The organism is Marinomonas alcarazii (assembly GCF_003208215.1).
Lineage (GTDB): Bacteria > Pseudomonadota > Gammaproteobacteria > Pseudomonadales > Marinomonadaceae > Marinomonas > Marinomonas alcarazii.
The window spans coordinates 173,015-230,685 of sequence record NZ_QKLW01000001.1; the positions used below are offsets into that span (position 1 = coordinate 173,015).

50 protein-coding genes (1 of these 50 cut by a window edge) are annotated in these 57,671 nt (G+C 43.5%); 31 read left to right on the top strand and 19 right to left on the bottom strand.

Annotated features, from left to right (window positions below; genetic code table 11):
* Positions 1-560: 560 nt before the first annotated feature.
* The 10 genes from DFP75_RS00765 to DFP75_RS00810 all read left to right on the top strand — a co-directional run bounded on the left by DFP75_RS00765 (position 561) and on the right by DFP75_RS00810 (position 11,410).
* Positions 561-1,493 carry a D-ribose ABC transporter substrate-binding protein gene (locus DFP75_RS00765; protein ID WP_110571599.1) on the top strand — a complete coding sequence of 311 codons (933 nt, stop codon included), beginning with the start codon at positions 561-563 and terminating at the stop codon, positions 1,491-1,493.
* A gap of 78 nt (positions 1,494-1,571) precedes the next feature.
* Complete coding sequence (locus DFP75_RS00770; RefSeq protein ID WP_110571600.1) at positions 1,572-2,156, top strand: DUF2291 family protein; 585 nt, start codon at positions 1,572-1,574, stop codon at positions 2,154-2,156.
* A 3-nt stretch (positions 2,157-2,159) separates the two neighbouring features.
* Positions 2,160-3,674, top strand: coding sequence for a sugar ABC transporter ATP-binding protein (locus DFP75_RS00775; protein WP_110571601.1), 1,515 nt, complete (start codon positions 2,160-2,162; stop codon positions 3,672-3,674).
* Between the two features lie 2 nt (positions 3,675-3,676).
* A complete protein-coding gene (locus tag DFP75_RS00780; RefSeq protein WP_220032607.1) occupies positions 3,677-4,747 on the top strand; it encodes an ABC transporter permease in 1,071 nt (356 codons plus the stop codon).
* A gap of 89 nt (positions 4,748-4,836) precedes the next feature.
* Positions 4,837-5,667 carry a transketolase gene (locus tag DFP75_RS00785; protein ID WP_110571602.1) on the top strand — a complete coding sequence of 277 codons (831 nt, stop codon included), beginning with the start codon at positions 4,837-4,839 and terminating at the stop codon, positions 5,665-5,667.
* Entirely contained in the window at positions 5,660-6,619 is a 960-nt protein-coding gene (locus DFP75_RS00790; RefSeq protein WP_110571603.1) for a transketolase family protein, read from the top strand. Before DFP75_RS00785 ends, DFP75_RS00790 begins: the two co-directional genes overlap by 8 nt.
* 38 nt (positions 6,620-6,657) lie before the next feature.
* Positions 6,658-7,230, top strand: a complete 573-nt coding sequence (locus DFP75_RS00795; RefSeq protein WP_110571604.1) for an RpiB/LacA/LacB family sugar-phosphate isomerase — start codon at positions 6,658-6,660, stop codon at positions 7,228-7,230.
* Positions 7,231-7,356: 126 nt separating this feature from the next.
* Positions 7,357-8,022 (top strand): hypothetical protein, encoded by a 666-nt coding sequence (locus DFP75_RS00800; RefSeq protein ID WP_110571605.1) that lies wholly within the window; start codon positions 7,357-7,359, stop codon positions 8,020-8,022.
* 226 nt (positions 8,023-8,248) lie between these two features.
* Complete coding sequence (locus DFP75_RS00805; RefSeq protein WP_110571606.1) at positions 8,249-10,099, top strand: arylsulfatase; 1,851 nt, start codon at positions 8,249-8,251, stop codon at positions 10,097-10,099.
* Between the two features lie 75 nt (positions 10,100-10,174).
* Positions 10,175-11,410 (top strand): anaerobic sulfatase maturase, encoded by a 1,236-nt coding sequence (locus DFP75_RS00810; RefSeq protein ID WP_217494998.1) that lies wholly within the window; start codon positions 10,175-10,177, stop codon positions 11,408-11,410.
* An 87-nt stretch (positions 11,411-11,497) separates the two neighbouring features.
* On the opposite strand, the gene DFP75_RS00815 is transcribed toward DFP75_RS00810, so the two are convergent.
* Genes DFP75_RS00815 through DFP75_RS00825 form a run of 3 tightly spaced genes read right to left on the bottom strand, consistent with a single transcriptional unit; the run spans position 11,498 to position 13,433 of the window.
* On the bottom strand, positions 11,498-12,373 hold the full coding sequence (locus tag DFP75_RS00815; RefSeq protein WP_110571607.1) for a carbon-nitrogen hydrolase family protein: 876 nt from the start codon (positions 12,371-12,373) through the stop codon (positions 11,498-11,500).
* 15 nt (positions 12,374-12,388) lie between these two features.
* Positions 12,389-12,979 (bottom strand): GNAT family N-acetyltransferase, encoded by a 591-nt coding sequence (locus DFP75_RS00820; RefSeq protein WP_110571608.1) that lies wholly within the window; start codon positions 12,977-12,979, stop codon positions 12,389-12,391.
* 46 nt (positions 12,980-13,025) lie between these two features.
* A complete protein-coding gene (locus tag DFP75_RS00825; RefSeq protein WP_110571609.1) occupies positions 13,026-13,433 on the bottom strand; it encodes a ketosteroid isomerase-related protein in 408 nt (135 codons plus the stop codon).
* A gap of 241 nt (positions 13,434-13,674) precedes the next feature.
* Here DFP75_RS00825 and DFP75_RS00830 point away from each other — a divergent pair, with 241 nt between their 5' ends.
* Both DFP75_RS00830 and DFP75_RS00835 read left to right on the top strand, forming a co-directional pair.
* Positions 13,675-14,565 carry a pirin family protein gene (locus DFP75_RS00830; protein ID WP_110571610.1) on the top strand — a complete coding sequence of 297 codons (891 nt, stop codon included), beginning with the start codon at positions 13,675-13,677 and terminating at the stop codon, positions 14,563-14,565.
* A 33-nt stretch (positions 14,566-14,598) separates the two neighbouring features.
* Positions 14,599-14,997, top strand: a complete 399-nt coding sequence (locus tag DFP75_RS00835) for an OsmC family protein (protein ID WP_110571611.1) — start codon at positions 14,599-14,601, stop codon at positions 14,995-14,997.
* A gap of 45 nt (positions 14,998-15,042) precedes the next feature.
* Here DFP75_RS00835 and DFP75_RS00840 read toward each other — a convergent pair whose 3' ends face one another.
* Entirely contained in the window at positions 15,043-15,870 is an 828-nt protein-coding gene (locus tag DFP75_RS00840; RefSeq protein WP_245926903.1) for a M90 family metallopeptidase, read from the bottom strand.
* Positions 15,871-16,095: 225 nt separating this feature from the next.
* Here DFP75_RS00840 and DFP75_RS00845 point away from each other — a divergent pair, with 225 nt between their 5' ends.
* Both DFP75_RS00845 and mdoH read left to right on the top strand, forming a co-directional pair.
* Positions 16,096-17,703 (top strand): glucan biosynthesis protein G, encoded by a 1,608-nt coding sequence (locus DFP75_RS00845; RefSeq protein ID WP_245926905.1) that lies wholly within the window; start codon positions 16,096-16,098, stop codon positions 17,701-17,703.
* A gap of 2 nt (positions 17,704-17,705) precedes the next feature.
* A complete protein-coding gene (gene mdoH / locus DFP75_RS00850) occupies positions 17,706-19,859 on the top strand; it encodes a glucans biosynthesis glucosyltransferase MdoH (RefSeq protein WP_245926907.1) in 2,154 nt (717 codons plus the stop codon).
* Between the two features lie 98 nt (positions 19,860-19,957).
* Here the strand turns inward: mdoH and DFP75_RS00855 are convergent, their stop codons facing one another.
* The gene (locus DFP75_RS00855; protein ID WP_110571612.1) at positions 19,958-20,383 is read right to left on the bottom strand and encodes a VF530 family protein; all 426 of its coding nucleotides are present in this window, start codon (positions 20,381-20,383) and stop codon (positions 19,958-19,960) included.
* A gap of 226 nt (positions 20,384-20,609) precedes the next feature.
* Here DFP75_RS00855 and DFP75_RS00860 point away from each other — a divergent pair, with 226 nt between their 5' ends.
* Entirely contained in the window at positions 20,610-22,136 is a 1,527-nt protein-coding gene (locus DFP75_RS00860) for an NAD(P)H-hydrate dehydratase (RefSeq protein ID WP_220032608.1), read from the top strand.
* A gap of 119 nt (positions 22,137-22,255) precedes the next feature.
* Here DFP75_RS00860 and fdhA read toward each other — a convergent pair whose 3' ends face one another.
* The gene (gene fdhA / locus DFP75_RS00865; protein ID WP_110571613.1) at positions 22,256-23,449 is read right to left on the bottom strand and encodes a formaldehyde dehydrogenase, glutathione-independent; all 1,194 of its coding nucleotides are present in this window, start codon (positions 23,447-23,449) and stop codon (positions 22,256-22,258) included.
* 228 nt (positions 23,450-23,677) lie between these two features.
* Positions 23,678-24,592: a LysR family transcriptional regulator gene (locus tag DFP75_RS00870; RefSeq protein ID WP_110571614.1), complete on the bottom strand. Its 915-nt coding sequence runs from the start codon at positions 24,590-24,592 to the stop codon at positions 23,678-23,680.
* 213 nt (positions 24,593-24,805) lie between these two features.
* Between DFP75_RS00870 and DFP75_RS18355 the strand changes: the two genes are divergently transcribed.
* From DFP75_RS18355 to DFP75_RS00900, 7 genes are all read left to right on the top strand, one after another.
* Positions 24,806-24,955: a hypothetical protein gene (locus DFP75_RS18355; protein WP_181416987.1), complete on the top strand. Its 150-nt coding sequence runs from the start codon at positions 24,806-24,808 to the stop codon at positions 24,953-24,955.
* Between the two features lie 141 nt (positions 24,956-25,096).
* The gene (locus DFP75_RS00875) at positions 25,097-26,254 is read left to right on the top strand and encodes an alpha/beta hydrolase family protein (RefSeq protein WP_110571615.1); all 1,158 of its coding nucleotides are present in this window, start codon (positions 25,097-25,099) and stop codon (positions 26,252-26,254) included.
* 21 nt (positions 26,255-26,275) lie between these two features.
* Positions 26,276-27,229 carry a VOC family protein gene (locus DFP75_RS00880; RefSeq protein WP_110571616.1) on the top strand — a complete coding sequence of 318 codons (954 nt, stop codon included), beginning with the start codon at positions 26,276-26,278 and terminating at the stop codon, positions 27,227-27,229.
* 243 nt (positions 27,230-27,472) lie between these two features.
* On the top strand, positions 27,473-28,627 hold the full coding sequence (locus DFP75_RS00885) for an MFS transporter (protein WP_110571617.1): 1,155 nt from the start codon (positions 27,473-27,475) through the stop codon (positions 28,625-28,627).
* A 43-nt stretch (positions 28,628-28,670) separates the two neighbouring features.
* On the top strand, positions 28,671-29,045 hold the full coding sequence (locus tag DFP75_RS00890; RefSeq protein WP_110571618.1) for a Rieske (2Fe-2S) protein: 375 nt from the start codon (positions 28,671-28,673) through the stop codon (positions 29,043-29,045).
* A gap of 35 nt (positions 29,046-29,080) precedes the next feature.
* Complete coding sequence (locus DFP75_RS00895; protein ID WP_110571619.1) at positions 29,081-30,211, top strand: FAD-dependent oxidoreductase; 1,131 nt, start codon at positions 29,081-29,083, stop codon at positions 30,209-30,211.
* 114 nt (positions 30,212-30,325) lie between these two features.
* Positions 30,326-31,321, top strand: coding sequence for a fumarylacetoacetate hydrolase family protein (locus DFP75_RS00900; protein ID WP_110571620.1), 996 nt, complete (start codon positions 30,326-30,328; stop codon positions 31,319-31,321).
* A 78-nt stretch (positions 31,322-31,399) separates the two neighbouring features.
* Here DFP75_RS00900 and DFP75_RS00905 read toward each other — a convergent pair whose 3' ends face one another.
* The 3 genes from DFP75_RS00905 to DFP75_RS00915 all read right to left on the bottom strand — a co-directional run bounded on the left by DFP75_RS00905 (position 31,400) and on the right by DFP75_RS00915 (position 36,024).
* Positions 31,400-32,185 carry a cyclase family protein gene (locus DFP75_RS00905; protein ID WP_110571621.1) on the bottom strand — a complete coding sequence of 262 codons (786 nt, stop codon included), beginning with the start codon at positions 32,183-32,185 and terminating at the stop codon, positions 31,400-31,402.
* Between the two features lie 246 nt (positions 32,186-32,431).
* Positions 32,432-34,696, bottom strand: a complete 2,265-nt coding sequence (locus DFP75_RS00910) for a glycoside hydrolase family 3 protein (protein ID WP_110571622.1) — start codon at positions 34,694-34,696, stop codon at positions 32,432-32,434.
* 35 nt (positions 34,697-34,731) lie between these two features.
* Positions 34,732-36,024 (bottom strand): hypothetical protein, encoded by a 1,293-nt coding sequence (locus DFP75_RS00915; RefSeq protein ID WP_110571623.1) that lies wholly within the window; start codon positions 36,022-36,024, stop codon positions 34,732-34,734.
* A 508-nt stretch (positions 36,025-36,532) separates the two neighbouring features.
* Here DFP75_RS00915 and DFP75_RS00920 point away from each other — a divergent pair.
* Entirely contained in the window at positions 36,533-37,444 is a 912-nt protein-coding gene (locus tag DFP75_RS00920) for a LysR family transcriptional regulator (protein WP_110571624.1), read from the top strand.
* On the opposite strand, the gene DFP75_RS00925 is transcribed toward DFP75_RS00920, so the two are convergent.
* Entirely contained in the window at positions 37,428-38,309 is an 882-nt protein-coding gene (locus DFP75_RS00925) for a LysR family transcriptional regulator (protein WP_110571625.1), read from the bottom strand. The two genes, DFP75_RS00920 and DFP75_RS00925, sit on opposite strands and share 17 nt — an antisense overlap.
* Before the next feature lie 127 nt (positions 38,310-38,436).
* On the opposite strand from DFP75_RS00925, the gene DFP75_RS00930 reads away from it, so the two are divergent.
* From DFP75_RS00930 to DFP75_RS00950, 5 genes are all read left to right on the top strand, one after another.
* On the top strand, positions 38,437-39,141 hold the full coding sequence (locus DFP75_RS00930) for a CoA transferase subunit A (RefSeq protein WP_110571626.1): 705 nt from the start codon (positions 38,437-38,439) through the stop codon (positions 39,139-39,141).
* Positions 39,142-39,162: 21 nt separating this feature from the next.
* Positions 39,163-39,822 (top strand): CoA transferase subunit B, encoded by a 660-nt coding sequence (locus tag DFP75_RS00935; RefSeq protein ID WP_110571627.1) that lies wholly within the window; start codon positions 39,163-39,165, stop codon positions 39,820-39,822.
* 46 nt (positions 39,823-39,868) lie between these two features.
* Complete coding sequence (locus tag DFP75_RS00940) at positions 39,869-41,044, top strand: acetyl-CoA C-acetyltransferase (protein WP_110571628.1); 1,176 nt, start codon at positions 39,869-39,871, stop codon at positions 41,042-41,044.
* A 123-nt stretch (positions 41,045-41,167) separates the two neighbouring features.
* Complete coding sequence (locus tag DFP75_RS00945) at positions 41,168-42,541, top strand: short-chain fatty acid transporter (protein WP_110571629.1); 1,374 nt, start codon at positions 41,168-41,170, stop codon at positions 42,539-42,541.
* A 230-nt stretch (positions 42,542-42,771) separates the two neighbouring features.
* A complete protein-coding gene (locus DFP75_RS00950; protein ID WP_110571630.1) occupies positions 42,772-43,821 on the top strand; it encodes a lipid A deacylase LpxR family protein in 1,050 nt (349 codons plus the stop codon).
* Positions 43,822-43,878: 57 nt separating this feature from the next.
* Here DFP75_RS00950 and DFP75_RS00955 read toward each other — a convergent pair whose 3' ends face one another.
* On the bottom strand, positions 43,879-44,499 hold the full coding sequence (locus DFP75_RS00955) for a DsbA family protein (protein WP_110571631.1): 621 nt from the start codon (positions 44,497-44,499) through the stop codon (positions 43,879-43,881).
* The gene (locus DFP75_RS00960; RefSeq protein ID WP_110571632.1) at positions 44,493-45,359 is read right to left on the bottom strand and encodes an MBL fold metallo-hydrolase; all 867 of its coding nucleotides are present in this window, start codon (positions 45,357-45,359) and stop codon (positions 44,493-44,495) included. Before DFP75_RS00960 ends, DFP75_RS00955 begins: the two co-directional genes overlap by 7 nt.
* A 119-nt stretch (positions 45,360-45,478) precedes the next feature.
* Between DFP75_RS00960 and DFP75_RS00965 the strand changes: the two genes are divergently transcribed.
* A complete protein-coding gene (locus DFP75_RS00965; protein ID WP_110571633.1) occupies positions 45,479-46,378 on the top strand; it encodes a LysR family transcriptional regulator in 900 nt (299 codons plus the stop codon).
* A gap of 27 nt (positions 46,379-46,405) precedes the next feature.
* On the opposite strand, the gene DFP75_RS00970 is transcribed toward DFP75_RS00965, so the two are convergent.
* A complete protein-coding gene (locus tag DFP75_RS00970; RefSeq protein ID WP_110571634.1) occupies positions 46,406-47,260 on the bottom strand; it encodes an inositol monophosphatase family protein in 855 nt (284 codons plus the stop codon).
* A 110-nt stretch (positions 47,261-47,370) separates the two neighbouring features.
* A complete protein-coding gene (locus DFP75_RS00975; RefSeq protein WP_110571635.1) occupies positions 47,371-48,360 on the bottom strand; it encodes a 2-hydroxyacid dehydrogenase in 990 nt (329 codons plus the stop codon).
* A 319-nt stretch (positions 48,361-48,679) separates the two neighbouring features.
* Here DFP75_RS00975 and DFP75_RS00980 point away from each other — a divergent pair, with 319 nt between their 5' ends.
* Positions 48,680-52,966 (top strand): PAS domain S-box protein, encoded by a 4,287-nt coding sequence (locus DFP75_RS00980; RefSeq protein ID WP_110571636.1) that lies wholly within the window; start codon positions 48,680-48,682, stop codon positions 52,964-52,966.
* Between the two features lie 103 nt (positions 52,967-53,069).
* Entirely contained in the window at positions 53,070-54,383 is a 1,314-nt protein-coding gene (locus tag DFP75_RS18640) for a methyl-accepting chemotaxis protein (protein ID WP_110571637.1), read from the top strand.
* A gap of 68 nt (positions 54,384-54,451) precedes the next feature.
* Here the strand turns inward: DFP75_RS18640 and DFP75_RS00990 are convergent, their stop codons facing one another.
* From DFP75_RS00990 to DFP75_RS01005, 4 genes are all read right to left on the bottom strand, one after another.
* Positions 54,452-54,907 (bottom strand): MarR family winged helix-turn-helix transcriptional regulator, encoded by a 456-nt coding sequence (locus DFP75_RS00990; protein WP_110571638.1) that lies wholly within the window; start codon positions 54,905-54,907, stop codon positions 54,452-54,454.
* A 125-nt stretch (positions 54,908-55,032) separates the two neighbouring features.
* Positions 55,033-56,352 (bottom strand): TRAP transporter large permease, encoded by a 1,320-nt coding sequence (locus DFP75_RS00995; protein ID WP_110571639.1) that lies wholly within the window; start codon positions 56,350-56,352, stop codon positions 55,033-55,035.
* On the bottom strand, positions 56,345-56,848 hold the full coding sequence (locus DFP75_RS01000) for a TRAP transporter small permease (protein ID WP_110571640.1): 504 nt from the start codon (positions 56,846-56,848) through the stop codon (positions 56,345-56,347). Before DFP75_RS01000 ends, DFP75_RS00995 begins: the two co-directional genes overlap by 8 nt.
* Before the next feature lie 23 nt (positions 56,849-56,871).
* Positions 56,872-57,671 carry the 3' portion of a TRAP transporter substrate-binding protein gene (locus DFP75_RS01005; protein WP_110571641.1) on the bottom strand. It continues 235 nt past the right edge of the window, so only the last 800 of its 1,035 coding nucleotides appear in the window; the start codon falls outside the window, past its right edge — the gene reads right to left on this strand; it ends in the stop codon at positions 56,872-56,874.

The window sequence follows — 57,671 nt, forward strand, 5'->3', positions numbered from 1 at the left end:
TATTTATATTCAAGCAGGCTAGCTTAAGTCTGTCAAGAAAACGAATAACGAGGCGTTTGAGTTTGCATTAGAGGAATGTGAGTCGTTAAAAATAGTTATGCCAATTGCTTGCCTCAGGTAAATTATTGCTCAGATACTGTGAATTTTGTGGCAAAAAAATATTAGATTCAGGTATAGAGCGGCGATGGTTAGAGCTAGCCATTCCTGTAGGAATGGCTGTTTTTCTTGTCTTTTAGAAAAAATATATGAGGAATAAAACCAAGTAGATAAACATCAATTATCGAATAAAAAGCCGTGATTATAAGGGTATTTAAGGTTTTTTAAGACTTTTGGTGGATATTTTTTTCGTTACTTTATCCCTAATAATTTAATAAATTCAAAGTGTTAAGAGGGCTTAATCGCTTTGATTCACGCTTTTTATTCTGTTTTGCAGCTAAAAAATAGGTTTATAGCACTAGACAATCATCAGGTGTAATCCTAAACTCTCTCATGCATAAAAAATTGAATGTGCATAAATATGCAGGAAAATAAAAATAAACGCATAATTAGAGGGTAAAAATATGAATAAGAAAATCCTTAAATCAACGTTAGTGGCAGCTGCAATTGGTTTTTCTAGTCTTGTTTCAGCACAAGGCTTAATTGCGATTATCACCCCTTCCCATGACAATCCTTTCTTTAAATCAGAAGCTGTCGGTGCGCAACAAAAAGCCGAGGAGCTTGGTTATACCACTTTAGTTGCTTCGCACAACGACGACGCAAACCTTCAGGATAACTTGATTTCTACTGCTATCGCTCGTAAAGCGGTTGCAATAATTTTAGATAACGCAGGGGCAGATGTAACCATAGGGGCTCTTGAAAAAGCGAAGAAAGCGGGTATTCCAGCCTTCTTGATTGACCGTGAAATTAACGCGACAGGCATTGCCGTCTCGCAAATCGTATCGAATAACTATCAAGGTGCTCAGTTGGGCGGCGAGAAGTTCTTGGAGCTGATGGGTGGTGAAGGTAAGTATGTTGAATTGCTAGGTCGAGAATCTGACACCAACGCCCATGTACGTTCGCAAGGTTACCATGACATCCTAGATGATTACCCAGGCATGGAAATGGTTGCGCAGCAAACAGCTAACTGGAGCCAAACTGAAGCATTTACTCGGATGGAATCCATCCTTCAAGTAAACCCAGATATCAAAGGCGTAATTGCAGGTAACGATACCATGGCGCTCGGTGCAGAAGCGGCATTGAAAGCCGCTGGCCGTAATGACGTTATTGTTGTTGGTTTTGATGGTAGTAATTATGTTCGTGATTCCATTTTAGCGGGAAGCAATATTAAAGCGACTGTCCTTCAACCAGCTTGGGATCAAGCGCAAATGGCTGTTGAGCAAGCACACAAATACATTACTACGGGTAGTACTGGTTTGCCTGAGAAGCAGTTAATGGACTGTATTCTTATTGACGAATCCAATGCTAGCCAACTTGAAACCTTCGCGATGAATTAATTGCGAATCGATATAAATGGACTGGTTACTGTTAGCCAGTCCGTTATTTCAAACAAGACTTAGTATTTAGGTGTGACCATGCTTACTTTAACCAAAGCCTTAAAGTTCACGATGTTATGCGCAATGGTGATTGGAGTCAGTGCCTGTAAAGTCGTCAAACTAGACGAAAACAACAAGCCAATTATTCCAATGAGTGCGGCAGAAGCTTCGAAGATCAAAAATATGGAGCCGGATGTCATTGCTCAAAAACTCTGGCCGCAAGTTACTGCGCAATACCAGGACGCAGAATCCATTGACCGTTTAGATTTTTCTGTCGATACGAGTACGTTCGTTAAGGTCGACGGAACTGTTACCGATTTCCAACCTAGTGCGCTGGGTAACAAGATGACAGTCAGTTCTGGTGATTACGTTATTCCGCTTCAACTTGGACCTGTAGTTAGAGGTAATACAATCCGTGATGCATTGGATTTTATTAGCTTCGACCAATTTAAAAATCAAGTGCAGTATGCCCGTTTATCTAAGGAGCTTAGTAAGCAAGCTCTGTCTCATATTGATGCACCAGACGAAAGTTGGGTTAGCTCTAAAATAGACCTGATTGCGGCGATTACACTGAAAAACGGACAAATTGTCTCTGCTGTGCCACTCAAAATGGCTAGGAGATAAACCATGATGATCGATGACGATATTATTTTAAAAGCCGAAAAAGTCTCAATGCTGTTTCCTGGCACAAAAGCCTTGAATAATGTGGATTACAAGGTTTATCGCGGTGCCGTAAATGTACTGATTGGTGAAAATGGCGCTGGTAAATCCACCTTGATGAAAATCATTGCTGGTGTCCAACAGCCTACGGAAGGACATTTATTTTTAGAGGGGCAGCCTATTCATATGGCGAGCACGCGAGTTGCGGCTGGCCTCGGTATTGGGATGGTTCATCAAGAGCTGAATCTTTCAGAAAACCTAACGGTAGCTGAAAACCTCTTCTTGGGGCGGGAAGTTCAAAAAGGTCTTACGCCAATTAATAATGCAGAGCAACGTAAAGTGACTATGGAAGCAATGGCTCGCCTGAAGCAAAACATTGACCCTGATGAAGTTGTGCACAATTTAAAAGTAGGGCAAAAGCAATTGGTTGAAATTGCTAAAGCGCTTATTGGCGATATAAAGATTTTAATCTTGGATGAACCGACTTCGGCATTGAGTAAAAAAGAAGTTCAGATCCTATTTGATGTGATTCGTGACTTAACGTCTCAAGGAATCACCATTCTATACATATCACATCGATTAGAAGAGTTAATGGAGATTGGCACTCACATTACGATATTACGAGATGGTAATTTTCAATCGGAAGCCAAAGTCGAAGATATTGATGTTCCTTGGATCGTTAGAGAAATGCTGGGTAGCGATCCGGTGAGTGATTTCTTACCGCCAAACCGACAGTTTGGTAAAAATGTTATGGAAGCCAAGAATATCACCTATGTCGATAAGTCTGAACGAACTTTGGTTGATGATGCTTCGTTCGAGCTTAAGGCTGGAGAAATTGTCGGGATCTATGGGCTGATGGGCGCAGGTAGAACCGAAATGTTTGAATGTATTTTAGGTAAAACCACCTATCAAGGCACCATCCTCATTGATGAGGTGCCAATCCATTCCAAAATGAAAACAGCACAACGAATTAAATTGGGCGTTGGATTGGTGCCAGAAGATCGTAAGCAATCGGGCATTTTTCCAGTCAGTTCTGTTTCTAATAACCTCAGCGTTGCTAGCCTATGGAAACGATTAAAATTCCGAGTCATTGCGGATAAAGATGAATGCGAAGCGGTGAAAAAAACCATTGCAGACCTATCCATTAAAGTTTCATCACCAACGGTAGAAATACAGGCGCTGAGTGGCGGTAATCAGCAGAAAGTCGTCATCGGACGGTCACTGCTTACTGAACCTAAAGTCTTGCTTCTAGATGAACCAACGCGGGGCATTGATATTGGGGCGAAAAGCGATGTGTTTGAAATGATGGTGAAACTATCAGAAATGGGAATTGGAATCTTGTTCTCGACTTCTGATTTAAAAGAAATTATGGCCATTTCTGATCGCATACTCGTGATGTCGAATGGAAAAATTACCGCCAATGTTGAGCGTAGTAAAACCAATGAAGAAGAATTGGTTTTTGCTAGTGCACAAGGATTTTAATTATGCAGACAAATACAACAACAATGAAAAAAGCATCAGGAATTAACGCGAGCCACGTTGGCCTAGTACTCTTAAAAATGCGGACCTTTATCGCACTTTTTGCCATTGCTGGTTTTTTCGCATTTACTGTAGATGGCTTTTTAGCGCCAGCGAGTTTGATCATTATGATCAAGCATATCTCTATTAATGCCTTGTTAGCACTTGGGATTACCTTTGTCATTATTACCGCTGGCATCGATTTATCGATCGGCGCCATCTTGGGGTTTTGTGGCATGGTTGCAGGCTATCTCATTTCACAAGGTATCGTTTTACCGATGTTTGGGATCGCTATTTTTCCGAGCGTTTGGCTAATCGTGCCACTGGTGCTCGTCGTAGGGGGATTAATTGGCGCCGCCAATGGCTTCATCATAACTCGGTTTAATGTGGCTCCGTTCATTTGTACATTGGGCACTATGTACATTATTCGTGGCGCAGCGCTTCTGGTTTCCGGTGGTGAAACCTTTCCTGGTCTACAAGGTAATCCTGAATTAGGTAATACAGGTTTTGACTTGATTGGTTCTGGCTCATTGTTTGGTGTGCCTTTCACAATTTGGTTGATGTTCATCGTTGCCGGAATCATTGCTTATATTGCTAGAAAGCTGCCGTTTGGTCGTCATGTGTACGCGATTGGCGACAACGAGCGTGCGGCTGAATTGTCTGGCATCAAAGTGAACAATGTAAAAATCTGGGTTTATACCATTGCCGGATTATGTGCTGCTCTTGCCGGCATTGTTGTTACCTCGCAGTTAGTTGCGAGTCACCCTTCTACAGGTAATGCATTTGAAATGAATGCCATTGCTGCTGTAGTGCTTGGTGGTACGTCATTGGCAGGCGGTCGAGGCACCATCAGCGGAACATTAATCGGTGCGTTTGTCATCGGTATTCTTGCTGACGGCTTGGTAATGATGGGCGTGAGTGAATTCTGGCAGATGGTCATCAAAGGCATCGTTATTATTGTGGCGGTCGTGATTGACCAGATGCAAAGCAAGATGCAATACAAAGCAGCGATAAGCTCTCAAGCCAATAATGAATAAAATTTTTTAAACAAGGGCCGGCGCTTTGCCGGACATTTTTTAAACATTCAGAATATATATTCTGTGTAGAATAAATAACGAGATACGAGATGAATCCATATAATCTATCTACAGCAGACTTGAAAAAGAAGGCGAACGATGTGCGCAAACGCATCATAGTGCTGAACTCGGAAAGCCCTGCCGGTGGTCATACTGGTGCAGATCTTTCCCAAGTTGAGATGGTTACTTCGCTGTATTTTCGAGTTTTGGACTGCGCACCTGACCGCCTAGAAGATCAGGAACGTGATATTTACATTCAATCAAAAGGCCATGCCGTAGGAGGCTTGTACTGCGTATTAGCAGAAGCTGGTTACTTTCCTACCGAGTGGCTACCAAGCTATCAGCATGCAGATTCAAAACTGCCAGGTCATCCTGTTAGACAGAAAACGCCAGGCGTTGAATTGAATACGGGTGCCCTAGGGCATGGCCTGCCTGTTGCTGTTGGCCTTGCTATTGCTGCTAAACGTTCTGGCAGTAAGCGAAAAATTTATGTACTTACGGGAGATGGTGAACTAACAGAAGGCAGTAACTGGGAGGCGGCGCTTGTCGCTGCACATTATGGTCTAGATAACCTAATCATTATTAATGACAAGAATAAATTGCAGTTAGCGGGTTACACCAAAGACATCATGAATACCGATCCTCTGGCAGAAAAATGGAAAGCCTTTGGTATGCAAGTTACCGAGTGTGAAGGTAATGATGTTGAAGCGGTTGTCTCTACCTTAGAAAACCTGAAGCAAGAAGGTAAACCGAACGTCATTATCTCGAATACCACTAAGGGGGCTGGTGTTTCTTTTATTGCGGGGCGCCCTGAGTGGCATCACCGTGTTCCTAAAGGAGACGAAGTAACACACGCACTGGAGGAGCTATCAAATGTCTAGTAGCGAACATTTAGCAAGTGTCATGGTTGAAGAGTTTATTCGCGCTGTTGAACAAGGCGTTGATCTTGTACCAGTGGTTGCTGATTCTACTTCAACCGCAAAAATTAAGCCTTTTGTAGAGAAATTCCCCGATAGATTGGTGAATGTTGGGATCGCTGAACAGGTTATGATTGGTACGGCTGCTGGCTTAGCGTTAGGTGGCAAAGTCGCGGTAACTTGTAATGCGGCTCCCTTTCTCATCTCCCGTGGAAATGAACAGGTCAAAGTTGATATTTGTTATAACAATACTAATGTTAAATGCTTCGGTTTGAATGCCGGCGCGAGTTATGGGCCTTTGGCGAGTACTCACCATAGTATTGATGACATTTCTGTGATGCGTGGCTTTGGTAATATTGAAATTTATGCGCCAGGTACACCAGAACAGTGCCGACAAATTATCCGCTATGCACTTGAAAAAATCGGCCCTGTTTATATTCGATTAGATGGTAAAGCGCTACCTGAATCAATGCCGGAAAACTACCGCTTTTTACCTGGAGCGATTAATGTTTTGGCTGAAGGTAAGCAGGTGGTTTTAGTCGCCATGGGGTCAACCTTACACGAAATTGTTGATGCTGCTGCACGGCTAAAAGAAGAAGGTATTAGTGTGGGGGTTATTGGTGTGGCATCTATTCGTCCGTGCGATACCTCAGCATTGGCTCGAGAATTGGCTAAGTATAAATCGGTCATTACCGTTGAAGAACACAACGTTAATGGTGGGTTAGGTTCATTAGTAGCGGAAGTTATGGCCGAAAATGGCCTAGCGGCTAGGTTACAGCGTCTTGGCTTTAAAGATGGTGAATATGCCATAGCCGCAGACCGCACGAGTATGCGTAAACACCACGGCTTAGATTCTGAGAGTATTTGCAGCGATGTTCGTCAGCTTTTAAATAGAAAAGTAGAAGCAACCGCCTAAATTTGTTATCACTTTAGAGTGTCCTTTGGAGAATAAAAATGAAATTAATAAAAGACAAAAAGATTTTAGTTGCAGCCGATTGGGCTGGTTTTCCGCTTAAAGAAGTTATTGTTAAGTATTTGGAAAGCAAAGGTTGGGAAGTAACGGATATTGGCGTAAAAGACCCAGATGATCCAAACGTGGAAATGTTTCACCGCATTGGTTTACGTGCAGGCTCGATGATCACTGAAAAAGAGTTCGAACGTGCGATTATTTTCTGTGGTACTGGTATGGGCGTTCATTTGGCTGCGGCTAAGTGTCCTGGTGTTCGTTGTGGCGTAGTAGAAAGTGTTCCTGCTGCTCGTCGTTGTGTCATTGGTAATGATGTTAACGTGTTGTCTCTGGGTGCATGGTATGTCGCGCCAGAAATGGGCAAGGCAGCCGTTGATGCGTTCTTGAGCACAAAATTTGGCGATGATCACGAATGGTGGCCAGACTTTTATGAATATCACAAAATTGCCGTTGATGAGATGGAAGCATTTGATTATGACGAATACAAAGCTAATAACTTTGAAGTGCACAAATTAGGTGACTTGACTCTAAGCTTAGTGGATCGACCTGAAGAGTCATAATCCTCGTTAGTTACTTTTAAAGCGCCCATCAGGGCGCTTTTCGTTTGAGCACCACAAAAGGTCAGTATTTCTTTTACTGTTTTTGTTATTCTGCTTTTTTATGGATGTTTATAGATAGGACGTAAGATGCTTGGTCGAGTTACTTTGCTTGTTTTTCTATTGTTATTCAGCCGAGTTTTATTCGCTGAAGTGCTTGTCTTCCCAGAAATCGATGGTGCTATTTTTCCTCAGTTAAGCCGAGAGGAAATGGCGTTGATGGAAAGGGAAGACTTGAAAAAATTGAGTGCGGAGAATTTGCATACCGCATCTGGAATATCTTCCTTTATCCAGTTGGTCACTGGCGAAAAAGTGAAAGCACCACACATAACAATCGCTTTTACTAAGCAGGATTATATCGACAATATTTTGAGTCTAGATAGGTGGCTGCTAAAGAACATTGATAAGTCCAATGACGCGAGAGCGGTTTCTTTGGTTAAAAAAGACCCTGTTCGAATAATGATTTCCGATATTGTTGTTTCTGAGGGAGGCGCCTCTTGTGAAGCTCGACCTATTACTGAGACTTTGTACGTTGGCGACGTACACAAATTTGAAGTGGGTTGTGAGTTAGACCGAAAACGAGACAACGTTCTACAGGCCAGTTTTCTATTGAGTTATTCTGCTAATTATTCTTTTCGCACGATAGGTCGTCAATTACAGGCTATTGATATTTTTGCTAGCGAGCCTCGGTCTTTCCTGCATACATTCGAAGGCAATACTTCCGTTAAAATGAAGGTTACCTATAAGCCAATATGACTTTTGAGTGAGAGGTTTTTTTTATGGCTTCTAGAGAAGGACAAGACATTGTGCGGGGAGAAGGTTCGAAACCTACATGGCTTGATTAAAGGGCATCGAGCCTTACTTTTGTTATCATTCGATATCATGAATGCATGAGTTCAATATTAAGGTCTTGATCAATATCAACTTACTGATAGTTTAGTAATTAATAAAAATAACACACAGCTAGTCAGTGGATGTATCTATGATTGATCGCTTGCACGAGAAAGGCGTTAGTGCCTTGTCAAAATTCAAAGTTCCTCACTTATCTCTTGGTGTCGTTGCTGCTTCGCTATTAAGTGCATCAGCAATGGCCCAAACAGAGACCACTTATAATACGGCTCATTCAAACGACGAGACTCGCCCTAATATTCTATTGATTATGGCAGATGATTTGGGGTATTCCGATTTAAGTGCCTATGGCAGTGAAATACACACTCCAAATATTGATGCGTTAGCGACTCAGGGGCGTATTTTAACCAATTTCCACACTTCGGCGGTATGTTCGCCTACTCGAGCAAGTCTGATGACAGGCGTTGATCATCATTTAGCGGGTATCGGTAATATGGGGGAAGTAGTTGGCATAAATATCATTAAAGATAATCCGATTACTGCACCTTGGGGGAAATCTAATACTTATGATTTTGATCACATTCCAGAAGGATATCGTGGTCATTTAAGTGAGAAGACTGTCACAATGCCAGAGTTGTTATCCGATGCTGGTTATCATACTTATATGGTTGGAAAGTGGCATTTGGCATACGATGTTAAGGCGCCAGATAAAGATCATAAAACTTGGTACAGAATAAATAAAAGCGCTTTGCCATATGCGCGTGGGTTTGATAAATCATTTATATTGGTAAATGGAGGAGGATCGCATTTTGCTCCATCTAGTCCACCGACACCGCTAGACATCACTATGTATGCGGAAGATGATCGAGTGTTTCCATCTAAAATGCTGCCTAAAGATTTCTATTCTACAGAGTTTTATACCAATAAATTAATAAGCTACATAGATTCAAACTTGAAAGACGGTAGGCCTTTTTTTGCTTATGCTGCTTATACGGCACCCCATTGGCCATTACAGGCACCTCAAGCAGATATTGACGCACAAAAAGGGCGCTACGATGCAGGTTACGATGTTATCAAGCAGCAGCGTTTGGCTAGAATGAAACGCCTTGGTCTAATTGACAATGTAATGTTACCGGCTAAAGAGTCTCTTGGTGAAAAACATTGGAATGAGTTGAATGCCGAAGAAAAGTTAATAGAAGCTAAATCCATGGAGATTTACGCAGCGATGGTAAGTAATTTAGACCGACATGTTGGTCGGTTGGTTTCGCATTTGAAGGAAATAGGTGAGTATGACAATACTATTATTGCCTTTATGTCAGACAACGGTGCTGAGGGGGCAGCGGCGTTTATGCCTCGAATTCCTGGAACTAAGGTAGATAACTCATTAGAGAATATGGGTAAACCCGGCTCTGTTGTCGCTTATGGCTCTCGTTGGGCTGAGGTGGGTTCTGCACCTTTCCGTTTGTTTAAAGGTTTTACTGGGGCAGAAGGAGGAACTGCCTCTCCACTAATAATTAAGCTGAATGCCCAGAAAGAACAAAGGCCGACATCGTCTGCTCGTGTTCAAGTAACGGATATGCTGCCTACCTTTTTGGAAGCGGCGGGCGTTGAGATGCCTAAATCAACTTATCAAGGTAAAGCTATTTATTCCCCAGAAGGCGTTTCTTTGCTAACAGCTTTACAGCAACCTCAAGCTTTTTCAATAGTTCACCCTGAAGGAACTGTTTTGGCGGATGAGTTGATGGGGGCAAGTTATGTTGTTCGTGATAATTGGAAGTTGAGTCAGCAAGCCACGATGAGTAAAACGCCAGTATTTAGGAAAGATGTACCTTGGGCACTTTATGATTTGTCGAAAGATCGAGGTGAAACTCTGGATTTATCGGCCCAACACCCAGAGCTTGTACGAGAGCTGAAAGGTGAGTTTGAAGAGTATATTCGACAAAATAATGTTATTGAGCATGCAGCGTCCTACAGTGGTCGATAAGTTCTGAAGTGACGACTGATGCAGTATTTAAGCTTTTAGCTGCTTCAGTCGTATGTTTTTATTGAAGGCGGTGTTATGAATCAGATTGTAGATCGAATTAATCACTTTGGGGTGATGGCTAAGCCAAGTGGCTCGGTCTGTAATATTGACTGTACTTATTGCTTCTATCTGGAAAAAGAGAACCTTTATCCAGATAGAAAAAAACAGTGGCGTATGAATGATACGACATTGGAAAATTACATTCGTGATCAGATACAGTCACAAAAAGGTGATGTTATTGAGTTTGTTTGGCAGGGAGGTGAGCCTACTCTTCTGGGCTTAGACTTCTTCCGTCAGGCTGTGACCTTTCAAGAGCAGTATAAAGGACGGAAAACGGTTACTAATGCTTTACAAACTAATGCTACTTTGCTGGATAAGGAATGGGCTTTATTTTTCAACAAGCATCATTTTTTAATTGGAGTTTCTATAGATGGTGATCGCATAAGTAATGACACTTATCGCCTTTCCCGAAAGGGCAAGAGTACCTTTGATGATACGCTAAAAGGGGTTGAGCTGCTGAAAAAGCATAACGTGGATTTTAATACGTTAACCGTGGTCAATGCTGAAAATGTGAGACGTCCCTTAAATGTCTATGCTTTCTTAAAGCGTATAGGCAGTCAATATATGCAATTCATTCCCTTGGTTGAACGTAAAGCCATTGTGCCTGATCGCGACGGTTTGATATTAATACAGCCTACTTTTGAAGGTGAATCAAATCTTGCTGAATGGTCAGTTCAAGCAAAAGCATACGGTAAATTCTTGAATACTATTTTTGATTATTGGATTCAAAACGATTTAGGAAAAGTTTTTGTGATGAATTTTGAGCAAACCATGAGCCAATTAGTTGGTCGGCCTGGTTCGTGTGTTTTTAATGAAACGTGTGGTAGCAGTGTCGCAATGGAATCTAATGGGGATGTTTATTCCTGTGATCATTACGTATACCCAGAGCATAAGCTGGGCAACATTAATGAAACCTCTTTGATTGATTTAGTTAATTTGCCGCAAAATCGTAAGTTTGGTCAAGATAAACGAGATAACATTAGTGTTGATTGTTTGCAGTGTGAGGTGCGTTCTGTATGTCATGGTGGGTGTCCAAAACATCGGTTTGAACCATCCAGTGACGGTTTGTTAAATCGCAATTATCTATGTGATGGGTTTAAATCGCATTTTTCTCATGCTGTACCAAAAATGTTGGAAACCATGAGATTATTGAATCATCAGTTGCCCATGAAAAAAGTTAAGCAAGAGATAAAGGGAAGATTTTATTCATAGCATAAAACGGTCCGAAAGGTCTTTTTTCTTTCTACTTAGTAGTGTATCGAGTAGAAAGAAAAAATCCAAAAAACAAGCATATAGGTGTCATTCTATACTAGTTAATTTGAATTGTTTGGGCCAATCGCGGTAGTTAAATACTTGGCCTTCTTTACGAATGCGGGCGATTTCGGATAGGTCTACAGTGGCGTACACCCAGCCTGCTTCGTTATCTTTGCCTTCTGCCAAAATGCCATTATCAGGAAAGCCATAATCCACTGGAGTGTAAATACTGGCGCGTCCTGTATTGACGTCTACCGCTTCTGACCAAGGCGCGTTGCCAATGGTTGGGGATTGCACCACGTAGCATTGGTTTTCTAAAGCGCGGGCTTGGCAGCCAATGCGCACTCGGTGAAAGCCTGCTTGAGTATCGGTGCAACTTGGCACCAATAGTAAATCAGCGCCTGCTGCGACTTGTCGATTAGCGATCATGGGAAATTCTGAGTCGTAGCATATATGAATGCCGATTCGACCAAGGTCAGTATCAATGACTTTAATCTCTTTGCCACCACTGATGTGCCATTGTTCATTTTCAAAACGCGTCATCATTAGTTTATCTTGATAATCAATCAGGCTTTTAGGACCAAATAGGTTCGCGCGATTTAGAAAACGTCCGTCTTGTTGTTCTGTTGGGAAGCTGCTGGCAAGAATCAATACATTGTGACGCTTTGCCAGTTCAGTATGTAGATCATGCCATTTAGCCAATAAAGTTTGCATGGCATGAAGCTGTTTCTGCAAGTCACTATAAACGGCTTTGCCAAACAGCGAGGCCAATTCCATGCTGCCGTATTCTGGGAAGACCAAAAGTTTAGCGTCTTGCTGAGCGGCATTGGTTACCCAGCGGTCTAGTTTTTCAGCAAACTCTTCCCATTGTGTGAAAAAGCCAATGTCGTATTGTGCCGTCGCCAGTTTAAATGCGCTCATATTATGTTATCTCGCTCATAGCAAGGACTTCATCCAAAAGGTCATGGGTTTAAGGGATTCTTCTTGTTCGCCAATTTCTTTCCAACTGAAATGAGTCGCGAGCTCTGGGCGCTTTTCATATCCACGATTACGCCAGAATTGATCCAGCGGTTGGTAATCAGCGGGGCGTGATGGGTGATCGTCTGGACGTTGTACGCCACAGAAGCAGGCGTACTTTATGCCTTCAAGGTTTTTAGCATGCTCTTCGCGATGATCGAAGAAGGCCACACCGGCACCTTGGCCGCGATACTCAGGTAAAAGTACCGATTCACCACAATAGAAAATGTCATCAAGGTTGTAACCGGCGTTGATAAAGGGCTGTGTTACTTCGTCGGTTTCATGGCGTAGTGGCAAACCGGTTGAAGCTCCAACAATTTTATTGCCATCAAAAGCCAAGACGATCACGCTATTGGGCGCTTCAATATAGGTTTGAAGGTAGCGTGCTTCGTAGTGTGTATCGCCATCATAAAGATAGGGGAAGTCACGGAACACGCGCATACGTAGTTGAGCCAGTTCATCAATGTACTGGTTCAAGGAAGGGCCAGATAAACGTTGGAATGTCAGCATAAGGGGGCGCTCTACGGTTTATCAGTTATTCATCAGTAAGCGTATTTTACGCGGATACTTGTGCGATCCAGTCTTCTAAGTTGTAGTAATTCGTGACGCGTGCCACTTTACCGTCGCGAATATCGAAGAAAGCGCCAGCCGGTAGTGTATAAGTTTGGCCGTTTGCTTCTGGCAAACCTTCGTCGGTGGCGATGTATTCACCCAATACCGTAAACTCAACCGCAGCACGATCGCCCGCAGGGTTGGACATAACAACGATATCAGTAATGGTTTCCTTGTAGTTTGTGTTCATGCGCTCCATGAAACGAGCAAAGGTTGCTTTGCCTACTTCGCGGTTGCCTTGGTTGATATCGTGAATGACATCCTCGGTTAGCAAAGACAGAAAGGTGTCCATGTCTTGAGCATTGAAAGCATCGTAGTATGCGTGCAGTAGTTCAACGGTAGTCTGACTCATGGCAAAGGCTCCTAAACATAAAAAAAGCAAAGGCAGAATGTTAATTATTTACGGAGCGTCGAGAAAGGTTTTTTTAAGGGATTGGCAAAAACAAGCAATTGCCTGTCGTCTGTGTAGGTTATTGTCGGTGATAAGCAACTGAGTGGTGTAGTTTGCTGATTAAAAAGTGACACTAAGGTGTATAAATCTGACTGCTTCGGGTAATGTTTTAGTGGAACGATGACTTGAGCAGGAAAATGATATGAGCATAGAGAAATCAAATGACGGTGTCTGTGAAGCGATTGAGACTATTATCAAGCCGCGAGAAAAGGACCTTGGTGAGTTTTCGGTAAGACGGACGTTGCCAACAACACAGCGTAAAACGGTTGGTCCATGGATTTTCTTTGATCATATGGGGCCAGCGAATTTTTCGGCGGGTTCCGGTGTTAATGTTCGCCCACATCCACACATCAATTTAGCAACAGTGACTTACCTGTTTGAAGGGGAGATATTACATCGAGACTCTTTGGGTAGTTACGCCACGATTACGCCAGGCGATATCAATTTAATGGTGGCTGGCAAAGGCATTACTCACTCGGAACGAGAACGCCCTGAGGTGAAGAATGTTCCTCATACATTGCATGGTTTGCAGTTATGGCTGGCTTTGCCTGAGAAAGATGAAGAAATCGAGCCAGCTTTTTATCATTACCCTGCGGCCAGTATTCCTTCTATAACAGTTGAAGGTGTACCGATTAGGGTTCTAATGGGAAGCGCTTATGGAGTGACGTCGCCTGTAAAAACCTATGCTGAAACCTTGTATGTCGAAGCGCACATGCAAGCGGGACAACGTTTAACCTTACCGAATACAGAAGAACGCGCCATTTATGTGGTGAAGGGCGGTTTAAAAATAAAAGAAACTGTGATCCCTGAGTTTTCCATGGTGATCTTGTCCGCCGCTGATGAGGTGGTTATTGACGCTACAGCGGGTTCGAGAATCGCATTTATTGGCGGTGAAAAAATAGGTAAGCGCTTTATCGAATGGAATTTTATTTCCAGTCGTAAAGAGCGTGTAGAACAGGCGAAACGAGACTGGCAGGCAGGGGTGTTTCCAAAAGTTATTGGCGATGAGGACGAGTTTATTCCGTTACCTTAAAAACATGTTTAACCATTTTATCGAGGGAATACCATGACGATTCATCTAGAAAAAAGTGAGATTGGTCGTTACCGACAAACGATTCGTATAGACCAGCACAGTATTTTTTCCGATGCCGCTGTTGCTTTAGGCGGAGAGGATAGCGCACCAGACCCTCATGATCTTTATGATGCTTCATTAGCAGCATGCAAAGCGATCACTTTGCTGATGTATGCCCAACGAAAAAAAATAGCATTAACCAGTGTGGATATCGATATTGAGCGAGATAACAGTCGTGAAGGCAAAGGTATTTATGTGCTTAATGTCAGCCTTACATTAAACGGTGATTTAACCGATGAGCAGCGTCAAAGCTTAGGGGTTATTGCAGAGAAATGTCCTATTCATAAATTGATGACGTCGGTTAGTACGGAAATTAATACCCTAGTCCGTTAGTAAATGTCTGATTCTATGCCCGTTTTAAGTTTGGATTTGTGGGTTTTAACGAGCTGGATCTTGGCGATAAAATTGACACAGTAGTCGGTAAACATCAGGCATCTCTTTTTTCATCATTTTAGGGTCTTCAAAAAAGGTCTCACTGCATACCGCGAAAAACTCGGCTGGATTGGTGAGAGCATATTCGTCTAGAGGTAGGTGTTTATGATGTTGCCAGTCATTTTGAAGGCGCTGGAAGGCTTCGGAGAATATGTCGTGCCATTCTCCAGGTTTCATATTTGGGTGCATAGGCGGAGCGCCATTGGCGCCATCTCGAAGCATGTCTAGCTTGTGGGCAAATTCATGAATGACCACATTACTGGCTTTGCCGTGACGGGCATGATCGCCTGTTTCTAGAATAGACTTCCACGACAAAATCAGTGGACCCCTCAGCCATGCCTCACCGCTTAATCCTCGACCTTCTGTATGTACGACACCATCTTCACTTTGATAAGGATGGTTGGCGATAAAGTCACTTTCGTACAAAATGATGGTTTTGCAGTGGTCGTACCAATCTAAGCCGAGATGTAAAATGGGCACGCATGCCATGGTGGCAAGCCTCAGGCACATGGCTTCAGTGAATTGAAATTCGGCACCAGGAATGACACCTTTACGAGCAAGGAAATGAAAACTCATCTCTCGAAGTGTGTCACGTTCTGTGTCTTGATAACGATCCATAACTGGCCAGTCAGCAATGGCGGATTCCCATTGTTCTACAGTAAATCCCATCGCTTTGATTCGCCTGTTTTCACACCAATTTTTTAGTTTTTTGAACATGGTTTTATCTCTACTGGATTCGAAAGTTTTTGTAATATGTTGTTCAATAACAGTCATGTAAGTGTCTTTTTATCACTCTTTAATGGGGCTAAAAGCTATTTTTAGTGATCATGAATAACAATAAACTTCCTTAGGCACAATCTATCCTTAATTCTTATGAATTCCTCCGACTTTGCTGGCTTAATCTCTTGTGAGTTTACTTATATCATAAGTGTCAAATTTATGACGTCATCCTTATGTTGAGGATTGGTTGAATCCAATTAGGCAACGAGAGAGCTTCTTTTGAAATTATTTTATCCTTCTTTATCTAATATGCGCGCCAATTCATTTTGGCTAATAAAACGATCTTTATTAACGTCTCTATTAATCAATTTAATAGGGTATGCACAAGCAGAAGAATCTGATGTGAAGGTAGACTCTGTTCCTGTGGCTAAAAACGTTCAATTAGAGCAAGAGTCAAAAGGGTATGCTTTTTCAAATCAAACGGTGATCGATCTGGCGAAAGAGTTGGCTCAATCTCCAATGAAGCCAGCCGAGAAGGCACCGCAGACCTTGACTGATATGAATTATTCTACTTACCGACAAATTAACTTTCAGCAGAACCAAGCGGTATGGGGAAACACGCCAACGAAATTTTCAGTCCAGCTATTTGCTCCAGGCTTTATTTTTAAAGATTTAGTATCTATTGATGTCGTTGAAAACGGTCGTGCTTTTCCATTGAGCGTATCGTCAGATTCTTTTACTACACCGAATGCTGAAATAAGTAAGCTTATTTCGCAGGTGGGGAAATACGCTGGTTTACGTTTGCATTACCCGATAAATGCCGCCGATATGAATGATGAATTTATTGTCTTTCAAGGAGCGAGTTATTTTCGAGCTATATCCAAAGGGCAATCCTATGGTTTGTCGGCGCGTGGTTTAGCAGTGGATGTGGCTGAACCTAAGGGCGAAGAGTTCCCTATGTTTAAACAGTTTTGGATTGAGCGCCCATCGTCTAGTCAGGATGCCATTGTTGTTCATGCATTACTGGACAGCAAAAGTGTTACAGGCGCTTATCGATTTGGTATTTACCCAGGAAAGCCGACTCGTGTTGATGTGAAAGCGACCCTGTTTCCACGAGTAGACCTAAAGAATGTGGGCGTCGCACCACTGACTTCTATGTTTATGTACAACAACTCGCTTGATGGTCCAGAGACTCCAGATTACCGTCCTGCCGTTCATGACTCCGAAGGTCTGCAAATCTTAACGGGTAAAGGCGAAATGGTTTGGCGTCCATTAAACAATCCTAAATCATTGCAAGTCAGTGCTTTCAGTGATGATTCTCCAAAAGGCTTTGGATTGATCCAGCGTCATCGTAGATTTGAGGACTACCAAGATCTAGAGGCCAGCTATCATACACGTCCTTCTGCTTGGATTAAGCCTCTGAATGACTGGGGTAAAGGCCATGTCGCGTTAGTTGAAATTCCTTCAAACGCAGAAACAAATGACAATATTGTTGCCTACTGGCAACCTGAAAAGGGTTTGAAGAAAGGTGAATCTTATACTTATAAGTATTTAATGACTTGGTCTAATGACACACCTGTAGCAATGGATTCCCCTCGAGTCGTTCGCAGTGCTAAAGGGGTGAAGTTGTTCAAAACGAACCCTGAAGTGGTGATCGATTTTAATAAGATGTCGGATGTAAATGTTGATGATCTTACGGTCGATGCAAGCATAAGTAATGGGAAAATTCTTGAAACCATTTTGGTCAAGAACCCACACAATAATGGTGTTCGCGTGTATGTATCTTTCGACCCTGAAGATGCTGCTTTGTCAGAATTGAGAGTCCAGCTTAAACAAGATGATGTCGCTGTTGCGCCGACTTGGTTATATCGTTGGATAAAGGAATAATTATGTTGTTAAAGGACAGTGTTGCTAAACAAGCATTGCCAAAGGTATCCCCTTTGACGATGCCGCGTCATACCGTTAACGAAGAATCTAAAGCTCGTAAAAATAGATTGCAGAGCTTTGCAGTTACGACATTTTTTTCTCGTTTGTTTGTATTAATTGGCACGGTCGGTTTGTCTTGGTATGGGGCAACCGAGATGTACGATGTGTTAAATACCAATGCCATTGCGGGTTTGCAGTGGGCTTTTTTAGTTTTATTTTGTATCAACTTTACGTGGATTTCATTTGCATTTTCACAGGCGACACTTGGGTTGATTTTCCAGATTTGGCCCTTTTCTAAAGCTCGTAAAGAGCAAGATGTTGATGGCGTTACGGCTATCTTGTTGCCAGTATATAACGAAGACCCTTTACGCATTCGAGCGAATATTCAAGCAATGCATGAAGACTTGGTCAAACAAGCACCAGGCAAATTTGCGTTCTTTATTTTAAGTGATACTAATAGAGCGGATGCTTGGATTGCTGAGGAACAAGCGTTTCGTCCGCTGCTAAATGACGATGACTCGGCCTGTCCTATCTATTACCGTCGTCGTTACAATAATGCTGAACGAAAAGCAGGTAACATTGCAGAATGGGTGACAGGTTACGGTGGCGATTATGAATGCATGATTGTACTGGACGCCGACAGTTTGATGGGAGCGGATTGCTTGATTTCACTTACTCGTCGTATGGCAGCTGAGCCAGGGGTAGGTCTGATTCAAACTTTGCCAACCATTATCCGTGCGAACACTCTGTATAGTCGTATTCAGCAATTTGCTAACCATTGTTTCGGTCCCATTTATGCGTCTGGCTTAGCGGCGTGGCATGGTTATTCTTCTAACTTTTGGGGACATAATGCCATTATCCGTACCAAGGCCTTTGCTGATGCCTGCGGTTTGCCGGTATTAGAAGGTAAGGCACCTTTTGGTGGTCATGTAATGAGCCATGACTTTATGGAAGCCGCGCTGTTACGCCGTGCAGGTTGGGGTGTGCGTTTTGATACGGATTTAAAAGCGTCATACGAAGAAGCGCCGCCATCGCTGGTGGATGTGATTGTTCGAGATCGTCGCTGGTGTCAGGGTAACTTGCAACATAAGGCGTTTGTCTTTGCTAAAGGCTTTCATTTTGCCACACGTTTGCATTTAATTTCTGGGATCATGTCTTATCTTAGTGCTGTTTTCTGGCTGCTGTTAATCGTTGTTGGTTTTGCTTTGGCCGTTCAGGCGTATTTTGTTCGCCCTGAGTATTTTGCTAATCCATCACTGTTTCCGACTTGGCCAGTATTTGACTTCGAAAAAGCACGCTCATTATTTGTTTTGTCGATGGCGTTGGTGTTAGCGCCTAAAGTCTATGGTTGGTTGGCTGCTATGTTGAACTTCCGCCGCTGCATGCAATTTGGTGGGCCGATCTTGCTGACATTGAGCACGTTGGTAGAGACCATTTTGTCAGCGTTGTATGCGCCTATTCTGATGTTGTCTCAGTTCCAAGTTGTATACGACGTTTTTAAAGGTCGCGACAGTGGTTGGAAACCACAATCCCGTGATGATGGCGCTACTTCATGGAAAGTCGCAGCACGTGCTCACTGTAGCCATACTTTGCTAGGTATTGGTTTAGCGGGCGGTGCTTTGTTCTTAAGTAAAGAGCTGTTTTATTGGTCTTTGCCTATCAGCTTCGGTCTGATTCTATCTATTCCATTGTCATGGCTAAGTGGTGGCGCTAAGCGTGGTAACGTGATTCATTACTTAGGGTTGATGCGTGCGCCAGAAGAAAAACGTCCGCACCCCATTATTACTATGCAGAGCCGCTACGACGAAGCGCAAAGCGAACTTAACTTTGATAGTGCTTCCTCTTCTTTGAAGCGTTTGTCATCTGATGCTGCGTTGTTTTATTGGCACCTTGCTCAAATGCCAGAAGATGAGCCAAATAAAGAGTTTTGTCGTGATTGGATTTGCGCAGAATGGCAGATTATCAACAGCGATAATATTCAAAGCCTTCTTGATCATCTTAACGAAAAAGAATGCCTTGCCATCTTGCAACACCGAGAGCTTATGGCGGCAATGGAAAAATATTTGCCAGAAAATAAGCAGCTTAATGAGCAGACAGAAGAGTTTGTGTTGGCTTAGTTTTATTATTATGTTTGTTTAACCTTGATGTAATGAAAAAAGGGGAATTCACTTAACAGGAATTCCCCTTTTTTTATGTGTTTATGTCAGTTACGTGGCTAGCTTCTAGAATAACCACCGGGGTTGTTGCTCCGATAGTTTCGGGTTTTACCATGCTCAGCCGCTTTCTTTGCCTGCTTTTCTCGTACGCGTTCTGCATCTTCAAAACTCAATTCAGCTGATTCGCGGGGTGTCTGGCCTTCTGGAATGATACGTTTCCGCGGTGGCAGTTCGAACTGTTCCGATGACACACGTGGCAAGTTTTTAAATTTATACAGATAGAATACTTCTACTTTCTCCCGTGCCCATTCAGTCTTCTTGAGAAATTTCATGCTGGATTCAATGCTGGGGTTAGTTTTGAAGCAGTTGATATTCAAGTAAGCGTATAGGATCTCAAAACCGTAGTGATCAACTAGTTGGGTGAGCAGTTCTTGTAAACCCAAACCGTGTAGTGGATTGTTTTCATAGTTGATCTCGTCTTTCATAAGAGTGTCCGATAATAAGTCGAATAATTGAAAAGGCATTATAAAGCGTCATCATACCTGTGACGGCTTAGACAATATACTAAAGGCTGTCTTTGCCGTTGTAGAAATGCTTATAAGTGCCCAGACCTGATGGTTTTCATAAATGCCTTTAAAGTGAACGCGATATTCAGACATAACTGTTAATATTAGTGATATAAAAGGCTTAGTTATCAATAGGTGGGAGGTAATGGATCACATGGATAAGCAGCATCCCCAAATACTTCTAACGGCAAGTGAAATGGGTGAGGCCGATAAAGCGGCGGTTCAGGCCGGAGTGCCTGCTATGGAACTGATGGCTGCGGCTGGCAAAGCAGTGGCCGATGCTGTGCTTGAACGATGGTCCAGATGTCGAGTGTTAGTGCTCTGTGGACCAGGCAACAACGGTGGTGATGGTTTTGTTGTTGCTCAATTTTTGCTCTCTGCTGGGTGGCCTGTGCGGCTGGCGTTTTGGGGGTCTGTTGAAACATTATCCGCTGAAGCGGCGTATTTTTACCAAGCCTGGCAGGGTGAGATAGAAGCGTTTGCAACGGATTTGTTAGATCAAACCGATTTGGTGATCGACGCTATGTTTGGGGCGGGTTTAACTCGGTCTCTGGAGGGTAAACCTCGCGATATGGTGGATGCCATTATCAAGCGTAAAATGCCTGTGTGTGCGATTGATGTTCCTAGTGGCGTTGATGGTACAACAGGTGCGGCATTTGGATTGGTTGCACCAGCAGAGTTAACGGTAACTTTCTTTCGTAAAAAGCCTGGTCATTTGTTGTTCCCTGGCCGTGGTTTGTGCGGCAAACTTGTTGTTGCTGATATCGGCATTCCCGCTCCGGTATTGGACGAGTTGAACCTTCATACTTGGGAGAATAGTCCTGAGCTTTGGTATCGAGAGTACCCTTGGCCTCGCTTAGATGGACACAAATTTCATCGTGGACACGCTGTTGTGTTTGGCGGTGAAAATATGACAGGAGCGAGTCGTCTAACGGCCCGTGCCGCTATGAGAATGGGTGCAGGCCTAGTTACGCTGGCTGTGCCAATTAAAGTGTGGGCAATATATGCCACAGCGATGACTTGTGTGATGGTGACTAAGTTAGAGCAGAGTCAGGAAGCGGAAGACTTTGAAGAGTTATTACTCGATCCGCGTCACAATGCCATTGTTGTCGGGCCCGGTGCAGGTTTGGCTGGATTCGAGCGAATACGTACGCGCAAAATTGTTTTGGCGGCGCTGGCGACGAACCGTCCTACTGTGTTAGATGCGGATGGTTTAAGTGCTTTTGCAGATGACCCTAAAATACTTTTCGAAGCGATTAATGGGCCCTGTGTTATGACGCCTCATGAAGGTGAGTTTGCTCGACTGTTCCCCGATATTAATGAAGAGCACGCTGGAGATAAATTAAGGCGAGCTCGGCTTGCTGCCAAATTAAGTGCTGCTGTCGTGATATTGAAAGGTGCGGATACAGTGATCGCTTCTCCTGATGGTCGAGCTATTATTAATTCCAATGCGCCTGCGGATCTGGCAACGGGCGGGTCAGGCGATGTTTTAGCTGGGTTTATAGTCGGATTGTTAGCGCAAGGTTTTGAACCATTTTATGCCGCAGCAGCGGCCGTTTGGATGCATGGTGAAGCGGCTTGTGAGGTTGGTGCTGGATTGATTGCCGAGGATTTACCTGATCATCTCCCCAAAGTTCTAACGGCATTCAAAAAGCAATATTACACCGACTAAGCGATGAGTATTCATCCATTATCGAATTAAAACGAAAAAGGCCTTGCCCTAATAACGTTTTTTAAACGTTTATGGGGCAAGGCCTTTTTAGAATCTAGTGTTCTAGATTGGTGGCTGAATTAGCTCACCATTTTGTGTGGGTCGATAACGAATTTCTTCGCTGCGCCACCATCGAAATCAGCGTAACCTTGTGGTGCTTGATCAAGTGAAATCATTTGTACGTTAACTGCTTTAGCAATGTCGATTTTATCGAACAAGATCGCTTGCATTAGCTGTCTGTGGTACTTCATTACAGGACATTGACCGGTGTGGAAAGAATGAGATTTCGCCCAGCCAAGACCAAAGCGCATGCTTAGGCTACCTTGTTTTGCGGCCTCATCAGTTGCACCTGGATCTTCCGTCACGTACAAACCTGGGATACCAATTTGTCCACCAGCACGCGTCATCTGCATCGCAGAGTTCAATACAACGGCAGGGGATTCTTGATGGTGGTTACACCCACAAGCATGTGCTTCAAAGCCTACGCAATCGACAAATGCGTCCACTTCACGATCACCAAGAATGGCTTCGATTTTATCTTGCATATCGCCTTCTTGAGTAAGGTCGATAGTTTCGCAACCGAAAGAACGAGCCTGGTTAAGGCGATCTTCCACCATGTCACCAACGATGACACAAGCCGCGCCAAGTAGGTGAGCGGATGCCGCTGCAGCTAGACCAACAGGGCCTGCACCAGCGATATAAACAGTAGAGCCTGGACCTACGCCTGCCGTAATACAGCCGTGGAAACCAGTAGGAAGAATGTCAGAAAGCAGTGTTAGATCTTGAATTTTTTCCAGTGCTTGATCGGCATCAGGGAATTTCAACAAGTTAAAGTCAGCGTATGGCACCATTACGTAATCAGCTTGACCACCAACCCAGCCACCCATGTCTACATAACCATAAGCTGCACCAGGGCGAGCAGGGTTAACATTTAAACAGATGCCTGTTTTACCTTCTTTACAGTTGCGGCAGCGGCCACATGCAATGTTGAAAGGAACAGAAACTAGGTCACCAACTTTGATGAATTCTACATCGCGGCCACATTCGATAACTTGGCCCGTGATTTCATGGCCTAGAACCAAACCACTCGGTGCAGTTGTACGGCCACGTACCATGTGTTGATCACTACCACAAATGTTTGTGGTGACAACTTTTAGGATAACACCGTGATCGCATCGGCGATTGCCAATAGCCAGCTCTGGGAAGGGTATAGCGTCCACTTTGACTGTGCCATTACCTTGGTAAATAACACCGCGATTTGCATGATTACTCATAACGACATCCTTTGTTTGAAGTTGTTTTTGTTTTTGTTTCTATGTCTGGTTATTTTGTCACCAGACATAAAAAGGATAGTTCCTTATGCGACATAAAGGCGTTCTGAAAACGACGGAAGCGCAATACTTCCTTATTTTGTTCCTAGTATGAACAAGATCCCATAGATAAATATCAATTAACACATCGAGCATCCTTGCAGCTGCCACAGATAGGGGGATGTTTAAAAATCACTCATTATCCATGTTGATCGCGGCTTGCTTTAATGTGTTTCTAAGCCAAATCAAGCCTTCATCGTTGTTACGATATTGATGCCATTGCATGCACTGTTGCATTGGAGGAACAGCAAAGGGCAGAGGTAGAATTTTCAGTGGCCATACTTTAGCCATTTTTTTGGCCAGTCTTGCATGTATGGTGGCAATATTTTCTGATCCAATTACCAAGGCTGGTAGAGACGCAAAACTGAATGTTGTCGCGATCAGACGTCGTTTTATGCCATATTTTTGCGCGAAAATCGTCTCAAAGAAATCTTTTTTAATGCCTGCGGGGCGCATCAAAACATGACCCGCTTCTGCGTACTTTTCTATGCTTAATTCACCTTGTGCAATCTGGCTATGAGCCCAAACGACACAGACAAACTCCTCCTCATAAAGGACTTCACTCGGATGTTCTGTAGACATGAAATCAGACGGGATAATAAGTAAGTCGGCTTTGCCTTGTTCGAGTTGAGCGTGTGGGTTATCGACTTGTGCTAAAAACTGAAAGCGTGCGCTGCTTTTTTCTTTACCGACAATTTCTAAGGCATGAGGGACAAGTACTGTTTGAGTGTAGTCCGAGCAAAAGAAACTAAAAATACGGTCTGTAGCTTGGGCATTGAAGCTGGGTTGAACCAAGATTGTGCTTTCAATGTTATTTAAAGCATTACGAACTTGAACCTTTAAATTTTCTCCCAACGGCGTAATGACCATTTTACGTCCAATCTGGGTTAACAAATCATCCTGAAAATATTCTCGTAAACGTGACAAGGAATTACTAAGAGCCGATGGGCTCATATTGAGCTTTTCCGCTCCTCTAGTAATGCTTTGCTCTATCAACAATGTATCCAGCGCAACTAATAAATTTAAATCCAGTTTCTTAAAACGCATGAGTTACCCCTTTAAATTATTTTTATTATTTTAGACCCTCATATAGCCGCTTTTGTTAGCCTGAGTGATGCTCACAATTTTGTGAACAGGTCTTAAGTGATTATTCGATGATATCGAATGGTTGATTTAGTTTAAAGGGTTTTTCTGAAAGGTTGCACTCATTTACATTGTTTCTGTTCTCAGGATAAAAATAAACTAAATGAGGAAAAATCAATGTCTGCACTTCATTCCATCCAGTATCAAGATGTCGATGCTTTTCAATCTATCGGCATGAATTTCCCAATACGATTCAAAGTGTTTCGGTTTCACATGGCTGCTTCTCTTGACGCTTTATCACCCGAAATTTGTGATTACCTGATTTAGGTAAACAGCCCTTCGTTTATTTTTTGCAGCCGAGTGTTGATGACGACCTCGTGAATTTTTGTCCTTAGATATCTGTTTTTACAAAGATTATTTAAACAATAAACCTTAGCCGGCTGGCTTATAGAACAATTTGGAGAACTTATGTTTCGTTATTTCCCTACCAATTATCCATGGGATCTTTCTATCAATCTTGCGCTAGAAATGGGCGCACGGATTGGTGAAATTGAAGAAATGTGTGCACCACTGCAAGAAGCAGCAAAAGCGAAAGATGCGGCTGGCTCTAAAGCTTTCCGTGAAAGCTGGGAGCGCATGGCGGACAAATTGTGTGAGCTAGCAAAAGAGGATGAGGCACGTGGCCGCCTGATCTCTGCTGGCGACAAATACGGTCGCGCAGCAACCTATTACTCAACAGCAGAACGTCTTCAGGGTCACGGTTCAGAAGGACGTATGGCGTTATATCAACGTTTTTTAGAGGTGTTTAACCTTGGGCTGAAATTGGCTAATGAAAATTGTGAACGCGTTGAGATTCCATATGAAGGCAAGCACCTTTCTGCTTTATATGTACGAGCTGAAGGTGTGCAAGGTAAAGCGCCAGTGCTTGTACAAGTGAATGGCTTGGACTCCACAAAAGAAATGAAATACCGCGTTGGGTTGCCCCGCTGGTTAGCGCAACGTGGTGTGTCGTCTTTGATCGTTGATCAACCAGGTACAGGTGAGGCGATCCGTCTACAAGGTTTTACGGCTCGTTATGACAGCGAACATTGGGCTAGCCGAGTAGTAGATTGGTTAGAAACTCGCGAAGAAATTGATGCAAAACGAATTGGTATGGAAGGTGTGTCACTAGGTGGCTATTACTGTCCTCGTGCAGTGGCATTTGAGCCAAGGTTTGCTTGTGGTGTGGTCTGGGGGGCGAACCATGACTGGCGAGATGTACAAAAACGTCGTTTAGAAAAAGAAGGCAGTTTTCCTGTCCCTCATTATTGGGAGCACGTTCGCTGGGTTTGGGGTGCCAAAGACATGGATGAGTTTATGGAGATCGCTGAGAAGGTTCATTTAGATGGTGTACTGGATCGTATCAAGGTGCCATTCCTTGTCACTCACGGTGAAAAAGACTCACAAATTCCATTGAAATGGGCGCACCGTACGTATGAGCAATTGGTTAACAGCCCGAATCGCGAATTGAAAATTTTTACTGAACGTGAAGGTGGTGTTCAGCATTCGAGTTTTGATAATTCTGCTAATGCGGGGGCGTATATCGCTGATTGGGTTGCAGAAACACTTCATGGTCATACGGCCTAAGCCTTTTAAGGGAGAATAATAATGAAAATAATAGGTTTAGAAACCATTGTTTTTGGCGTTGAAGACATTGCTGCTTGTTCAATATTTTTAACGGATTATGGCTTGTTCCCAGTGGACGTAACGGAAACTGGTGGACGTTTTGAAGCGTTGGATGGCACTGCGGTTGTATTGGCGCATGCGTCAGATGACAGCCTCCCAGCCAGTATCGGTAATGGTTGTATGATGCGTAAAACGGTTATGGGGGTTGCCGATGTCGAGACTATTCAAGCGATTACTGAAGAATTAAGCAAAGACCGCGAGGTCAAAACCTTAGCAGATGGTTCAATCGAATCTACGGATGACTCTGGTTTTGTTATTGGTTTCCAAGTAACAAAACGCAAGACGATCAATCTTGCAGGAGAGATTTCTAACGTTCCAGGGTCGCCTTTCCAGCGCCCAGTTAATCACAGAGCAGTCGATGTTGACGCTGAGCAGATTCGCCCACGTACTTTGTCTCATATTGTGTATTTTGTGCCGGACCCAGTGAAGGCTGAGGCGTTTTATGTGGAGCGTTTGGGCTTTCGTTGTACCGATCGATTTGAAGGCGTGGGTCCATTTCTACAACCAGCAGGAACACTTGATCATCACACTCATTTCCTTATTGGTGCGCCACCATTTATGCAAGGTGTTGAGCATTTCACTTTCCATTTTGGTGGACCAACAGAAGTGATGCAAAACGGTTCTCGCTTTATTGAAAAAGGCTATCAAGCCTTTTGGGGGCCTGGTCGTCATATCTTAGGGTCAAATTGGTTTTGGTATTTTAATAGTCCTTTTGCTTGCCATATTGAAATGGATGCAGACATGGATTTGCATGATAAAAATTGGGAGCCTCGCGTTTCTCCAATGGGAGCGGATGCATCACAGGCTTTCTTACTGCGATACAGAAATAAATGGTCTCCGGGCAAAGATACGACTGAAAACGGTGATTATGAATAGAATCTTTGCTGTCTAAAGTCATGGCAGCCAAGTGTTCTTGAATGCTAAAAAAAGCGCATTTTGGGGTGTTTGCAGAAGATAACTAGCACCCTAAAGTGTTGCCAACAAAGCGGTTTAAGCCGCTCCCACGATATAAAAATAAGCAAAGTGGATGGTAAAAAATATGTTGAAAATTTATTTAGTAAAAAGGATTTGCATCCTAGCGAATCGACGAGAACTAGCCTCTTTCGTTGGAGGTGTAAAATGAGCCAACGTTTTGGTGTTAAAGGTAATATTGCATTAATGGTTTCCCATTGCGCTGGGATGTTGGATCTTGTCGCATTGCCTTTATGGATTGGTATTTTGGTAGCGACGTATCGTTTTGATACTCAGCAAGCTGGCGGTCTAGTGACCTTGTTCTTGTGTGGTGCTGTGTGTGCCAGTGTTTTAATTGCCCCTCGCTTTAAAAAGGTCAATCGTCGGTTAGTGGCAAGCGTTGGCTTTTTGATCTCAGGCTTATGTTTCTTTGCGGCGTCTCAAACTTCAGAATATTTTCAATTGGCGCTATTGCATCTTGTTGCCGGTTTAAGTTCGAGTGCCGCGCTGAGCATGGCTCATGGAACTTTCGCTCGTGGTGAAAACCCTCATCGTTTGTTTGCGATTGCTGGTTTTACCTTAGGCATATTAGGTTTTGTGTTTATGGGTGCCACACCAAACATAACCAAAGCGGCGGGTGGTGAAGCCTTGTTTCTTATTTTTGGCGGCATTATGACCATCGCAGCTGTGGTGTGTGCGTTGGCCTTTCCCTCCGTCGTATTGGATAAGGATGAAGGCGTAAAAGCCAAAGAAGTCATTCCGCCCAGTGTTTGGTTCGGGATCGTAGGCATCAGTTTAATGGCAGTCACTCAAGCCATGGCCTTCAGCTTTATGGAGCGAGTTGGTAACGAGCGCGGTTTTGATACCGATTCTATTACCTTGGTTTTGGTCGCTCTTGCTTTGATTAATATTGTTGCAGCGGCGCTGGCGGGTATTTTTCAAAAACGTTTTTCCACTAAGTTTGTTTTGTTTGCTGGTCCTGTTCTACAAATTGTCTTATCAAATATCATGATGAACAGCAGTGGCTTCATCTTATATGCGGTATCAGCGTCCTGCTTTGTTTCCTTGATGATTTTTACTCATACCTTTGTGTTTGGCTTATTGGCTCGCTTAGATACTTCTGGCCGAGCCATGGCAGCAACGCCTGCGATGTTGATGATTGGTGCAGCGATCGGTCCTGTCCTTGGTGGGACGATAGTGAAATTTTTTGGCTACCACGGCATTGGTATTGCGGCGTTAGTCTTCGGCTTGATTTCCCTATTTTGTTTTATCAATGTTTTCCGAACTCGTGCTTTGATTGCTAAGGCTGAATCTGTGTCATGAGTAGGCTAATCGATTCTATTGATTTAAAGATGGATAACACAATATGGCTGAACTAAATAAAAAGCTGAATGAAAATATGTACCTTTGCCACATTGATGATATCGAAGAGGGGGCGTCGAAAGGGTTTTTAAGCGATGAATCGGGAAGCGATTTGTTCTTTATTGTTAAACAAGAAGGGCAATTGTTTGGTTGGCGTAATGCTTGTCCTCATGTTGATGGTGCGCCAATGGCGTGGCGAAAAGACGCTTACATGAATTCTCAGCACACCTTTATTAGTTGCCATGCGCATGGGGCGTTATTTGAGCCAAATACAGGCTTATGTGTCCAAGGTCCTTGTCTTGGCAAGAGCTTAAAACCGGTTCCTGTTTATGTAAATCAAGCGGGAAAAGTCTCTATTTTATTAACGGATATCCGCTAATTATTAGTAATAAAAAAATAAGAAGGAGTAGTTTTATGGCTGCTGTAAATAAAGTGTTGGTTGTCGGCGGTGGTTTCTCTGGTATGGCGGCCGCTATCAAAATGCGCCGCAATGGTATTGAGGTGGATTTGGTAGAGATTGACCCTGAATGGTGTGAACTAGGTGCCGGTATTACCATTAATGGTGCGTCTATGCGCGCATTAGAGAGCCTTGGTTTGTACGAACAAGTGGTTGAACAAGGCTGTGTGACCGATGGTGTAGCCATTCATTTGGCTCACGGTCCTCTAGTTATGGAATTACCCACGCCAAGCCCTGTGGGTTCAAAGGTTGGCGGCAGTGGCGGTATTTTTCGTCCGACATTGGCGAGAATCATGTCGAATGCAACGATTGATTCTGGAGTGAATGTTCGTTTGGGTTGTACTTATACGGAAATTAAGCAATCTGAAACCTGCGCGAGTGTCACTTTTACCGACGGCACGACGAAGGACTACGATTTGGTAGTGGGGGCTGACGGCGTTCATTCTACATTGCGTAAAGAGTTTTTTCCTGAAGTTCCTGAACCAGAATACATTGGCCAGGGTGTTTGGCGTGCCATTATGCCTCGTCCAGCGGAGATTAATCGTGTCACTATGTGGATGGGCAGTCATCTAAAATTGGGAGTCAATCCTGTCTCTGAAACCCATATGTACATGTTTATTACTGAAGATCGTCCAACCAAAGAGCATATTGATAAAGCCACTTGGCCTAAAGTATTTGCAGGCTTGATGGAAAACTTCCCTAATCCAATTGTAAAAGCCTTGATTCCTCATGCTTTAAAAGAAGAAGCGAATATCGATTATCGTCCGCTTGCTAATTTGTTGGTGAAAACTCCTTGGAATAAAGGTCGTTTAGTGATGATAGGTGATACGGTTGCCGCAACCACACCACATCTTGCATCTGGTGCAGGTATTGGTATTGAGAGCGGTATTGTATTGGCTGACGAGTTAGCCACGAACAACTCTGTTGAAGAAGCGTTAGAACGTTTTCATGAACGTCGCTGGGATCGTTGTCGAATGGTTGTTGAAAATTCAGCTCGCTTATGTGACATCGAAATCAATGGTGGTGACAAAGCAGAACATTCTAAAATTATGGGGCAATCATTGATGGCATTGAGCCAACCTATTTAAGTCATTTTAGTTAATTCCCCCCTTTGAGCAGCGTGAGGGTGATTTCTGAGCGCTGCTTTCTTTCGTTATATCGACTCAACATAAAAACAGATAATCCGTTTAAGGAGTAATCTCATGAAGTTCGCAACCTTACCTAATGGGACATTAGATGGCCATTTAGTGGTGGTATCAAAAGATTTGAGCAAAGCAGTGGATGCTAGCGCGATTGCGCCTAATTTATTATCAGCGGTACAGAATTGGCACAAAAATGAGTCTGAGTTACAGGCTTTATATGAACAGCTTAATGCTGGAAAACGACAAGATGCGTTTGATTTTGACCCAAGCCGTTGTTGTGCGCCATTGCCAAGAAGCCCTCAATGGCTGGATGCGTCGGCTTTTTTAAATCACGGTAAGCTGATGGAAGAAGCGTTTAATACCGATCCGATTGCGGACTTTGATAAGATTCCAGTTATGTATCAAGGTGCGAGCGATGACTTCCAAGGTCCTACAGTCGATATTCCTATGCCCAAAGAAGCCGATGGCATCGACTTTGAAGGAGAATTTGGTGTCGTAATGGCGGAGGTCCCCATGATGGCTTCTGTTGAAGAAACCGCTAAGGCTATTCGTCTTATTGTGCAGATTAACGATTGGAGTCTGCGTGCTCTTGGCCCTCGCGAAATGAATTCTGGCTTCGGCTTTTTGCAGGCGAAACCGTCTTCTAGCTTTGCACCTGTGGCTGTCACACCGGATGAATTGGGGGAGGCATGGAAAAACGGTAGAGTGAATATGTCTTTGCATGTTACGTGGAATGGCCAGCGTTTTGGTGAGCCTCACGGTAGTGAAATGAATTTTTCGTTTCCTGAATTAATGGTGCATGCTGCTCGAAGTCGTAAATTAACCGCTGGTTGTATCTTGGGTTCAGGAACGGTTTCTAACAAGTCTCGAGATGCCGGTTCTGCTTGCATTGCTGAACGTCGAGTCATTGAAAAAATCGATCTTGGTGAAATCCAAACTCAGTTTATGAAGTTTGGTGACAGGGTGCGAATGGAAGCGATGTTTGATGATGGTAGTGTAGGGCCGTTTGGTGTGATCGAGCAAAAAGTCGTGGCTAATTTAGTGAAATCGCAATAACAAAAGTCAACGTAATGAAAAGTGAAAGAAAAGGCGATTTATCTGCATAAATCGCCTGTTATTTTTTAAGTCGGTCAGTTAATCAAAAATAGCGACGGCACGAATAAAGCCCGCGGAACCATTTTTGATCTTATAGGGGAAGCAAGACACCATAAAACCATCCGCTGGTAGGCTTTCTAAGTTGGAAAGCTTTTCCATTTGTCCGTAACCAATATCACGTCCTGCTTTATGGCCCTCCCATATAATAGAAGCATCACCAGATTCAGCGAATTTTTCTCGAGTGTATTTGAATGGTGCATCCCAACTCCACGCATCAGTTCCGACAACTCGAACACCGCGCTCTAACAAATACATGGTTGCTTCTCGTCCCATGCCGACGCCAGCTTCCAAATAGCCAGGCTCGCCATAAATGCTACCAGCGCGAGTATTTACCAACACAATATCCAAAGGCTCAAGTGTATGGTTAATACGTTTTAGCTCAGCTTCTACTTCTGCTGCCGTAATAATGTGACCATCAGGGAAGTCACGAAAGTCCAGTTTTACACCCGGCTGCAAGCACCAATCTAATGGCAATTCATCTATACCGTAGGCAGGTTTACCGCCGTCAGTAGTAGACGCGTAGTGCCAAGGAGCATCCATGTGTGTTCCGTTGTGCGCGCTCATGACCATTTTTTCGACGGCCCACGCTTCGTTTCCTGGCATGTCTTCTTTGTTTAAACCTGGGAACATACTTGCCATTTCAGGCCAGCCTTCTTGATGATCTGTGTAATCTATTTTAGGCAAAAGTGGCGGTGGATCTGTGTATGGGTTGTTATCTAGGGCGACGGACAAATCGACAATGCGTCTTGTTTTGGATGGTTTCATTTAGTTACCTCTTTTTATTATTGTGCCTTTTATACATGGCAGTCGAATCAATCATAGAGAAAAGAAAGATTCAGTTTAAGTTGATAATAACCACATGACCTGTTGATGATATCAACTTGACTTTTGTTTGTTTAAATCCCAAAGGCACTATTAGAATGGTCGAAAGAAAGAAAAATGGCGCTGATACTAAAGCGCCATTTTTAGTGTAATCCGTTAGTGAAGCATCTTGATTAGTCTATGTTTTACTTAGTAAGTTAAGCCAAAGTTGTAATCAAATAAGGTGTCTTCTTTTGGATATCCAGGTGCGTCTGGTGCATTGTCAAGGACTGCTTTTAAGCTGTTTGGCAGAGCAAAAGGCATTTTGCCTTGTGGCGCAAAGCGTCCAGAAATAACGTCCATGAGCGCTTTGTTGTTGACTCCAAAACCAGCCAAAATAGCACCAGCGTTTTTCAAACCACTTGCCTCATCAAGCACATAAGGGTTACGGAAATAGATGTTAAGAATGGTGTTTTCAGCGCCCACTTCTTTCATCACGGCTTGAATGTCTTCTAGAGAAGGCGAGATTTTCCACGACTCAGATGCCGCCATGCTAGTAAAGGAAAGGTTATTGACTTCCCATGGCACGGCACCGCCAAATATCAACCCTAGTCCAAACATATCATCAACACATAAGCGGTTAACCTGCGGAAACATATTGCATGGGTCTTCTGACCCCCATGTTTTATTCGTTAATGGATTGATATGTTTTGGGTTATTGCCTGTCGCAGCATCTTTTGTGCGATAGCTGCGCAACAGTGGGCTGGCGTTTTTTACTTCGACTCTTATTAGTGCATAGTCACTGCCTTTTGCACTGGGTCTTGGTAAGGCTTTGCCATTCTTGTCAGTTGGTTCACCATTCACAATTTTATAGCCGTAGGGCGCGATATCTTTTGGTGCCATACCCATAACATAAAGGTGAGCGCCTTGTTTAAGCGGTAGCACTTTTGTGTTGTTCGCTTGGGTCTTGTTTTGCAATAAGACAATGGACTTCTGCATAATTTCCATGGCTTTTTTCTGGTGCTTTTCATTGCCAATCGTCTGTTGAGCAATACCCTCAGTTACATAAGGATTCTCGAATAAACCTAGCTTGAACATGGGGGTTAACAGACGTTTTGCAGATTCATTGATACGCGCTTCAGTCAGTAGTTTTTGATCGACCAAGTCGGTAATGGTTTTCGCATCGTGGAAGCCTGAAATAGTATCGGCTCCGGCTTGAATCGCTTGTGCGACACGTTCTGGAACGGTTTTGTCTTCCAGTCCCCATGCTCTGGCATCGACGATTCCGGTGTCGGTATTCACATAGCCTTTAAAGCCCATTTCGTCACGCAACAAGTCGGTAACAATTTGTTTAGAGAATGATGAGCCCAATTGTTCGTATTTTACGCCATTATGGACAACGTCAATGGGCACGCCGTAGTAAGGCATGATCGAAGAAACACCAGCATCAATCGCCGCTTGAAAGGGCTTAAGGTGTTGTTCAAATTGACCAGCCGGGTAAACTTGATTTTTACCAAAGGAATAGTGGGGATCAAGGCCCATTTCTTGTGGACCGCCACCAGGAAAATGCTTAAGCGTAAGGGCAATATTGGTATCAGGATTGACCGGCCCACCTTGTAGACCTTTTACCAATCCGGTCATGATGCTCGCATCTAGGTCGGCATTTTCAGTGAAGGTTTCGTGGAAGCGGTGCCAGCGAGGTTCGGTGCCCAAGTCTGCCATGTAACCATACATGCCGCGCAATCCAATGGAGCGCCATTCGCTTCCGATAACTTCTGAAAAGGTTTTGATTACTTCCATACCTTGTCCTGGGTGAAGGGCTTCTTCACCTAACACGGCGGCGGCTAAACCTGGTTCTTTTGGGAACTGGGTAAAGGCGCCTGCTGCTTCGTTAATGCCGACTTTCGGATCTTTATCGAAATGGTTTCGTGCATTGGACTTCTGCAAGACAGGGATACCCAAACGGCTATTTTCCGCCATTTCTTGGATTTGGTTCATATAATGAGCGGATTCTGCAGGCGTGAGTGATGAGCCTGCGAAAATGCCTCGATCGGGTCCGCATCGAGTGTCATTTGTGACCACGTTACGGAAAATGAAACGACGCATATTTTGGTTTTTGATGTAATGTTGCGCCGTATCCTGTGGCAAGCCTTCACAGCCGCTGTTGAGCGTATCGATCAACATTAAACCTGCTTTTTCTTGTAGCGTCATTTGCTTAACTAGGTTGTCTACACGAAGCGGAGTAGGTAGACGCCAATCTTCATATGGGTCAAGTTGACCGTTTTGATTGAGATCTTTAAATGATAAGCCATCAATAGATAAGATTGGTTTTATTTTGCTTACCAAGTTGGCTTGCTTGGTTGTAACGTCTTCAGTGAAATTGCCTTGAGGGCTGGCGCTGCAGCCCGCCAGCAGTGCAATAGCACTGCTTAGGGTCAACAAACGCTCCACAGATCTTATTGTTTTTTTAGCCATATTATTCTCATTTTAATCATGCAATATAAAGGGTTTTAGAATTCGTAGCTTACTTTGGCTATTAAGGTTGTTCCATCAAAGTTGCTCGTTTTTCCATTACTGTCTAGGTAAGGCGTGTTGTCTCGACCACGACGAATAGAAGAGTTGGGTCCACCCATTAGACTAAGCTCAAGACCTGGCACATCGCTTGGTGTATAGAAAACGGCGCCACCAACTTCGTATTCGTATAAATCTTGTCCTTGGTACTCAAAGCCAAAGCCATAGCGGGCAAGTAAACCAAACTTCACTTCTTGGCTGTATCGATGGAAATAATTCAAAGAAATTACGTTTTCTTGATCATTGTAAAAATCTTTACTGACGCCGTTGGCAATGGTGTTATCGTTGCCTTTTGAATTACCGGAAAGGTTGTTCTCAAATCGACCCAAGCTGTTCTTTCTGTCTGCTGAGACATAAGCGTAGCCAACAGTAAAAACGCCTGAGGGCAAAAAGAAATCCGTCTTTATTTCTGCAATGTAAGCGTTATCATCAAAGAAGCGGTTACGAGCTGATTGCGCTTTATATTTTGATAGTGCTTGAGCATGAAAGACTTTGGCAGAGACTTTTTTGGCCGTCAGTTGTTTGCTGTATCCAAAGAATTGACTTCTTACATAGTCTTGTCCTTCCCCGATATGGTATTGGAAAGACTGGCCATCATTTTTGTACTCAGCCGCTACGGTATAAATGAAATCTATTTCTTTTTGGTCTTTTGTTTTTAGGTCATCCACATCTGGATCATTTGGTGTTGTATAAGCGGTCAGATAACCTGCTTTAAAATTCCAGTTTTCGGAGTCTATATCAGCCGTTACGCCCATGTAAGCACTATCGGTAATGTCTCCATCCCGTGTAACAGCGCCGAAGTTCTTCAAAACACGAAGCCCTTCGTACAAGTTGATATTAGTATTGTTGTCCGTGGTGAACTTTTGCTTTAGAAAAGCTTGGGTGAATTTGTTAAACCCTTCTGCGCTTCTTTTACCGTTGTCATCCACTTTTACCTTAAAATATTGCTTAGCAAGGAATGCGTCACCCGTATCAATCGGCTCAACCGCCAATAAGCTTAAATTAAAGCCATAATGATCGGCCGCATACACGGAATCAAAGTCATAAGTAGCGGACTGAGCCCAGTTCAATAAATCCGATTTGCCTGTTCTATCGTAACGCCCACTTCTTGTGTCGTCATAGGTATTTTGCAATTTGAATGTGTGATCACTGTCTTGTAAAAAGTCGATTACACCAGCGTTTACGTAAGTAATAGGCGATAAAATACATAGTGCGATAGCTGTTTTTTTCATACGTTTCTCTCTTTTTATTTTTATATTTTTGCGTTTTTCAAACAGAGTGCCCACATAAATTCAGCTCAATAAAGCAGCAAATTGATGCTTTATGTTCACTGTGACAGTAGCGGTTTGTGGGGCTGTTTCGTTTAGATTAATGCTGCATTAATCAGCATTCGCTAAGTCGAGATACTGGCTTGGGTTGTTGGTGTGCTTGTATAGAATGGTTGGCGTTTTTGCCATTGGCGGAAAAGTAGATTCATCATATTCACTCCAGATTATTATTTTTATTGTGGTTCAACTAGATTGCTTGGCTGTTCATAAATTTGACGGTTAAGCAAGTCATCACATCTGATGAAAATCATGGTAGAGAAAAAAAATATATTCTTTAAATGAATAATATTTCTATTAAGTATCTATGGTATCGATTTGACCATTATGATAAATACAAGGCAGATTAAAAAAGCAAGGCGTGTTATGTCACACCTTGTTGACGCTTTCTGGCACGAAAAAGAGAATAAAAACAATGCATTTTCGAAAACTTGATCTGAATTTATTGGTGGCGTTAGACGCTCTGATCCGTAATCAGAATGTGAGTCTAGCAGCCGAAGAGTTACACCTAAGTCAATCGGCCATGAGTAGCTCATTGTCTCGATTGCGTCGATATTTTAACGATGATCTGTTAATTCAAACGGGGCGAAGAATGACGTTAAGCCCTTTAGCTGAGCAATTAGAGCAGCCAATTCGTGACATCTTGGTAAAAATAGACGCCTCTATAATGCTCAAGCCGGGTTTTGATCCAACTACTTCCGACCGAGAGTTTCGTATTTGCGTATCAGATTACATGCTTCATACGCTTATTCCTTATGTGATAGAGATGACTCAAGCGCAAGGTTGTACAGTGAAGTTGAACTTTTTGCCCCAGGTGAGTGATCCAAAGAAAGAGCTGGATCGTGGTGAGGCGGATTTGCTGATCATGCCAGATATTTTTTGTTCCGATTTTCACCTTAGTGAGCCTTTAATCACCGATGAATTTGCTTGTGTGGTGTGGGATCAAAGTGATCTGGCTAAAGATCAGATGACGATGGAAACCTTTATGTCGGCGGGTCATATTTGTATGCAACCACCCAATTCCAATCCATCTTTTGAAACTCATGCTTATGAATCGCAAGGTATTTCACGTCGTGTTGATGTGCGGACATTTAGTTTTTCGTGCATTCCAAATTTAATTGTTGGTACTAATTTAATCGCCACTTTACAGAGGCGGCTTATCGATAAATCCATTACACAAGGGATGCCCTTAAAGTCCTTCGCTACTCCTGTAGCCTTGCCCACGCTGTGTGAAAGTATGCAATGGCATAAATATCAAAATGCGGATTTGGGGATTATTTGGTTAAGACAATTAATGTTGGAAGCGGTTGCTAAGCATATGTGTTGATCAATACATCAAGCATCGCAGCGGCAGCAATAGATAGGTGTGACCTTGGTTGGCATATAACGCCCACCCTACGGCAAATTTCCGGTTCAATGACAGCACGACAAACAGCGCCTTGTTCTAAGGCTTGTTGCTGACACAAGGCGGGGACAACGGCAACGCCCATGCCTTCGCTGACCATGCGTCCTACCGTCGCAAGTTGGTGAGCATCAAATGCGACATTGAGTTCGATGTTTGCTTCATTGAGTGCGCTTTCAATCATAGTTCGAACGCTGGAAGGGCGTTGTAAGGTAATGAAGTCGTATTGCAGAAGTGCCGTCCAAGTCACTTCGTCTTGCTCTATGAGGGGATGGTTTTTTGGTAAAATAGCGATGAACCTGTCTTCGTAAAGTGGGTAAAAAGACAAATCCACCAGATTGCTTGGCTCAAATGAGATCCCAAGTTCCACTTGGTTGTTACGAACCATTTCTACCACTATGTCAGATAACACATCATCGATGGCCACCTGAATGTTCGGATAAGACGAGTGATAATTACGGATCGCTTTAGGCAACAACGATGCCGCGAAAGAGGGCATGGCAGCGATAGTGATTTTGCCCATTTGCAGCGCAAACCGCTGTTTCATTTCATCTTCGGCATTTTCCCATTGCGCCAGTAATCGTCTAGCGATAGGAGCAAGCGCTTCCCCCTCTGGCGTTAAGGCGATATGACGTGTTGTACGAGTAAATAACTTGCCACCTAAATTGTCCTCTAGGCTTTTAATAGACAGGCTCAGGGCCGGTTGTGATAAGTGCAATTGCGTCGCTGCGCTGGCAAAACTCATGGACTCGGCGACAGCGAGGAAGGCTCGAACTTGTTTGATGTTCATTTAGGAATGCTTCTATAGGATTATTATTTTGAAAAACTTATCAATAAATAGAAAAAACAAATTTAATTAATTTATCTGCTTGGGTCAAACTGTTGGAAAGTAAAAATAATAAGATAGGAGAACTAATATGGCCGGTTTTGACAAAGTTGTCGCTTCATTTGAAGAGGCCATGGTCGGACTTGAAGATGGTATGACGATACTGGCAGGAGGCTTTGGTCTTTGCGGTATCCCTGAAAACCTAATCGCTGAGATAAAACGTAAAGGCACAAAAGGTTTAACCGTTGTCTCCAATAACTGTGGCGTAGACGGTTTTGGTTTGGGCATTCTGCTTGAAGATAAGCAAATCACCAAAATGGTGTCGTCCTATGTGGGTGAAAACGCCTTATTTGAAAAGCAACTATTGAATGGCGAACTGGAAGTTGAGCTGACGCCCCAAGGCACCTTGGCTGAGAAAATGCGTGCAGGTGGTGCGGGGATTCCAGCTTTTTATACTGCGACAGGCGTCGGTACTCCAGTTGCCGAGGGCAAAGAAACCAAAGAATTTAATGGTCGAGAATACTTGCTAGAAGAAGCTATTGTTGGCGACTTCGCGATTGTAAAAGGCTGGAAAGCAGACCGTTACGGCAATGTTATTTATCGCCACACCGCACAAAACTTTAATCCTCTCGCCGCGACCGCCGGCAAAATCACTGTTGTAGAAGTGGAAGAAATCGTGGAAGTCGGTGAACTTGATCCCGCACAGATTCATACCCCAGGTATTTATGTTAATCGAGTTGTTCTTGGTACGTTCGAAAAACGCATAGAAAAAAGAACCGTTAAAACAGCAGAATAATAGAATAAAAAGAGGTTTCTTATGTCACTTACTAGAGAGCAAATGGCGCAACGAGTCGCCCAAGAATTACAAGACGGTTTTTACGTTAACCTTGGTATTGGTATTCCTACTTTAGTGGCCAATTACGTCCCTGAGAATATGGAAGTCATGTTGCAATCTGAAAATGGTTTGCTGGGCATGGGTGAGTTTCCAACGGAAGAAACCATCGATGCAGACATGATCAACGCTGGCAAGCAAACTGTCACAACCGTGAAAGGTGCGTCTATCTTTTCTTCTGCCGAGTCTTTTGCCATGATCCGTGGCGGCCATGTGGATTTGACTGTGCTGGGTGCGTTTGAGGTGGATGTGAATGGCAACATTGCCTCTTGGATGATTCCCAACAAACTGATCAAAGGTATGGGCGGCGCCATGGATTTGGTCGCAGGCGCAGAGAATATCATTGTCACCATGACTCATGCTTCTAAAGATGGTGAATCCAAACTCTTGTCTAATTGTTCCTTGCCGCTCACTGGCAAAGGCTGTATTAAAAAAGTCCTCACCGATTTAGCTTGGCTGGAAATTGCTGACGGTGCTTTTGTGTTGAAAGAAAGAGCGCCTGGTGTTTCAGTAGAAGAGATTGTTGAAAAAACACAGGGTAAATTGATCGTTCCCGATCATGTGCCAGAAATGCAATTTGCCTAATCCGTTACTCCATAGCGTATTTAACCAATCGTGAAAGGACTTGTTTATGAAAGCCGTTATTGTAGCAGCAGCACGAACTCCCATTGGCGCTTTTAATGGCGCTTTATCCTCCCTTAGTGCCGTTCAAATTGGGACGCAACTATTGTCTGGTATGTTGGCTAAGCAACCTATTTTGAAAGATCACATCGAAGATGTGATTTTAGGTCAGGTATTGACCGCTGGCTGTGGCCAAAACCCAGCTCGCCAAACGGCGGTGCATGCAGGCTTACCGCATCATGTTTCCGCGATGACGATCAATAAAGTCTGTGGCTCAGGTTTAAAAGCGGTGCAACTTGCAGCGCAAGCCGTGTTGAACGGTGATGCCAGTATGGTGCTTGCAGGTGGTCAAGAAAGCATGAGTCAAGCGGCACATGTGTTACCAAACAGTCGCACAGGTAAGAAAATGGGTAACTGGGAATTGTTGGATTCCATGGTGACTGACGGTCTATGGGATGCATTTAATGATTACCATATGGGCCAAACCGCTGAAAATATTGCCAATCGTTGGAATATTAGCCGCCAAGAACAAGACGCTTTTGCCGCCAGCTCTCAGCAAAAAGCGGCACAAGCACAAGCGGCTGGTCGATTTGTTGAGGAGATTCAGCCGATTTCCATTCCTCAGCGCAAGGGTGATCCTATTATTGTGGATGCCGATGAACAAATTCGTCCTGATACATCGACAGAGTCTCTTGCTAAATTGCGTCCTGCTTTTGCAAAAGAAGGGACGGTGACCGCAGGCAATGCGTCTACGCTAAATGATGGCGCAGCCATGGTGGTCGTGACGTCTGATGAAGAAGCCAAGCGTTTAGGTTTGCCCATTCTCGCGGTTATTGAGGCGGCAAGCGGAGCCGGTGTCGATCCTGAAATCATGGGAACGGGACCGATAGCAGCGACTCAAAAAGTGCTTAACAAAGCGAAGTGGCAAGTCGCTGATCTGGATCTTGTTGAGGCCAACGAAGCTTTTGCAGTGCAGGCTTTGTGTGTCAATAAAGAACTTGGATTAGAAGCTGATAAGGTGAATGTAAATGGCGGTGCTGTGGCGCTGGGCCATCCTATTGGTGCTTCTGGTTGTCGAATTTTGGTTACCTTGCTTCATGAAATGCAGCGTCAAGATCTTAACAAAGGCTTAGCGACCTTGTGTATTGGCGGCGGTATGGGCGTTGCTATGTTGGTTTCTCGTTAATCATTCGATTTAACAACTGTAAAAGATAATAAAAGCAAAACTTTGGCAGAAAGTGGTGTGACCACTTTCTGCTTTCGCTTTTGTTTGTCATCTCATAAAAACTATAAAAATAGGATAGAACTGATGAATACCCTTGAACAAAAACAAACAGGCTTACAAAAAGTAAGTCAATTCTTCGTTACTTTGCTACAGCGTTACCTTCCTGATCCTTTTATTTTCGCCATCGTTTTAACATTCGTTGTGTTTTTATTGGTAATGCCCAGTACTGGGCAAGGGCCAATGCAAGTAGTAAACGCTTGGGCAGGTGGGTTTTGGAATTTGCTTAGTTTCTCTATGCAGATGGCAATGGTGGTTGTTACGGGTCATGCCATGGCAAGTGCGCCAGCGTTCAAACGAAAATTAGCAATGTTGGCTGATATCGCCAAAACACCGGGGCAAGCTATTATTCTAGTTACTGTTATCAGTGCGATGGCATGTTGGGTTAACTGGGGCTTTGGTTTGGTAGTGGGTGCTATCTTTGCCAAAGAAATTGCCGCTCGTGTTAAAGGTGTAGACTACCGCTTATTGATTGCTTCTGCTTACAGCGGTTTTTTATTTTGGCATGCTGGTTTATCTGGATCGATTCCCTTGTCTATCGCCGGCGGTGCGAATATAGAAAAGGTGACTAATGGTGCGGTGACAGGACCAATTTCTACCTCTGAAACGCTTTTCTCAACCATGAACCTAACCATTTTGGCGGTGATGTTTATTACGATTCCATTGTTGAACCGTTTGATGCATCCAGCACCACAAGACACAATTACCATTGACGCTGAATTATTAAAAGAGCAAGTCGTCGATACGCCAAGTAAAGCTGATATGAGCCCAGCAGAACGTCTTGAAAATAGCCGTGCTTTGTCCATGCTGTTAGGTGTGATGGGCTTTGCTTACGTGATTTACTATTTTGTGAATAACGGTTTCGCACTGAACCTAAATATAGTGAATTTTACCTTCTTGTTTTCCGCTGTTTTGCTTCATGGCACACCAAAAAGCCTGTTGAACTCGGTTTCTCAAGGGGCACGTAACTGCTCTGGCATTTTGCTGCAGTTCCCATTCTATGCTGGGATCATGGGTATGATGACAGCAACGGGAGATTCCGGTGTGTCGTTAGCTGGTGTAATTTCTCAGGCATTTGTGTCTATTTCAAATGAAACGACTTTTCCGCTTTTCACTTTTTTGAGCGCTGGCATCGTTAACTTCTTTGTTCCTTCTGGTGGCGGTCAATGGGCGGTACAAGCTCCTATAATGATGCCCGCGGGTACTGCGTTAGGCGTTGATGCTGCGAAAACGGCTATGGCGATTGCTTGGGGTGATGCGTGGACAAATATGATTCAACCATTCTGGGCATTGCCAGCACTGGCTATTGCAGGTCTTGGTGCAAAAGATGTGATGGGCTATTGTTTAATGGCTTTGATCGGCTCAGGTGTGATTATTTCGTTAGGTTTTTTGATTTTCTAATATAAAATACCCAATAGGGCGTTCATTGCTTGAAAAATTTTAGCTATGTTCGCCTTATCTTTCCCATTTAATGCACAAATTGAACTATTCTTGAAAATTATATGTAATCCTTCCTTTCATTTCCATAATGTTATAACTCTTAGTCGTCCTCTCCCGCATAATTTCTCTTTATAATATCTGTAAACTTAATAATTTTAAGATGCAAGGTGCTTACGCAGCGGGGAGCTTTCATGCTACGGGTGTTAAACAAAGACGATCAAAAAAGATTGATTACAGATAAAGATGCAGTAGCGAAAAGCCTCGTAAAGTACTCTTTAAATAGTTTATTTCTGTTGTTTGGAATGTCTGCGTATGCCAGCCAGAGTTGGATGTCTGTTACTTTAGATAATGATGTTTTTGTGAACGAAGACAGCGGTTATACCAATGGTCTGTATGTGACACATTACGATGTGAATGAGTCTGGTCGTAGCCCTCATTGGCCAGATTTTTGGGTAAAACCTCTAATGTGGAGTATGCCTGATGGGGAAGTACAATCTTCTGCCAATGTCTACAGTTTTGGACAAACATTAAATACCGCAGAAGATTTGACTTTGCATAACCCGCCAGAAGGCTCTTTCCCGTATTCTGCTTTGCTCAGTATGAACAATACCTATATTACAACTCGAGAAGATTACGCTGATCGTGTCAGTACCACTATTGGTATTGTGGGGCCTCTGGCAATGGGCAAAGAGACGCAAAAAGGCTTTCATAAAATCATTGGAGCGCAAGACCCTAAAGGCTGGGACACTCAGCTGCATAACGAATTGGTGTTCGAGTTATCTCGTAGCCGTGTTTGGCGATCTTGGGTTTCCGACAACGATACTATGGATGTGTTGACGGGCGGGAATCTTAGTGTAGGTACGTTAAGAAGTGAGGCTAATACCGGTATTATGTACCGATATGGTCGTAACTTAAAAAAGTCTTATCCCACCATTCTCTTGACGGATAACCGTATGTCTAATCCGACCGCAGTGGACAGCGGTTGGTTTGTTTATGCGGGTTTACAAGCTGGGTATACTTTTAATCAGATTTTCACCGATGGTAATACTTTCCGTGATAGTCGCTCAATTGATTATGACCACACTAACACATTATTCAGTACGGGATTTAGTTACGCTTGGGAAGGCATTGCCGTTGCGTTTGCTATTAATACACCCTTTACAATAAATGGTGACGAGCATGATAGAGAGATGGATCGATTTAGCCGTTATGGGACATTGACCTTTGCTTGGCAGCTATGAGAATGGGTGATGAAAGATAAAAGCCTTCTCTGTGAGTTTAGAGAAGGCTTTATAGGTTTAAACTAATTCAGCTAAATAGCCTTCCCACTCAGCCGTTCTGCCATAGTACTTGCTGTGTTCTAACCAAGTTAACTGGTCTTTTCTTTCAATAATCATGGTTGGATAGCCACTGATTCTTAATTTACCCATCAAACGATGACTTTCCTCTACTTTACTCAGCATCTTGGCTTCAGACTGTGCCATTTTTTCGTTCCAAGTGGCTTTGTCTAAACCCATAGACGCAGCAAGTTCTGCTAAGGTATCTAACTCATCCAGATGCTTACCATCTTGATAGTGCGCTTTTTGAATGGCAGCCAACATGACATGTGCTTTGATGCCCATTTCTTGACCAACAAAAAAGGCACGCGTTGTTGAGTAGGAATCCACAATAAAATCGCCAGTTCCCGCCACTCTTGCTTTATAAGCATCGCCAAAGTGTGCTTTTGTCATGAGTGCAATTTGTTTATCCGCCTGCAAAATGTGCTGTCTAAACGAAGGGTCAATTGCTTGTTTTGGGATCATACCTCCAGGGTGATAAATGACCTCAAATTCAGGCATATCAGCCAACACACCGAGCAGAGACGATGCTCCATAACACCAACCACACATAGGGTCGAAGAAATAATGTACCTTTACCATGACATTTCACCTTTATGAACTTTCGCTGCGATATCCAAACTTAAAGCGCCTTTAGCATCTGGGAATTTGGCTGACATGGCGTTAATGAGTTCAGTACTGTTTTTACTCTCTTTCTTCGCTTTCTGAAAGATTTTGATGTAATTCAGAGAGTGCGAAATGCTATTTGAATCCAGTTTTGTTCCAGGTGCCATGTGACCGGGAATAACGACCGCAGGTTTGAGCGCCAGCATTTCTTGTAATTGTGCCGTCCAAGCAGCTTGAGCTGCATCAGATTGTGCATCTGCCATCCATAGGTGCATGTTTGCGTACACAGCGACATTCCCCAGAATAGCTTTGTTTTCTGGGATCCAAAGATAAGGACGATGTGCAAACGCGCCTTCCGTGCCACGAATATCGATAGCATGGCCGTCTACCATCAAAGTCGATTTATCGTAAGCCTTTGGAATAATAGGATTTACTGGAGCGTTGTCGCCCATTTTAGGGGCCCAAAAAGCCAATTTTCCTGCCAGTTTTTCTTCAATTACTTTTTTAACCGCAGGCGTAGTGACGATATTCGCTTGAGGGAAAATAGCGTGTAGCGTCTCGGCACCGAAGTAATAATCAGGATCGGCTTGGCTAATGAAAATAGTTTTTAATTCTTTTTGAGAATCCAGCACTTTTGCTGCAATACGCAATGCATCGGCTTTGGTAAAACCAGTGTCGATAAGCAGCGCTTCCGTTTCACCATATACCAAAGTGGATGTCACATTAAAGCTGTTGGCGTCTGCATTATATACATCTAGTGTTAATGGCTTGGTGTCTGCTGCAAAAGCAGCATGAGCGATAATCGCGGAAGCCGCGAATGTAATCAGTTTTTTCATCTTTATCTCCAAAGAGTGATTATGTAATTCATGTGCTCATAATAGGGAATTGATGTGCTCGGAAAAATACACAATAATGAGCATGATTATTTCTTATATCGTGCAAGTGGGTGGGTGAAATGGACAGAGTTATTGCGGCTAAGGTTTTTATCGATGTTGCTCAATCGCGGAGCTTTTCTCGCACCGCAGATCGCTTAAATATGTCGCGTCCCATGGTGACACGTTATATCGAAGCCATGGAAGACTGGTTAAAAATCCGCTTGTTGCACCGCACAACCCGAAAAATATCACTCACCAGCGCGGGCGAAGCCTGTTTAAAAGACGTGGAACAGTGGTTGGAGCAAGCGGATAAAATCACCGCTTTGGTGAATACCAGTGAGGAGTTGTCAGGCTTGGTGCGAATCACGTCGAGCATGTCATTTGGTTTCTCCCAACTCATGCCTGCCATTCAAGACTTTATGACGCGGCATCCCAACGTTCATATCGACATTGATTTAGAAGACAGCACCGCCGACTTAACGGAAAAAAGCATCGACCTTGCCATTCGCATTGCTTCGAATCCGGATCCGTCTTTAATCGGTAAACCCATTGCCATGTGTGAATCTGTGCTGGTGGCGTCTCCTGCTTACCTTGAAAAAGTACGGCAAACCCTAGGCGAAATCCAAGATCCGCAAGACTTAATCAATCACGCTTGTTTGGGGTATAAAAACTTTGAACGGCATATCTGGCACCTTTCTAAAGGTGATCAGTTTGAATCGGTGAGTGTTAATTGTCGCCTAAGCATTAACGAAGCCACAGCGCTTTTGCACGCCACATTGAATGGTATGGGAGTTTGCCTGCAGCCTACTTATTTAGCCAATCGTTACATTAACGATGGCAGCCTGTGCCATGTACTACCAGATTGGAAACCCAAAGACCTGACGATCTACGCACTTTATTCATCCCGAAAGCATTTATCGCCCAATGTACGCGCCTTGATCGATCATTTGGAACGCTACTTTGCCAAGCATCCTTGGTGATGAATTTTGATGGTAATGGGGAGGAAACTATTTCCTAAAATGTTCCGCCAACGCTTGCCACTGTTGTTCTGACTGGGCGGCGAGCATTTCGCCGTCGAGCATGGTTGGGCGGTACTCTTGGCCGTCGAGTGTTCGGCATATGCCGCCCGCTTCGGTGTGAACCAGTACGCCTGCGGCGTGATCCCATGGCAGCATTTTGTAGGTGAGGCTGAAGTGAAAGTGGCCTTGGGCTATTTGTCGGTAAGCAGGGCAGGAAGGTAGGTTGTTGATACGCACAAAGCGGCTTGCTTTTAAGGCAAAGTCTTGTTTTTTCTGACCACTATAAGAGTTTACCGACATTATGCCGACGAGTTTATCTAGCTCGGGTTCTGCGGTGATCTTTAAGGCTAGCGGCGCTTGGCTGGGTGTTTGATGCTTGCCTTTTTCATTCATGGCGGTGTGTTGGAAAAACGCGCCTTCGCCACGATTGGCATAAATCCAGTCGTCGTTTACTGGGTCGTACAGCAAGCCAAAACGTGTGACGCCTTTTACGACCACGGCGAGTATGATGCCAAATTCAGATAATCCGTGGGCGTAGTTCCAGGTGCCGTCAATAGGGTCGATGATGACGCAGGTGTCTGCCGTCGCTATTTTGTCTGTGGTCGATGGGTCTTCGGCAACGGCTTCTTCTCCGACGATTTCCCAATTAGGAAAGGCCGCCTGAATTTCTTCAGTGATGAATGCTTCGCTGGCTTTGTCGGCAATGGTGACAAGGTCCGTTAGGCTGCTTTTGGTTTCTACGTCGGCGGCGCTAAGCTGACGAAAGTTTGGCATGACGATCTCTTGGCCTGCTCTACGGACAATGCTTATTAGTCTTTCTTGAGTTGGTTTATCGAGGTTCATCTTTCGTCACTCCTTTTGTACTCTCCAAGTTCGCAAATTATACGTGATCAGAGTGATGAATGGTTTAGTGTATCTTGATTATTATGTGATCTTTTTGTTACGACTCAGCCCTATGCCAATTGCCTTGTTCCACTGCTGTCGCTTTGGTGGTGCAGTAAGTTGTCGACCGTTGTTTCGGCGATGTGGTTCAGCGCTTCGATAGTGAAGTAGCCTTGATGCCCAGTGACGACGACGTTAGGGAAGGTGAGCATGAGTTGGAAGACGCTGTCTTGGATGATGTGGGATGACATGTCTTCGAAGAAGATTTTGTTTTCTTGCTCGTACACGTCTAAACCCAGATAACCAATTTTTCCACTGTAAAGTGCGTCAATGGCTTCTTGTGCGTGGACCAATGCGCCTCGGCTGGTGTTGATAATCATCACACCGTCTTTCATCTTTTCTAAGCTGTCTTTATTGATTAAGTGATGAGTCGAAGGGTTCAAAGGACAATGCAGGCTGATGATGTCGCTTTCTTGGTAGATTTCATCGAGTGTGATGTATTGGCAACCTAGGTCGATAAGTGCTTGTGACGGATATAAGTCATAACACAACACCTTGCAGCCAAAGCCTTTCATGATGCGACAAAATGCTGCGCCGATTCGTCCTGTGCCGATACAGCCAACGGTTTTCCCTTCAAGGTTGAAGCCCATGAGCCCTTCAAGGGCAAAGTTGCCTTCTTTTACGCGATGATAGGCGCGATGCGTTTTGCGGTTTAACGTCATGATAAGTGCCACGGCGTGTTCAGCAACGGAGGTTGGGCTGTAATCTGGGACATGAAATACCTTGATGCCTTCCGCTTTTGCTGCGTCTAGATCGACGTTATTGAATCCAGCACAACGCAGGGCGATGGTTTTTACACCTTGTTGCTTTAAAAGGTGAATGACTTCGGCATTAACATCGTCGTTAACGAAGCAAGATACCGCATCAAAACCTTTTACTAGGCTAATGGTTTCCATGCTGAGTCTACTTTCGAAGTAGCTCATGGACATGTTTTTATGCTCCGCGTAGGAGGATAAGGTTCTTTTGTCGTAGGGCTTGCAAGAAAAAACAGCAATATTCATGAAAGTCGATCCTGTCGTTTTATTTGAGAAGAAAACGCGCCTAAATAGTGTGAAAAGGATAACGTAAAATTATGCGAGTTGCTTTGTTTGTGGAATAAACATTGATTCAAGACAATAAAACGCCTAAGTGCTTTGTATGGTTTTACCTGTTTTTCAACGATAATTTATCTGAGATAACCCATGTTTTATTTTGTGTTTTTGGTGGTAATTTTCTCAATATAAGTTATTAATTAACTTGCAACTTATTGTTGCTGTATTTGATTATTCGCTTCTGTGGTTTTATCCAAGCATGAGGTGAGTTTGTGGCCCGGAGGCATAAGTGCAAAGAGTATCATTTGAGTCTATTTTTAATCGCTGGGTTCTTATTACGTTATTGCTGACGATCACTGTTGCTCTTGCTATTGCTTACAAAGTTCATGAAGACAACAAAGTACAGATTAATAAAGCGGCTTTAGAGGCAGCGAATACTCTACAACGGGAAGTACAGACTCGCATTGAGCTTTATCAATATGGCTTGCGAGGAGCCAGAGGGGCAATACTAACTACGGGTGAGAATTTGATTACTCGCAAGATTTTCACTCTGTACAGTTTAAGTCGTGATGTTGATGTTGAGTTTCCTGGCGCTAGGGGCTTTGGTTTTATTCGTCGCGTAACACCATCAGAAGAAAGTGCCTTTGTTGATCGTGCGCGTAAAGATGGCTGGCCTGAGTTTTCTGTTAAGTCACTAAACCCCAATTTTAACGAACGATACATTATTCAATATATCGAGCCTGTTGATCGAAATCGCCAAGCGGTGGGTTTGGATATTGCCTCTGAAAAAAACCGGCGCGAAGCCGCAGCGTCTGCTTTGTATTCAGGAGAAGTTCGTTTAACAGGTCCAATCACTTTAGTGCAAGCGACAGGTAAGCCGCAACAGTCCTTTCTTATTCTTATGCCCATTTATCATGGCGGCCGCACGCCTTTGACACAAGCAGAGCGTCTACAGAAGGGTTTTGGGTGGAGCTATGCCCCTCTGATAATGGGTGAGGTGTTGAGTGGTTTGCCAGTAGATGTTGAAAAGCTTCATTATGAACTTTGGGACATTACGGATTTGGACGAACCTGTTCAATTCTACGGCAGCAGTGTATCGGGCGTGGCGGGTTATGAACAGGTCCAAACAACAAAGGTATATGGGCGTGAATGGAGAAGCGTATTAAGAGTCACGCCTGCATTCATTCAATCGTTGCGTTTACCCAGCCCGGTTGATTTTTTGTCGATTGGGTTATTAATCAGTTTATTACTGACAGTTGTTGTGGTTGTTATACGTCTGTATATCTTGCGAAATCGAGAGGTGATGACACACCAAGCTAGAATTTCGGCCGTTGTTGAAAGCTCCGCAGATGGTATTGTTAGCTCAAATATGGACGGAGAGGTGGTCAGCTGGAATAGCGGCGCAGAACGAATTTTAGGCTACTCCAAGGAGGAAGCGATAGGTAAGAATGTGGTGGAGTTGCTTGTGCCCAATGAACTTCGATTTGAGGCTTTGAAGGCTATTGCGACTTTAAAAGAGAGTAAGGAGCCTAAATCCATTGAGACGCGAAGAACCACCAAGTCTGGTACAGAGATTCCAGTGTCTATTACTTTATCGCCTATATTAGATGCAAATAAAAAGGTTGTCGGTGTTTCAAAAAGTATTCGTGATATTTCAGAGCGTAAAAAAGCGGAAGCCAAAATTTTTGAATTGAATAGCAATTTAGAGAGCCAAGTAAAGGCGAGAACGGCTGAGCTAAGAGAGCTAAATTTATTGTTAAGTGATGTTTTAAATGCTTCTTCAGAAGTGTCTATTATTGCGACAGATTTGAACGGTGTGATTAAGTTATTTAATAAAGGGGCTGAGCGCATGCTGGGCTATGCGGCTGATGAGGTTGTCGGTAAGCTGGCGCCTGTTGGCTTCCATGACGAAATAGAAATCGACAAACATCGTATTGACATATTCGAGGCAACAGGTGAAACGGTTTCTGACTCCCTAGATGTACTGATTCACCACGCTTTACAAGGCGATTTCGAAAGCAAAGAATGGACCTATATACACAAAGACGGCAGTACACGTCCGGTCTCTTTGGTTGTCACTCTGATGAAAGACGGTGATAACAACACTGTGGGGTATCTGGGGATGGCGATGGATATCACCGAGCAGAAGAGTAACCAACAGGCGTTGATATATACCAGAGACCAGTTGTTGTTAGCGGCAGAAGCGGCGCAGCTAGGTATCTGGAGTCTAAATATTGCTGATGATGTTTTGGAGTGGAGTGATTTGATGCTATCTATGTATCAATTTCCACTTTCCAAAAAAGCCGAGGGTATTACTTATGATGAGTGGTTCGATCGAGTCCATCCAGAAGATCGAGATACCGTCACCGCAGCGTTAAAAGATGTGATAGATAATAAGGGCTCTTATGATGTTGTGTTCCGCATCATATTACCGGATGGCAGTATCCGCCATATATTGGCCAGTGCTATTTTGCAGAAAGACAGCGATGGGCAGGTGATGAAAGTTACCGGCATTAATCGAGACATAACCAAAGAATATGAGTTAGAAACATGGTTACGTAAAGCCAAAGATGAAGCTATTGCGGCCAATGTCGCTAAGTCGAACTTTTTGGCAAATATGAGTCATGAAATACGCACCCCCATGAACGCGATTTTGGGTATGTTACACCTTGTAAAGCGCACGCCACTGACAAATCAGCAAGATGATTATATTTCTAAAGCGCAAATTTCTGCGAAATCATTATTGGCTTTGATCAACGACGTTTTGGATTTTTCTAAAGTCGATGCGGGTAAATTAGAGCTTGAGAAAGCACCGTTTGAAGTTGAAGCCTTGTTGTGTGAATTATCAACTGTTTTGTCTGGCAGTTCGCTCGGAAAAAATGTTGAGTTGATTTTTGATATTGATAGGGGGATTCCGGCCTTTCTTGTCGGTGACAAATTACGTCTTCTACAAATACTTATTAACCTAGTCAGTAATGCTGTGAAGTTTACTTTAGAAGGCAGTGTGGTGTTGAAAATTCAGCAACAACCAGCAGAAGCGGGTGTAGTTCGTCTAACGGTATCTGTTCAGGATACTGGCATTGGTATAGCAGAAGACAAGTTAGACTCGATTTTTGAGGTGTTTTCGCAAGCAGAATCTTCCACTGCACGCCGCTTTGGGGGCTCAGGGTTAGGTTTGGTTATTTCGCGTCGCTTTGTCGAGTTAATGGGAGGCTCATTACAAGTAGAGAGTGAGTTAGGTAAGGGCAGTCGTTTTTATTTTACGGTTGATTTGCCGATATCTGATATTAAGCCGGAATTACCTTTTAATAATATATCCAGCAAGCCGTTACAGGTTTTAATTGTTGATGAAAATGTGGCAACACAAGCGATTTTCACACGGATGGCATTTGGTCTTGGGTGGACAAGTAAAAAAGCGGAATCGATTCAGGGTGCTATTGTATTGCTGAGAGAATCGCTCGCCGCAGGTGATAAGTACAATGCCATTTTACTCGATACGAAAACATCAGACTTTTTGGGTCAAGAAAGTATTAACGAAGTAAATTCAATCTTTCCTGATACTGACCGTGCGCCAAAAATCATTTTATTGTCTAGCGCAATAAATGATCAATTAGATAATAAATTTGAGTGTATTTCTGGGTCTTTATTAAAGCCCGCAACAGTAAGTCAATTGTCAGAAACGGTTTATCAAGCTCTTTCAGGTGATGCATCCTCGTTACCTGATCGTTTGAGTAATGATTATGGTGGCGGTAATTTAATTGGCGTGAAAGTTTTGTTGGTTGAAGATAACGCTTTCAATAGACAAGTGGCCACAGAATTGTTGGCTATTGAAGGCGCTGTTGTGACAGTGGAAGAAGGCGGTTTAGAGGGTGTTGCAACAGTACTCAATCATGATGTGGGGGCATTTGATATTGTGTTGATGGACATGCAAATGCCCGGTATTGATGGCTTAGAAGCTACGAAGCAAATACGTAAGGATACAAGGTTTGCATCGCTTCCAATTATTGCCATGACGGCCAATGTTTCAGAGTCAGACCGTCAAGCCTGCTTTAGAGCGGGGATGAATGACCATATTGCCAAGCCTCTGGATATAGACAAAATGGTTGCCTGTATTCTTAAGCATACTAACACTCGAGATGAGCTTGTTACGCAGGAAGACGCAAAAGACTCTGTGGTTGAGCCAACCGAGAAAAGCACCCCGACAGTTGAGTTAAGCGATTACGAGGATATTGAGTCTATTCTAAGTCGATTTGGCGGCAGCATAGAGCTTTATAACAGTGTTATCGAGGGCTTTACTCAAGAGTCAGAGGATTTATTAGCAAAAATAGCTCAAAGCGTTGAATCCAGAGATCGGTTAGCGGCAGCAGAGACCCTCCATACTTTAAAAGGGGCGTCTTTGACTATGGGATTACAGCGTTTCGCCAGTCAGGTTTTTATATTCGAAAAAACCTTAAAAACGACAGAAGATAATGCCCTCGTAGAAGCATGTTTATCTTCCATTGATAGCACAGAATTGCGGGCTCAGTTGCAAGAAGAAATGGCTATTATTCTGCAAAAAATGAGTGGAAAAAGGTGAATTATTGAAAATTTGATCTAAGCTATTTCAATAGATTGCTTGTTTCAACCAGCTTAATCTTGATAACGCTGATCTATTTATGAGCAGATTCTAGGAGAGATGAATGTTTAACCGTAACTTAAAGAGTGAACTTAAGGTTATCAAGGAAGAGTTAAACTCTCTTCATCAGATAAAAGACAGCCTAGATCAAGAAATGCTGGTTATTACTCTGGATACCGACGGGTTAGTGAAATCAGTTAATAAAATGTTCACGACAGAGCTTGGCTTTTCTAAAGAAGCGATTGTCGGAAGAAAGTTAGCAGATTTGGTGCCTGTCTACTCGCGAAAAACTGAGCATTATAAGGCGTTTATGAATGCTATAAAAGAAGTGAGACATTGGGCTGGAGCCTTGGAAATTGAAAAAGAAGACGGCTCTGAATCATGGTTAAGAGCCGTGTTTCAGCCCATTCTTCATGGTGAAACAGGTAAGCTAAAAGAATACTCTCTATATTGTAATAACTTAACACGGACTATCACGAGCTCCCGCGAAGATGAAAATATTATAGCGGCATTGCAACGCTCTACTGCGGTGATTGAATTCGATATGAGTGGGCACATACTAGATGCAAATGAGCTTTTTTTGCGTGGTATGGGCTATAAAATCGATCAAATAAAAGGCAAGCATCACAGGATGTTTTGTACTGCTGAAGAGGCGAATTCTGATGCTTATACCGCTTTCTGGGCACGTTTAAATAAAGGCGAGTTTGTTGCCGATCGTTTTCAACGTATTGACAGTAGAGGCAATACTGTTTGGCTAGAAGCGTCATATAATCCCATTTCCGATGTACATGGCCGGTTTTACAAAGTCATTAAGTTTGCCACTCTGATTACAGATTTAGTGAATCGTGAATTGGCAGTATCAGAAGCAGCAGATATTGCTTATGCCACCTCACAGCAAACCGATTCTAGTGCTAAAAAAGGTAATCAAGTGGTGAGTGAAACCGTGGCCGTGATGCGCCAACTATCCGAGCAAATGGCTGAAGCCGCGCAAGGGATTTCAGAATTGGATGCTCAGTCTCAATTAGTTGGTTCCATTATTGAAAGTATAAGAGGGATTGCGGATCAGACGAATTTATTAGCACTAAATGCCGCAATTGAAGCCGCTAGAGCGGGAGAGCAAGGTCGAGGCTTCGCGGTTGTAGCAGACGAAGTTAGACAGTTGGCATCACGTACCAGCTCTGCAACAGAAGAGATTGTTGGGGTGGTTGGAAAGAACCAAGTGCTTGCCGAAAAAGCCGTTGCCCTGATTAATAAAGGCAGAGAACAAGCGCAAAAAGGGTTGGCGTTATCTAATGAAGCGGGTGAGGTTATCGTCGAAATACAAGATGGTGCTAAACGTGTTGTCGATGCTGTTGGTCAGTTTACTAATAAACTTTGATCTGTATTTAAGCAAAAGAATATTAACAAAGGCCAACCTTATGGGGCGTTCAGAGTTGGCCTTTTTAATTACTTAGAGAGCGTATCTAGCGTTTTTAATAGCCAATCTAATTCATTCTCACCATCAAGACGTGAAGCCATTGCTTGTTCATGTTCCATGACTCGTTGACTGATTTTAAGAAAAAACTCTTCACCATGCGGTGTCATAAAAAGAGCGTAGGATCGACGGTCATTAATGGCTGGTCTACGTTCAATAATGTCCATTTTTTCGAGCTTATCGACTGCGGCTACCATGGCAGATCGATCATTGCCTAATGCCTGAGCGACGGCTGTTTGGGTTAGCCCTGGGTTTCGTTCAACGATCGCGGCTATGGCAAACAAGCCTGGGCTGATACCAAGATCTGAACAGACCTCAGAAAATTTTGTGAAGAAATTCATTTGTGCGCGACGTAAGCGATAACCAACCAAGTTATTGAGTATGCCAAAGTCTACGGGTTGGTCTATTTTTTTTGTGTCGTTAGCCATGAGTGTCTCAGTTCTTAGTCGAATAATCCGTTATTGTAATATAAAACATGAGTTTGGTGTGAGTCTAAACTATTGGGGATTATATCAAAAAGGCGTAGGTGCAATGTGCACCTACGCCTTTTTTATTACCCTATTAAGTGAACGAGTCCGAGGGTAATACTAGGGAAGAGTATAAGTAATGCGACCCTAATAAAGTCTGAGATTAGGAAAGGAATAACCCCTTTGAAGCAATCTTTGAGCTTTAGGGCATCATCGAACGATTTTATAATAAATACGTTCATACCGACGGGTGGTGTGATTAGCCCCACTTCTACAACGATCAAGGCTAAGATACCAAACCAAAGTCCTAAGTCTGCTTGCGGTATGCCAAAATCCATCGCCATTATCATGGGGAAGTAAATTGGAATTGTCAGCAAGATCATTGCTAAGCTGTCTAAGAAACAGCCCATAACCAAATAGGTAAGCAGCATGCAGACCAATATGGTATATGGCGACAAACCGGAATTTTGTATAAGTTCAACCCCTAAATCCGGCAAGCGGGACAAAGCAATAAAGACACTAAAAAGGTCTGCGCCTAGCACAATGAAAAAAATCATTGCAGAGGATACAGCGGTCCGTATTAAGCAAACCAATAGGCCATCCATTCGCATTTTGCCATGAGTAAAGGCAAGAATGGCGGTTAAAATGACACCAACGGAAGCGGCTTCTGTTGGGGTGAAGATCCCCATGTAGATACCGCCCAATACGATCAAGAAGATTGTCGTGATGTGCCAAACATCTTTGGTTGATTTGATTTTCTGGGCAAATGTCGTTTTTGGGCCACGAGGGCCTGCATCAGGGAAAATTCGTACATAAACCGCAATAGCAAGAATGTAACCACCAGCGGCTAAAAAGCCCGGAACGAAGGCGGCAATAAACATTTTTGAGATATTCTGTTCGGTCAGTACGGCGAAAATAATCAGCACCATGGAAGGTGGGATCAATATGCCTAACGTTCCGCCAGCTGCCAACGCACCAGCCGCTAAACTGCCAGAATATTTCAGGCGTTTCATTTCTGGTAAGGCAACCTTGCCCATAGTTGAGGCCGTGGCTAAAGACGAACCACAAATAGCGCCAAAGGCGGCACAGCCTGCAATCGCTGCCATGGCAATACCGCCACGTTGGCGACCAATCCAGGTGTTACAGGTGCGGAATAGTTCCGCGGTGATACCAGATCGTGTTGCTAATTCGCCCATTAATAAAAAGAGTGGAACAACAGAAAGGTCGTAAGTGGAAAATTTTGCGACCGGCGCAGTGCCCAAATATTCTAAAAGGGAAGGTACACCACCAATAAGAGCGTAACCAACAGCACCACAAACCAACATAGTTAAGGCGATAGGAATACGAATACTCATCAGAACCAGCAGTACAGCCATCATTAAAAAGGCCAGTTCTACATTACTCATGATTACCTCCACACAAGGTGGTAGACAGCTTATAAAGACCACATAGGCCACAAAGTATCATGGATACAACGCCTACAATAAAGGTCCACCAAGTCGGCAACTCTAGAAGCATACTTTGTTCTAAATACTCCTTTGCCTCTAAGCCGCTTAGGCTCATACGATAGGCAAAAACAAAGGCCACTATGGTGAAAACTACGTCACTGAAGGTATCTAAAAACCGTAAAGTGCTTGGTTTGCAGTTTGCGGTAAAGAGGTCGACGATGACATGGCCCTTGCGCAAATAGCATTCGGGTAAAAAAAGAAATACGGCCATTGCCAGACCCATTTCGGTAATTTCATAATCGCCTACTATTGATTGCCCTATGGTTGACCTACCAATGATACTGGTGACGGTTATCGCCGCCAGTATCAACATGATAAAGCCACCCGTTAGCGCAAATAGAGACGATACGCGACCTAGATAAGATCGGTGTATATCTGCATTAAATTTGATCATGCTAACTTATCCGATTGGCTGGCTTATAAGTCTTCGTATTTCTTGATAAGAGCTCTTGTTTTATCGAGAAGACGTTGTCCTTCGTAGCCGTCGTCATTCATGTCTTCAACCCATTTATCGACAACCGGAGCCATTTTTTCTTCCCAACGTTGATGCTCGGCACCTTCGATGTAATCGAAAGTATTGCCACGATCTACCGCATATTTACGCGCGAATACTTCATAGTTATCGAAAACCTCACCAATGTGACCTGCTAATTCTACACCTGAGTTGTTGTCGATCACTTTTTGTAGGTCAGCTGGCATGCTGTTATAGACCTTTTTATTCATCGTAAAGGCGAAGGTATTTGAATATAAGCCTTTGCCTTTAAATTCAGTATGGTGTCCAACCAATTCATGAATCTTCATCGGTAGAACCACTTCATAAGGTAGCACAGCGACATCAATGACACCTTTAGAAAGCGCGCTTGGCATTTCTGGTACAGGTAAAAATACGGTGTTAACACCAATGGCACTGAATGCTTCAGACATGTATTTGTTTGGCGCGCGAACTTTTAAATCCTGTAAGTCTTCTAGGCTTTTAATTCTTTTATCGCGAGAATGAAGAGAACCTGGAGTGTGTGTATGAACCGCCAACAGATGAACGTCTTTTAGTTCATCTTGCATTTCGGTTTCTGCATATTCTTGTAGAGCCATACTGGTTGCTTTGGCTGAACCTGGGATAAACGGCAGTTCAAAAGAGGTCATTTTAGGGAAGCGTCCAGGAGTATAGCCTGCGACAGTCCAAGAGATATCAACGATACCTTTACGTGTTTGATCAAAAA

Bases quoted from the DNA above. Each gene is read 5' to 3' on its own strand.
- DFP75_RS00995 (WP_110571639.1), bottom strand. From the start codon at position 56,352: ATGAGTAATGTAGAACTGGCCTTTTTAATGATGGCTGTACTGCTGGTT.
- DFP75_RS00875 (WP_110571615.1), top strand. From the start codon at position 25,097: ATGTTTCGTTATTTCCCTACCAATTATCCATGGGATCTTTCTATCAAT.
- DFP75_RS00770 (WP_110571600.1), top strand. From the start codon at position 1,572: ATGCTTACTTTAACCAAAGCCTTAAAGTTCACGATGTTATGCGCAATG.
- DFP75_RS00855 (WP_110571612.1), bottom strand. From the start codon at position 20,383: ATGAAAGACGAGATCAACTATGAAAACAATCCACTACACGGTTTGGGT.
- DFP75_RS00910 (WP_110571622.1), bottom strand. From the start codon at position 34,696: ATGGCTAAAAAAACAATAAGATCTGTGGAGCGTTTGTTGACCCTAAGC.
- DFP75_RS00895 (WP_110571619.1), top strand. From the start codon at position 29,081: ATGGCTGCTGTAAATAAAGTGTTGGTTGTCGGCGGTGGTTTCTCTGGT.
- DFP75_RS00915 (WP_110571623.1), bottom strand. From the start codon at position 36,024: ATGAAAAAAACAGCTATCGCACTATGTATTTTATCGCCTATTACTTAC.
- DFP75_RS00785 (WP_110571602.1), top strand. From the start codon at position 4,837: ATGAATCCATATAATCTATCTACAGCAGACTTGAAAAAGAAGGCGAAC.
- DFP75_RS00810 (WP_217494998.1), top strand. From the start codon at position 10,175: ATGAATCAGATTGTAGATCGAATTAATCACTTTGGGGTGATGGCTAAG.
- DFP75_RS00870 (WP_110571614.1), bottom strand. From the start codon at position 24,592: ATGCGTTTTAAGAAACTGGATTTAAATTTATTAGTTGCGCTGGATACA.
- DFP75_RS00965 (WP_110571633.1), top strand. From the start codon at position 45,479: ATGGACAGAGTTATTGCGGCTAAGGTTTTTATCGATGTTGCTCAATCG.
- DFP75_RS00825 (WP_110571609.1), bottom strand. From the start codon at position 13,433: ATGAGTCAGACTACCGTTGAACTACTGCACGCATACTACGATGCTTTC.
- DFP75_RS00840 (WP_245926903.1), bottom strand. From the start codon at position 15,870: ATGACTGTTATTGAACAACATATTACAAAAACTTTCGAATCCAGTAGA.
- DFP75_RS00930 (WP_110571626.1), top strand. From the start codon at position 38,437: ATGGCCGGTTTTGACAAAGTTGTCGCTTCATTTGAAGAGGCCATGGTC.
- DFP75_RS00920 (WP_110571624.1), top strand. From the start codon at position 36,533: ATGCATTTTCGAAAACTTGATCTGAATTTATTGGTGGCGTTAGACGCT.
- DFP75_RS00975 (WP_110571635.1), bottom strand. From the start codon at position 48,360: ATGAATATTGCTGTTTTTTCTTGCAAGCCCTACGACAAAAGAACCTTA.
- DFP75_RS00885 (WP_110571617.1), top strand. From the start codon at position 27,473: ATGAGCCAACGTTTTGGTGTTAAAGGTAATATTGCATTAATGGTTTCC.
- DFP75_RS00900 (WP_110571620.1), top strand. From the start codon at position 30,326: ATGAAGTTCGCAACCTTACCTAATGGGACATTAGATGGCCATTTAGTG.
- DFP75_RS00860 (WP_220032608.1), top strand. From the start codon at position 20,610: ATGGATCACATGGATAAGCAGCATCCCCAAATACTTCTAACGGCAAGT.
- DFP75_RS00945 (WP_110571629.1), top strand. From the start codon at position 41,168: ATGAATACCCTTGAACAAAAACAAACAGGCTTACAAAAAGTAAGTCAA.
- DFP75_RS00890 (WP_110571618.1), top strand. From the start codon at position 28,671: ATGGCTGAACTAAATAAAAAGCTGAATGAAAATATGTACCTTTGCCAC.
- DFP75_RS00775 (WP_110571601.1), top strand. From the start codon at position 2,160: ATGATGATCGATGACGATATTATTTTAAAAGCCGAAAAAGTCTCAATG.
- DFP75_RS18355 (WP_181416987.1), top strand. From the start codon at position 24,806: ATGTCTGCACTTCATTCCATCCAGTATCAAGATGTCGATGCTTTTCAA.
- DFP75_RS00925 (WP_110571625.1), bottom strand. From the start codon at position 38,309: ATGAACATCAAACAAGTTCGAGCCTTCCTCGCTGTCGCCGAGTCCATG.
- DFP75_RS00935 (WP_110571627.1), top strand. From the start codon at position 39,163: ATGTCACTTACTAGAGAGCAAATGGCGCAACGAGTCGCCCAAGAATTA.
- fdhA (WP_110571613.1), bottom strand. From the start codon at position 23,449: ATGAGTAATCATGCAAATCGCGGTGTTATTTACCAAGGTAATGGCACA.
- DFP75_RS00830 (WP_110571610.1), top strand. From the start codon at position 13,675: ATGAGCATAGAGAAATCAAATGACGGTGTCTGTGAAGCGATTGAGACT.
- DFP75_RS00805 (WP_110571606.1), top strand. From the start codon at position 8,249: ATGATTGATCGCTTGCACGAGAAAGGCGTTAGTGCCTTGTCAAAATTC.
- DFP75_RS00960 (WP_110571632.1), bottom strand. From the start codon at position 45,359: ATGAAAAAACTGATTACATTCGCGGCTTCCGCGATTATCGCTCATGCT.
- DFP75_RS00905 (WP_110571621.1), bottom strand. From the start codon at position 32,185: ATGAAACCATCCAAAACAAGACGCATTGTCGATTTGTCCGTCGCCCTA.
- DFP75_RS00790 (WP_110571603.1), top strand. From the start codon at position 5,660: ATGTCTAGTAGCGAACATTTAGCAAGTGTCATGGTTGAAGAGTTTATT.
- DFP75_RS00835 (WP_110571611.1), top strand. From the start codon at position 14,599: ATGACGATTCATCTAGAAAAAAGTGAGATTGGTCGTTACCGACAAACG.
- DFP75_RS00950 (WP_110571630.1), top strand. From the start codon at position 42,772: ATGCTACGGGTGTTAAACAAAGACGATCAAAAAAGATTGATTACAGAT.
- DFP75_RS00990 (WP_110571638.1), bottom strand. From the start codon at position 54,907: ATGGCTAACGACACAAAAAAAATAGACCAACCCGTAGACTTTGGCATA.
- DFP75_RS00765 (WP_110571599.1), top strand. From the start codon at position 561: ATGAATAAGAAAATCCTTAAATCAACGTTAGTGGCAGCTGCAATTGGT.
- DFP75_RS01000 (WP_110571640.1), bottom strand. From the start codon at position 56,848: ATGATCAAATTTAATGCAGATATACACCGATCTTATCTAGGTCGCGTA.
- DFP75_RS00800 (WP_110571605.1), top strand. From the start codon at position 7,357: ATGCTTGGTCGAGTTACTTTGCTTGTTTTTCTATTGTTATTCAGCCGA.
- DFP75_RS00780 (WP_220032607.1), top strand. From the start codon at position 3,677: ATGCAGACAAATACAACAACAATGAAAAAAGCATCAGGAATTAACGCG.
- DFP75_RS00940 (WP_110571628.1), top strand. From the start codon at position 39,869: ATGAAAGCCGTTATTGTAGCAGCAGCACGAACTCCCATTGGCGCTTTT.
- DFP75_RS00955 (WP_110571631.1), bottom strand. From the start codon at position 44,499: ATGGTAAAGGTACATTATTTCTTCGACCCTATGTGTGGTTGGTGTTAT.
- DFP75_RS00795 (WP_110571604.1), top strand. From the start codon at position 6,658: ATGAAATTAATAAAAGACAAAAAGATTTTAGTTGCAGCCGATTGGGCT.
- DFP75_RS00970 (WP_110571634.1), bottom strand. From the start codon at position 47,260: ATGAACCTCGATAAACCAACTCAAGAAAGACTAATAAGCATTGTCCGT.
- mdoH (WP_245926907.1), top strand. From the start codon at position 17,706: ATGTTGTTAAAGGACAGTGTTGCTAAACAAGCATTGCCAAAGGTATCC.
- DFP75_RS00820 (WP_110571608.1), bottom strand. From the start codon at position 12,979: ATGCTGACATTCCAACGTTTATCTGGCCCTTCCTTGAACCAGTACATT.
- DFP75_RS00815 (WP_110571607.1), bottom strand. From the start codon at position 12,373: ATGAGCGCATTTAAACTGGCGACGGCACAATACGACATTGGCTTTTTC.
- DFP75_RS00880 (WP_110571616.1), top strand. From the start codon at position 26,276: ATGAAAATAATAGGTTTAGAAACCATTGTTTTTGGCGTTGAAGACATT.
- DFP75_RS18640 (WP_110571637.1), top strand. From the start codon at position 53,070: ATGTTTAACCGTAACTTAAAGAGTGAACTTAAGGTTATCAAGGAAGAG.